At 71.1% G+C, this 55,586-nt stretch carries 50 protein-coding genes and 3 pseudogenes (2 of these 53 only partly in view); 20 read left to right on the top strand and 33 right to left on the bottom strand.

The window, feature by feature from the left end:
• The 7 genes from ACGFYQ_RS30630 to ACGFYQ_RS30600 all read right to left on the bottom strand — a co-directional run.
• On the bottom strand, positions 1 to 198 hold the 5' end (the start) of the coding sequence (locus tag ACGFYQ_RS30630; RefSeq protein WP_393749413.1) for a substrate-binding domain-containing protein. Its footprint begins 942 nt before the window's first position; only the first 198 of its 1,140 coding nucleotides appear in the window; the start codon lies at positions 196 to 198; its stop codon lies beyond the left edge, outside the window.
• Between the two features lie 43 nt (positions 199 to 241).
• On the bottom strand, positions 242 to 1,303 hold the full coding sequence (locus ACGFYQ_RS30625; RefSeq protein WP_393749412.1) for an ABC transporter permease: 1,062 nt from the start codon (positions 1,301 to 1,303) through the stop codon (positions 242 to 244).
• Positions 1,300 to 2,850, bottom strand: a complete 1,551-nt coding sequence (locus ACGFYQ_RS30620) for a sugar ABC transporter ATP-binding protein (RefSeq protein ID WP_393749411.1) — start codon at positions 2,848 to 2,850, stop codon at positions 1,300 to 1,302. The genes ACGFYQ_RS30625 and ACGFYQ_RS30620 overlap by 4 nt, the downstream gene beginning before the upstream one ends.
• Positions 2,851 to 2,974: 124 nt before the next feature.
• Entirely contained in the window at positions 2,975 to 5,779 is a 2,805-nt protein-coding gene (locus tag ACGFYQ_RS30615; RefSeq protein WP_393749410.1) for a SpoIIE family protein phosphatase, read from the bottom strand.
• A gap of 102 nt (positions 5,780 to 5,881) precedes the next feature.
• Positions 5,882 to 6,850: a cyclase family protein gene (locus tag ACGFYQ_RS30610; RefSeq protein ID WP_393749409.1), complete on the bottom strand. Its 969-nt coding sequence runs from the start codon at positions 6,848 to 6,850 to the stop codon at positions 5,882 to 5,884.
• Between the two features lie 111 nt (positions 6,851 to 6,961).
• Positions 6,962 to 7,492, bottom strand: a complete 531-nt coding sequence (locus tag ACGFYQ_RS30605) for a GNAT family N-acetyltransferase (protein ID WP_393749408.1) — start codon at positions 7,490 to 7,492, stop codon at positions 6,962 to 6,964.
• Positions 7,493 to 7,527: 35 nt separating this feature from the next.
• On the bottom strand, positions 7,528 to 8,283 hold the full coding sequence (locus ACGFYQ_RS30600; protein WP_393749407.1) for a DUF899 domain-containing protein: 756 nt from the start codon (positions 8,281 to 8,283) through the stop codon (positions 7,528 to 7,530).
• A 276-nt stretch (positions 8,284 to 8,559) separates the two neighbouring features.
• Here ACGFYQ_RS30600 and ACGFYQ_RS30595 point away from each other — a divergent pair, with 276 nt between their 5' ends.
• Positions 8,560 to 9,036: a hypothetical protein gene (locus ACGFYQ_RS30595; protein ID WP_393749406.1), complete on the top strand. Its 477-nt coding sequence runs from the start codon at positions 8,560 to 8,562 to the stop codon at positions 9,034 to 9,036.
• A gap of 31 nt (positions 9,037 to 9,067) precedes the next feature.
• Here ACGFYQ_RS30595 and ACGFYQ_RS30590 read toward each other — a convergent pair whose 3' ends face one another.
• Positions 9,068 to 9,619, bottom strand: coding sequence for a YciI family protein (locus ACGFYQ_RS30590; RefSeq protein ID WP_393749429.1), 552 nt, complete (start codon positions 9,617 to 9,619; stop codon positions 9,068 to 9,070).
• 202 nt (positions 9,620 to 9,821) lie between these two features.
• Here ACGFYQ_RS30590 and ACGFYQ_RS30585 point away from each other — a divergent pair, with 202 nt between their 5' ends.
• Positions 9,822 to 10,946, top strand: a complete 1,125-nt coding sequence (locus ACGFYQ_RS30585) for a DUF5954 family protein (protein WP_393749405.1) — start codon at positions 9,822 to 9,824, stop codon at positions 10,944 to 10,946.
• A 47-nt stretch (positions 10,947 to 10,993) separates the two neighbouring features.
• On the opposite strand, the gene dacB is transcribed toward ACGFYQ_RS30585, so the two are convergent.
• Positions 10,994 to 12,625 carry a D-alanyl-D-alanine carboxypeptidase/D-alanyl-D-alanine-endopeptidase gene (gene dacB / locus ACGFYQ_RS30580; protein ID WP_393749404.1) on the bottom strand — a complete coding sequence of 544 codons (1,632 nt, stop codon included), beginning with the start codon at positions 12,623 to 12,625 and terminating at the stop codon, positions 10,994 to 10,996.
• A 271-nt stretch (positions 12,626 to 12,896) separates the two neighbouring features.
• Here dacB and ACGFYQ_RS30575 point away from each other — a divergent pair, with 271 nt between their 5' ends.
• On the top strand, positions 12,897 to 14,036 hold the full coding sequence (locus ACGFYQ_RS30575) for a hypothetical protein (RefSeq protein ID WP_393749403.1): 1,140 nt from the start codon (positions 12,897 to 12,899) through the stop codon (positions 14,034 to 14,036).
• A gap of 102 nt (positions 14,037 to 14,138) precedes the next feature.
• A complete protein-coding gene (locus tag ACGFYQ_RS30570; RefSeq protein ID WP_393749402.1) occupies positions 14,139 to 14,858 on the top strand; it encodes a S41 family peptidase in 720 nt (239 codons plus the stop codon).
• A gap of 53 nt (positions 14,859 to 14,911) precedes the next feature.
• Here the strand turns inward: ACGFYQ_RS30570 and ACGFYQ_RS30565 are convergent, their stop codons facing one another.
• From ACGFYQ_RS30565 to ACGFYQ_RS30550, 4 genes are all read right to left on the bottom strand, one after another.
• The gene (locus tag ACGFYQ_RS30565) at positions 14,912 to 16,186 is read right to left on the bottom strand and encodes a globin domain-containing protein (RefSeq protein ID WP_393749401.1); all 1,275 of its coding nucleotides are present in this window, start codon (positions 16,184 to 16,186) and stop codon (positions 14,912 to 14,914) included.
• 325 nt (positions 16,187 to 16,511) lie between these two features.
• The gene (locus ACGFYQ_RS30560; protein WP_393749400.1) at positions 16,512 to 17,387 is read right to left on the bottom strand and encodes an alpha/beta fold hydrolase; all 876 of its coding nucleotides are present in this window, start codon (positions 17,385 to 17,387) and stop codon (positions 16,512 to 16,514) included.
• Entirely contained in the window at positions 17,384 to 18,148 is a 765-nt protein-coding gene (locus ACGFYQ_RS30555; protein WP_393749399.1) for a TetR/AcrR family transcriptional regulator, read from the bottom strand. The genes ACGFYQ_RS30560 and ACGFYQ_RS30555 overlap by 4 nt, the downstream gene beginning before the upstream one ends.
• Before the next feature lie 470 nt (positions 18,149 to 18,618).
• Positions 18,619 to 19,038 carry a CU044_2847 family protein gene (locus tag ACGFYQ_RS30550; RefSeq protein WP_393749398.1) on the bottom strand — a complete coding sequence of 140 codons (420 nt, stop codon included), beginning with the start codon at positions 19,036 to 19,038 and terminating at the stop codon, positions 18,619 to 18,621.
• Positions 19,039 to 19,198: 160 nt separating this feature from the next.
• Here ACGFYQ_RS30550 and ACGFYQ_RS30545 point away from each other — a divergent pair, with 160 nt between their 5' ends.
• Positions 19,199 to 19,654 carry a YbhB/YbcL family Raf kinase inhibitor-like protein gene (locus tag ACGFYQ_RS30545; protein WP_393749397.1) on the top strand — a complete coding sequence of 152 codons (456 nt, stop codon included), beginning with the start codon at positions 19,199 to 19,201 and terminating at the stop codon, positions 19,652 to 19,654.
• A 131-nt stretch (positions 19,655 to 19,785) separates the two neighbouring features.
• Here ACGFYQ_RS30545 and ACGFYQ_RS30540 read toward each other — a convergent pair whose 3' ends face one another.
• Positions 19,786 to 20,445, bottom strand: a complete 660-nt coding sequence (locus ACGFYQ_RS30540; protein WP_393749396.1) for a hypothetical protein — start codon at positions 20,443 to 20,445, stop codon at positions 19,786 to 19,788.
• 195 nt (positions 20,446 to 20,640) lie between these two features.
• Positions 20,641 to 23,502, bottom strand: a complete 2,862-nt coding sequence (locus tag ACGFYQ_RS30535) for a peroxidase family protein (protein ID WP_393749395.1) — start codon at positions 23,500 to 23,502, stop codon at positions 20,641 to 20,643.
• Positions 23,503 to 24,055: 553 nt separating this feature from the next.
• Between ACGFYQ_RS30535 and ACGFYQ_RS30530 the strand changes: the two genes are divergently transcribed.
• Entirely contained in the window at positions 24,056 to 25,762 is a 1,707-nt protein-coding gene (locus ACGFYQ_RS30530; protein ID WP_393749394.1) for a thiamine pyrophosphate-binding protein, read from the top strand.
• 123 nt (positions 25,763 to 25,885) lie between these two features.
• Positions 25,886 to 27,277 carry a hypothetical protein gene (locus ACGFYQ_RS30525; RefSeq protein ID WP_393749393.1) on the top strand — a complete coding sequence of 464 codons (1,392 nt, stop codon included), beginning with the start codon at positions 25,886 to 25,888 and terminating at the stop codon, positions 27,275 to 27,277.
• Between the two features lie 48 nt (positions 27,278 to 27,325).
• Here ACGFYQ_RS30525 and ACGFYQ_RS30520 read toward each other — a convergent pair whose 3' ends face one another.
• The 3 genes from ACGFYQ_RS30520 to ACGFYQ_RS30510 all read right to left on the bottom strand — a co-directional run bounded on the left by ACGFYQ_RS30520 (position 27,326) and on the right by ACGFYQ_RS30510 (position 30,066).
• Positions 27,326 to 28,180, bottom strand: a complete 855-nt coding sequence (locus ACGFYQ_RS30520; protein WP_393749392.1) for a DUF5995 family protein — start codon at positions 28,178 to 28,180, stop codon at positions 27,326 to 27,328.
• A complete protein-coding gene (locus ACGFYQ_RS30515; protein ID WP_393749391.1) occupies positions 28,177 to 28,752 on the bottom strand; it encodes a hypothetical protein in 576 nt (191 codons plus the stop codon). The genes ACGFYQ_RS30520 and ACGFYQ_RS30515 overlap by 4 nt, the downstream gene beginning before the upstream one ends.
• Before the next feature lie 111 nt (positions 28,753 to 28,863).
• Positions 28,864 to 30,066, bottom strand: coding sequence for an erythromycin esterase family protein (locus ACGFYQ_RS30510; RefSeq protein ID WP_393749390.1), 1,203 nt, complete (start codon positions 30,064 to 30,066; stop codon positions 28,864 to 28,866).
• 58 nt (positions 30,067 to 30,124) lie between these two features.
• Between ACGFYQ_RS30510 and ACGFYQ_RS30505 the strand changes: the two genes are divergently transcribed.
• The 5 genes from ACGFYQ_RS30505 to ACGFYQ_RS30485 all read left to right on the top strand — a co-directional run bounded on the left by ACGFYQ_RS30505 (position 30,125) and on the right by ACGFYQ_RS30485 (position 35,077).
• A complete protein-coding gene (locus ACGFYQ_RS30505; protein ID WP_393749389.1) occupies positions 30,125 to 30,859 on the top strand; it encodes a TioE family transcriptional regulator in 735 nt (244 codons plus the stop codon).
• A gap of 83 nt (positions 30,860 to 30,942) precedes the next feature.
• Positions 30,943 to 31,104, top strand: coding sequence for a hydrophobic protein (locus ACGFYQ_RS30500; protein ID WP_283454630.1), 162 nt, complete (start codon positions 30,943 to 30,945; stop codon positions 31,102 to 31,104).
• A gap of 114 nt (positions 31,105 to 31,218) precedes the next feature.
• On the top strand, positions 31,219 to 31,587 hold the full coding sequence (locus tag ACGFYQ_RS30495; protein ID WP_393749388.1) for a PRC-barrel domain-containing protein: 369 nt from the start codon (positions 31,219 to 31,221) through the stop codon (positions 31,585 to 31,587).
• Positions 31,588 to 31,705: 118 nt separating this feature from the next.
• Positions 31,706 to 33,286: an FMN-binding glutamate synthase family protein gene (locus ACGFYQ_RS30490; protein ID WP_393749428.1), complete on the top strand. Its 1,581-nt coding sequence runs from the start codon at positions 31,706 to 31,708 to the stop codon at positions 33,284 to 33,286.
• A gap of 63 nt (positions 33,287 to 33,349) precedes the next feature.
• Complete coding sequence (locus ACGFYQ_RS30485) at positions 33,350 to 35,077, top strand: thiamine pyrophosphate-dependent enzyme (protein ID WP_393749387.1); 1,728 nt, start codon at positions 33,350 to 33,352, stop codon at positions 35,075 to 35,077.
• 72 nt (positions 35,078 to 35,149) lie between these two features.
• Here the strand turns inward: ACGFYQ_RS30485 and ACGFYQ_RS30480 are convergent, their stop codons facing one another.
• Positions 35,150 to 35,731, bottom strand: a complete 582-nt coding sequence (locus tag ACGFYQ_RS30480) for a DUF2231 domain-containing protein (RefSeq protein WP_393749386.1) — start codon at positions 35,729 to 35,731, stop codon at positions 35,150 to 35,152.
• Positions 35,732 to 35,982: 251 nt separating this feature from the next.
• Between ACGFYQ_RS30480 and ACGFYQ_RS30475 the strand changes: the two genes are divergently transcribed.
• Entirely contained in the window at positions 35,983 to 36,417 is a 435-nt protein-coding gene (locus ACGFYQ_RS30475; RefSeq protein ID WP_393749385.1) for an ATP-binding protein, read from the top strand.
• Positions 36,418 to 36,420: 3 nt separating this feature from the next.
• Here the strand turns inward: ACGFYQ_RS30475 and ACGFYQ_RS30470 are convergent, their stop codons facing one another.
• Together ACGFYQ_RS30470 and ACGFYQ_RS30465 are read right to left on the bottom strand one after the other, a co-directional pair.
• Entirely contained in the window at positions 36,421 to 37,341 is a 921-nt protein-coding gene (locus tag ACGFYQ_RS30470; RefSeq protein ID WP_393749384.1) for a YihY/virulence factor BrkB family protein, read from the bottom strand.
• A 34-nt stretch (positions 37,342 to 37,375) separates the two neighbouring features.
• Positions 37,376 to 37,825: an SRPBCC family protein gene (locus ACGFYQ_RS30465; protein ID WP_393749383.1), complete on the bottom strand. Its 450-nt coding sequence runs from the start codon at positions 37,823 to 37,825 to the stop codon at positions 37,376 to 37,378.
• Between the two features lie 220 nt (positions 37,826 to 38,045).
• On the opposite strand from ACGFYQ_RS30465, the gene ACGFYQ_RS30460 reads away from it, so the two are divergent.
• The gene (locus tag ACGFYQ_RS30460) at positions 38,046 to 39,113 is read left to right on the top strand and encodes a mechanosensitive ion channel family protein (protein ID WP_393749382.1); all 1,068 of its coding nucleotides are present in this window, start codon (positions 38,046 to 38,048) and stop codon (positions 39,111 to 39,113) included.
• A 17-nt stretch (positions 39,114 to 39,130) separates the two neighbouring features.
• Here the strand turns inward: ACGFYQ_RS30460 and ACGFYQ_RS30455 are convergent, their stop codons facing one another.
• Together ACGFYQ_RS30455 and ACGFYQ_RS30450 are read right to left on the bottom strand one after the other, a co-directional pair.
• A complete protein-coding gene (locus ACGFYQ_RS30455; protein ID WP_393749381.1) occupies positions 39,131 to 39,793 on the bottom strand; it encodes a DUF4230 domain-containing protein in 663 nt (220 codons plus the stop codon).
• A gap of 73 nt (positions 39,794 to 39,866) precedes the next feature.
• Complete coding sequence (locus ACGFYQ_RS30450) at positions 39,867 to 39,989, bottom strand: hypothetical protein (protein ID WP_393749380.1); 123 nt, start codon at positions 39,987 to 39,989, stop codon at positions 39,867 to 39,869.
• 132 nt (positions 39,990 to 40,121) lie between these two features.
• Here ACGFYQ_RS30450 and ACGFYQ_RS30445 point away from each other — a divergent pair, with 132 nt between their 5' ends.
• Positions 40,122 to 40,379: a DUF5133 domain-containing protein gene (locus tag ACGFYQ_RS30445; RefSeq protein WP_393749379.1), complete on the top strand. Its 258-nt coding sequence runs from the start codon at positions 40,122 to 40,124 to the stop codon at positions 40,377 to 40,379.
• Positions 40,380 to 40,407: 28 nt separating this feature from the next.
• Here the strand turns inward: ACGFYQ_RS30445 and ACGFYQ_RS30440 are convergent, their stop codons facing one another.
• The 4 genes from ACGFYQ_RS30440 to ACGFYQ_RS30425 all read right to left on the bottom strand — a co-directional run bounded on the left by ACGFYQ_RS30440 (position 40,408) and on the right by ACGFYQ_RS30425 (position 43,299).
• A complete protein-coding gene (locus ACGFYQ_RS30440; protein WP_393749378.1) occupies positions 40,408 to 40,872 on the bottom strand; it encodes an ATP-binding protein in 465 nt (154 codons plus the stop codon).
• 85 nt (positions 40,873 to 40,957) lie between these two features.
• Complete coding sequence (locus ACGFYQ_RS30435) at positions 40,958 to 41,914, bottom strand: anti-sigma factor RsbA family regulatory protein (protein ID WP_393749377.1); 957 nt, start codon at positions 41,912 to 41,914, stop codon at positions 40,958 to 40,960.
• Entirely contained in the window at positions 41,911 to 42,363 is a 453-nt protein-coding gene (locus ACGFYQ_RS30430; protein WP_393749376.1) for an STAS domain-containing protein, read from the bottom strand. The genes ACGFYQ_RS30435 and ACGFYQ_RS30430 overlap by 4 nt, the downstream gene beginning before the upstream one ends.
• A 9-nt stretch (positions 42,364 to 42,372) precedes the next feature.
• Positions 42,373 to 43,299, bottom strand: a complete 927-nt coding sequence (locus ACGFYQ_RS30425; RefSeq protein ID WP_393749375.1) for a SigB/SigF/SigG family RNA polymerase sigma factor — start codon at positions 43,297 to 43,299, stop codon at positions 42,373 to 42,375.
• A gap of 200 nt (positions 43,300 to 43,499) precedes the next feature.
• Here ACGFYQ_RS30425 and ACGFYQ_RS30420 point away from each other — a divergent pair, with 200 nt between their 5' ends.
• Complete coding sequence (locus ACGFYQ_RS30420; protein ID WP_393749374.1) at positions 43,500 to 43,844, top strand: STAS domain-containing protein; 345 nt, start codon at positions 43,500 to 43,502, stop codon at positions 43,842 to 43,844.
• 15 nt (positions 43,845 to 43,859) lie between these two features.
• Here the strand turns inward: ACGFYQ_RS30420 and ACGFYQ_RS30415 are convergent, their stop codons facing one another.
• Positions 43,860 to 44,297, bottom strand: coding sequence for an ATP-binding protein (locus tag ACGFYQ_RS30415; protein ID WP_393749373.1), 438 nt, complete (start codon positions 44,295 to 44,297; stop codon positions 43,860 to 43,862).
• Between the two features lie 287 nt (positions 44,298 to 44,584).
• Here ACGFYQ_RS30415 and ACGFYQ_RS30410 point away from each other — a divergent pair.
• Positions 44,585 to 44,968, top strand: a pseudogene (locus tag ACGFYQ_RS30410) (histidine kinase); the annotation flags it as partial.
• Positions 44,969 to 45,043: 75 nt separating this feature from the next.
• Here ACGFYQ_RS30410 and ACGFYQ_RS30405 read toward each other — a convergent pair.
• Positions 45,044 to 45,349: pseudogene (locus tag ACGFYQ_RS30405) on the bottom strand (hydrolase); the annotation flags it as partial.
• Here ACGFYQ_RS30405 and ACGFYQ_RS30400 point away from each other — a divergent pair.
• The 3 genes and pseudogenes from ACGFYQ_RS30400 to ACGFYQ_RS30390 form a co-directional block, all read left to right on the top strand.
• Positions 45,341 to 46,372, top strand: a pseudogene (locus ACGFYQ_RS30400) (glycosyltransferase); the annotation flags it as partial. The pseudogenes ACGFYQ_RS30405 and ACGFYQ_RS30400 sit on opposite strands and share 9 nt — an antisense overlap.
• Entirely contained in the window at positions 46,369 to 47,523 is a 1,155-nt protein-coding gene (locus tag ACGFYQ_RS30395; protein WP_393749372.1) for an acyltransferase, read from the top strand. The pseudogene ACGFYQ_RS30400 and the gene ACGFYQ_RS30395, both read left to right, overlap by 4 nt.
• Before the next feature lie 77 nt (positions 47,524 to 47,600).
• A complete protein-coding gene (locus tag ACGFYQ_RS30390) occupies positions 47,601 to 49,691 on the top strand; it encodes a SpoIIE family protein phosphatase (RefSeq protein ID WP_393749371.1) in 2,091 nt (696 codons plus the stop codon).
• Positions 49,692 to 49,791: 100 nt separating this feature from the next.
• Here the strand turns inward: ACGFYQ_RS30390 and ACGFYQ_RS30385 are convergent, their stop codons facing one another.
• The 4 genes in view from ACGFYQ_RS30385 to ACGFYQ_RS30370 are tightly spaced (at most 5 nt apart) and all read right to left on the bottom strand, a layout consistent with a single transcriptional unit that may run on beyond the window.
• Positions 49,792 to 52,308 (bottom strand): acyl-CoA reductase, encoded by a 2,517-nt coding sequence (locus ACGFYQ_RS30385; RefSeq protein WP_393749370.1) that lies wholly within the window; start codon positions 52,306 to 52,308, stop codon positions 49,792 to 49,794.
• Positions 52,305 to 53,453 (bottom strand): acyl-protein synthase, encoded by a 1,149-nt coding sequence (locus ACGFYQ_RS30380; protein ID WP_393749427.1) that lies wholly within the window; start codon positions 53,451 to 53,453, stop codon positions 52,305 to 52,307. The genes ACGFYQ_RS30385 and ACGFYQ_RS30380 overlap by 4 nt, the downstream gene beginning before the upstream one ends.
• 5 nt (positions 53,454 to 53,458) lie before the next feature.
• The gene (locus ACGFYQ_RS30375; protein ID WP_393749369.1) at positions 53,459 to 54,604 is read right to left on the bottom strand and encodes a GNAT family N-acetyltransferase; all 1,146 of its coding nucleotides are present in this window, start codon (positions 54,602 to 54,604) and stop codon (positions 53,459 to 53,461) included.
• A protein-coding gene (locus ACGFYQ_RS30370) for an MFS transporter (protein WP_393749368.1) crosses the window boundary here: on the bottom strand, positions 54,601 to 55,586 show its 3' portion. The gene runs 388 nt beyond the window's last position; the window shows 986 of its 1,374 coding nt (coding positions 389-1,374); its start codon lies beyond the right edge, outside the window — the gene reads right to left on this strand; it ends in the stop codon at positions 54,601 to 54,603. Before ACGFYQ_RS30370 ends, ACGFYQ_RS30375 begins: the two co-directional genes overlap by 4 nt.

Here is a 55,586-nt window from a genome sequence, read left to right as displayed (position 1 = left end):
GGTGGGGCCGGTCCACGACGCATCGGTGTTCTCGGCCCGCTGGACGGCCGTCCCGGCCTTCGCGAGGGTGCCGGGGCAACCGCCGGCGTCGGACGGCCCCGTGCCGGCCGACGGGCCGCGCTCGCAGCCGGCGACCAGGGCGGCGGCTGCCGCGAGCAGGGCTGCGGCGGTGACGGCGGTCTTGCGGTTCGAGTACACAGTGCTCCTGACGCAGGTGCGCGTACGACGTACGAGAACGGTTCTAGGGGTGGCTGTCGTTCGCCGGTGCGGCCGACGGTTCCGCGAGCGACCGGCGGGTCGTGGTGGCGCCGCCGCGCAGGCGGCGGCGGGCCGAGTAGCCCGCCAGGCCGACGGCGATGAGCAGGGTCCCGCCGTTGAACAGCGGCGTGGCCCAGAACTGGGCGCCGAGCTGGCCGATTCCGGCGAGGCCGATCGCGAGGACGGCGACGGCCACGACGGTGCCGAGGGCATTGGCGCGGCCCGGTTTGATCGTGGTGGACCCGAGCAGAGCACCGACGAAGGCGGGCAGCAGGTAGTCCAGCCCGACACTTGGGTTGCCGGTCTGCTGCTGGGCGGCGAGCAGGACACCGGCGAAGCCGACGACCAGGCCCGACCCGGCGAAGGCGTAGACGGAGTAGGTGCGGGTGGGGATGCCGATGATGCCGGCGGTGCGCGGGTTCGAGCCGATGACGTACAGGTACCGGCCGAGCGGCAGACGCTCCAGCACCAGCCAGAGGACGGCCGCGACGGTCAGGACGTAGTAGGCGGGTACCGGCAGCCCGAGGAACCGGGAGTCGTAGAGGTCGGTGAAGGAGACGGGCAGGCCGTTCGGGCCGGGGACGATCCGGGCGCCGTCGGTGATCCAGCCGGTGAAGGCGTACATGATGCTGCCGGTGCCGAGCGTGGCGATGAAGGAGTCGATCTGCCCGAATTCGACGATCACACCGTTCAGAGCCCCGACCACGGCCCCTCCGCACACCACGACGAGGCAGGCGAGGGGCCAGGGCCAGCTTTCGTCGACGATGAGCTGCATCACCATGACGTGCGCGAGGCCGAGGCCGTAGCCGATGGACAGGTCGAACTTGCCGGTGGCGATGGGGATCGTCGCGCCGAGCGCCAGGATGGCGGGGATCGACTGGTTGGAGAGGATCGAGGAGATGTTGTCCTGGGTGGGAAAGGTGTTCGGCAGGGTGAGGGAGAAGACCAGGAAGAGCAGGGCGGCGAGCGCCAGGAGGCCGTAGGTGCCGAGAAGGTGCCCGTGAAGACGATCCAGCAGGGATCGGAGCGAGGGAGGGATGGTCATCGGCTCGTCGCAGCTCCGGTGATGGGGGGCATGGCCGAGGCGGTTCGGGTGAGTTCGGTGACCGTGAGGGCTGCGCCGGTCAGCTCGGCGCGCACGGTCCCGCGGACGAACACCAGAGCGCGGTGGCACACGGTGGCGACCTCTTCGAAGTCGGTGGAGATGAGCAGTACCGCCAGGCCGGAGGCGAGCGCGTCGTCGAGCAGCCGGTAGATCGTGGCCTTGGCTCCCACGTCCACGCTGGCGGTCGGCTCTTCGAGGATGAGCAGGCGCAGGCTCCCCCGGAGCCACCGGCCGACCATGACCTTCTGCTGGTTGCCGCCGGACAGGGTGGCGATCGGCACCTCGCTGTCGCGGGGATGCACCGAGAAGCGGTCGATCAGGGCGGTGGCCTCGGCGCGTTCCCGCCGGGGGCTGATCCAGTGCAACGCCGGCACACCGGCTGCCCGGGGGTTCGCCAGGAAGTTCTCCCGTACGGTCAGTTCGGCGGCGCAGCCTTCCTCCTGACGGTTGGCGGCCACGAAGCCGACGCCGGAGTCGAGCGCGGCGGAGACCGTACGGGGGTGGTACGGCCGGCCGTCGAGCAGCGCCCGCCCGGCGAGGATGGGCCGGGCGCCGGCGAGGGCGCGGCCCACATCCATGTGGCCGGCGCCGGTCAGGCCCACCATGCCGAGGATTTCGCCCCTCCGCAGGTCCAGGCTGACCTGGCCGGTGTCCGCGGTCCGCACACCGTCGAGGCTGAGGAGGGGCGGGCCGGCGGCGGATGTGCTGGCGGGCGCGTAGCCGGCCGCTTCGCGGCCCACGATGGCGCGCACCAGACGGGCGGGGCTGTATCCGGTGAGCGGACCCGCCTCGACCAGGTGGCCGTCACGCAGGATGGCGACCGTGTCGGCGACCTTGTACACCTCGTCGAGCCGGTGGCTGACGTAGAGGATGCCGTGTCCACGGTCGCGCAGGGTGTGCAGTACGTGGAACAGCCGGGCGCAGTCGGCGGCGGGGAGGGTGGCGGTCGGCTCGTCGAGGACGATGAGCTCGGCCCGCGTCGCCAGGGCGCGGGCGATGGCGACCAGCGAGCGCTCGGCAGGGGCGAGGTCTGCGATCCGGGCGTCGGCGTCCAGGTGCCCGGCGACGATCCGCAGGGCCTCTTCGCAGCGCTCCCGGATCTGCCGCCAGGAGATCAGCCCGTGGCGACGCGGGTAACCGGTGCCCAGGGCGATGTTCTCGGCCACCGACATCCACTCGACGAGACCGAGGTCCTGGTGGATGAAGGACATGTTCCGGGCGGCGCCGTGGGAGCGGAGCGGGTGCCCGGCCACCGTCACCTCGCCCTCGTCGGCGTGGTGGACCCCGGCGAGGACCTTGATGAGGGTGGACTTCCCGGCACCGTTGGGGCCGAGCAGGGCGAGGACGCTGCCTCTGTGGATGTCGAGGTCGACCGCGGCCAACGCGAGAGTGCCGCCGAACCGCTTTTCGAGACCGCGCATGCGGACGAGAGGTTCTCCGCCGGAGCGTGAGGGTGGGCTCATCGAGGTGTCGGGAGCGTCATGCACAGACTTCTCCGGGGGTCGGCCTCCGAGTTCTTCCCGACTGCATGAGGATTCTATGCGGACCCGGCCGGATATATCGGGCATTTACCCCGCCCGAATGCGCCGGTCGCCGGTCACCGGTCGCAGGTCACGCGGCCTCCAGGGCGCACTCGGCCCAGATGACCTTGCCGTCGGTGGTGTAGCGGGTACCCCAGGCCTGGGCGAGCTGCGCGACGAGGAACAGGCCACGGCCGCCCTCGTCGGTGATGGCCGCATGACGCATGCGGGGGGCGGTGCTGCTGGCGTCGTACACCTCGCAGATCAGGGTGCGGTCGTGGATGAGGCGTACCCGGATGGGTCCGGTGCCGTAGCGGACGGCGTTCGTGACCAGCTCGCTGAGCAGCAGTTCCGTGGCGAAGGCGGACTCGTCCAGCCCCCACCGGCTCAGCTGGCCCATGGCACCGGCGCGGACGTCGGAGACGAGGGCCGGGTCGGCGGGCAGGTCCCAGGTGGCGATCCGGTCGGGGGGCAGGGCGTTGGTACGGGCGACGAGCAGGGCGATGTCGTCGCCGGGGTGTTCGGGTGCCACGGCATCGAGGACCGCCTGGCAGGTTTCCTCGGGGGCGCGGTCCGGGTGGGCGAGCACGCGGCTCAGAGCGTCGAGGGCCACGTCGATGTCGCGATGGCGGTCTTCGATGAGTCCGTCGGTGTACAGGACCAGCTGGCTGTGCTCGGGGAGCTGGATCTCGACCGATTCGAACGGCAGACCGCCGAGGCCGAGAGGGGGCCCGGCGGGCAGGTCGAGCAGCGTCACCGTGCCGTCGGGACGGACCAGCGCGGGCGGAGGGTGGCCGGCGCGGGCCATCGTGCACAGCTGTGTGGTGGGGTCGTAGATGGCGTACAGGAAGGTGGCGCCGACGATGCCGGTGCTGCCGACGGCGGGATTGTCGCCGCCCTCCTCCCGGTCGAGGCGCACCATCAGATTGTCCAGGTGGGTGAGGAGTTCGTCGGGGGCGAGTTCCAGCTCGGCGAAGTTGCGTGCGGCGGTGCGCAGTCGGCCCATGGTGGCGGCGGCGTGCAGTCCATGGCCGACGACATCGCCCACGAGGAGGGCGACGCGGGTGCCGGAGAGCGGGATGACGTCGAACCAGTCGCCGCCGACTCCGCACTCGGCGGGCAGATAGCGGTGGGCGACCTCGACGGCGCCCTGCTCGGGAAGGCCGCGCGGGAGCAGGCTGCGTTGCAGGGCCAGGGCCAGGGTGTGTTCGCGGGTGTAGCGGCGTGCGTTGTCGATGCAGAGGGCGGCGCGGGCGGCGAGTTCCTGGGCCAGCGAGCGGTCGTCGTCCCCATAGGGGGCAGGGTCCTGCGAACGGTAGAAGCTGGCGATGCCCAGGAGGACGCCGCGGGCGAGGAGGGGGACGGTGATCAGGGAGTGGACGTTGTGGCTGAGGAGCAACTCGGCGTGCTCGGGGTCTTGCGCGATCCAGCCGAAGGCGGCCTTCAGGTCGGGTTCCAGCACCGGCTGCCCCGTGGCCAGGCAGCGCATGTGGGGCGTGGTCGGGCGAAGGGTGATGTGGCTTCCCACCGGGTAGAAGGGGCAGTCCTCGCGGATGCCGTGGACCACCGTGCGGTGCATTTCGGTGGTGGGGTTGGGGGCCTCCTCCCCGCGTAGTACGGCCTCGGGCAGGTCGATGGTGACGAAGTCGGCCAGGCGCGGCACCGCTGTCTCGGCGAGCTCCCGGGCGGTGCGGCTCACGTCCAGGGTGGTGCCGATGCGGTTGCTGGCCTCGGCCAGCAACTCCAGGCGCCGTCGTGCCGCGACGGCGTACTTCCCCACCTCCGGCTCGCCCACGAGCACCAGCCCTCTGACCATGCCGCTGGCGGATTCGTCGGAGCCAGGTGCGTCGGTTGCGCCGGTTGCGCCGGGTGTACGGACCGTCGTCGTTGTCGGACCGGGTGTGACGCGGGGGTGGAGCCCGGACGGCGGTACGGCGGGGGTGTGGGTCGGGGTGGGGGCGGGGGCATGCCGTTCCGAGTCCTCGGGGAGGAGCGCCTCGATGACGACGCCCTCCACCCCGGAGAGGCTCGTCACGGGACGGCTCACGAGGGTGACCTGCCGGTCGTGGGACAGGGACACCTCGGCGGCCGCCCGCTGGGCAGAGGACATCAGCTCCGTGGCCTTCTGCTTGAGGAGCATCTGATCGCTCTGGTCCAGGTCGCTCTGGAACAGCTCTTCCATCCCGACGGGGTACCCGTTCCGTGCGCCCTCGCTGGTCCGGGCACGGCTCCCGGCGTCGAGGTACGCCTGCAGCAGGCCGCGCTCCCGCGCCGAACTCTGGTCCATCAGCCGTCGTTCGATGGCTTCGGCTGCCCTGCGTACCAGGGGGATCAGTGCCGGGTCCGCATCGGTGTAGGGATAGCCGAGGCACAGGACGCCCTCGATGTGCCCGCTGAGCTGGTCGCGAACGGGGATCGCGGTACAGGCACTTGACTGGGACCGCTCGGCGAAGTGCTCGGCACCGTAGACCTGGCAGAGCCGCCTCTCCGCGAGCGTGAGACCGATGCCGTTCGTCCCCGCGACCTGCTCGGCGAATACGAAACCGGGGACGCTCTGGATCGCGGCGAGACGGCTGACCATGGACTTCTCTCCGAAACGGCGTTCCAGCACCGTGCCGCGACCATCGGCGAGACAGATGTTCATCTGGCTGCCCGCGAAAATGGACTGCAGCCGGTCGAGCACGGGCCCGGCGGCGCGGACGAGTGGACCCTCCGGGTCGAAGTCCTGCGTGAAGGGAAGCTCGGACTGGTCCGGTGACAGCCCCAGAAGCCTGCTGCGCTCCCACGAGCTCAGGATCGGACTTCTCACGCTCCCCTCGACCGATTCGACCGACTCGCCGTGCAGAAATCGGTCACGGGAACGCACGGGGCCTATGCGGTCTCCCACGACCCCCATCTGCACCACTTCCCTCACCGGAACGGTACCGATCGCCAGATTTGAGTATATTCCTCGCATTTTCCGGACGAGTATGGCAGCGGGTGATCGGCGGGGCCGGCGTCAGAGGATCGCGACCGGATTGACGGGCGAGCCCGTCCCACCAGGGACGTTCAGCGGCGTCACGACGAGCATGAACTCGTAGCGGCCCGCCTCCGCGCAGGCGGCGGAGAGCGCTTCGAGGTCGAGGTTGTCCAGCAGCGGTACCCCCATCGCGGTGACGGCGAGCGCGTGGACGGGGGAGTGCAGGCCCTCGACCGGCGACGGGCGTACGTCGCTGTCCCCGTCGCCGCCGAGCAGGGCGATGGCGCGCTCGGCCAGCAGCGGCATGGCGTCGACGTGCCAGCCCGCGCTGGCCGCGTCAGGGTCCCACGGGCCGGTTTCCCGGCGGCGGCGGAAGTGACCGGAGCGCAGCAGCACCGCGTCGCCCTCGCCGATCGTCACACCGAGGGCCTCCTCCGCGGCGAGGATGTCCCGCGCGTGCACCGCATGCCCGGGTTCCAGCCATGCGACTCCGAGGACGGCGGGCAGGTCGAGGAGTACGCCCTTGGTGGCCAGCGGGCCGAGCGCCGACACGGCGCCGAAGCGGGCACCCCCGGCATCGATCACCTCGCGTGCCACGCGGCCGTCGTAGAGTTGCCCTCGGTAGGCGATGTGTGACAGCGCGTCGAGATGGCTCACGCCCTTGCCGTGGTAGTCCACGGCAAGGAAGTCCTTGTAGGTGGACGGTTCCGGGGCCTCCACGTCGCCGAGGTCGGACATGAAGTGCAACGCGGGCTTCGCGTTGTCCGGTCCGGGCCGGGTGTCCCAGGGCCGCCCCATCGGGACGACCGTGCCGGACCGGACCAGGGCGGCGGCCCTCTGTACGTGGTCCGCCGTCACCGTGTTCCAGGCGCCCCGATCGGCTTCGGCCCACCGGCCCCATGCGCGGACCGCCTCGAAGAGCGCGTCGAATTCCTGACGGGAGACGGCGGCCCCACGTCCGGGACCGGTCGGCGGGGGAGCGGGGGCATCGGCGGGGTTGCTGCTCATGTGTACTCAGCGCTCCAAGGTTCGTACGGCCGCTCGCCCAGGCGCCCAGGCGCCCAGGCGCCCAGGCGCGCGGGCCTCCGCCGATGTCTCCCGCTGTGGGGAACCGCGCCGTCAGCCGACCCGCAGGGCCAGCACCTGTCCCGGCCAGGCCCCGGACAGGAAACGGTCGGTGGGGGCAAATCCGTTGCGCTCGTAGAACGCCACCAGTTCGCCCCCGCCGCCCGCCCAGCAGTCGACCCGCAGCAGTTCCACTCCGGCCCGCCGGGTTTCGTCGGCGGCATGGGCCAGCAGCGCCGCCCCGATGCCCAGACCGGCGTGCCGTCGGTCGGACACCAGCAGCCGGACGTACCGCTCGGGTTCCCCGGCCGGCGCGATCGGCATCTGCGGACTGGGCCCGGAGTCCAACACCAGGGCTCCGACAGGTGTTCCGTCCAACTCCGCGATGTACGGGGCGTTCTCGGTCGTGTACCGCTCGACTCGCGCCACTCCACCGGGCTTCTGCGAATACGGTGTCGTGCCCCACTGCTCGGTGTTGCCGCGCTGGTTCATCCAGACCACCGCGGAGTCGAGCATGTCCAGAATGGCCGGTGCGTCGGCCAGGCCGCCTGGTCTGATACGTATGCCATGTGTGGTGTCGTTCACGGGGGAAGCTTAGGCCGGGCATCCCTTCTGCCTCGTCAGAGGCTGATCGGGGGTTCAAGGGTCTTGCCGTATTCGTCGTGGCGGCGCAGCCAGAACATCTCCTCGCCATCCTCCTGGCGGCCCATCGGCGTGCGGTCGAGGAGACCGTAGTAGGCCATGGCAAGCTCAAGGCCGCGCGCGGTGGTGACGTACGTCCGATAGACGGTGCCGTCCGACAGCGCGTAGGAACTCAGCCCGGGCCCCTCGGTGACGTACCCGAGCACGTCGGTGCCGGACGCCCGTGCCATCTGCCGCACGGTCGGCGGAATCTCGCCCTCGAGGAACGGCCTCAGCTCCTCCTCCGTATGCAGGAAGCCGAGGTCGCGGTGGAAGTCGCTGCCGATGGTGGAGACCCAGTCGAAGCTCCAGCCCATGCGCTCCCTGTAGGCGAGGAGCTTGTCGAGCGGTGCCCGCGAGGAGCAGATCAGCGTCACGTCACGGGCCTTGAGGTGGACCACGTTGGGGGCGAGGGTGTCCGCGATCGAGGAGCAGACCGTGCATCCGGCCTCGTACGGCGGGCCGAACATGAAGTGGTAGACGAGCAACTGCGAGCGCCCGTCGAAGAGGTCCGCGAGCGACTTGGTCCCGTTCTCGGTCTCGAAGCGGTAGTCCTTCTCGACCGGCACCCAGGGAAGCTCCCGCCGCCTGCGCGCGAGCTCGTCGCTGCGTCGGGTGAGTTTCTTCTCCTCCGCGAGCAGGTCCTCTCGGGCCGCCTCGAATTCCTCCTGTGTGCCGACCCTGTGCTCGGGCATTGCCTTCCCTCCTCTGTGGGAGCAGGACACCGCGTCACGGCGGGCGGTCGCCCGCAGCGGCTGTCAGCAGTGCCTGCACAGGCGTACCCGTCCGGCCATACGTCCACCGTACGCGCGCGGCGGCGGTCCTTCGACGGCACGAGCGCGAAGCGCGGTGACAGGGCCATGAAGCGCTTGGCGAGCAACCGAGGTCTGACGTCGCGAAAGTGGTCGAGGACGTACCGTCCGTCACAGGTTCGGATCGCCTTGTCAGACGTGGTCCGTAGGGTTCACCGCGTGAGTGACATCCATGAGCTGATGATTGCCGTCGACCTGCGGGACGAGCTCTCCGACCAGGAGCTCGCCGAGCTGAGCTGGCATCTGGGGATCGGGCCGCAACCGGAGCGCCTGTCCATCGTGACCGCGTTCCCGTTCGTGGTGGTGGACGACTCGGGGAACCCGGTGATCGAGGACGAGCCCTATCCCCTGCTGGCCGGGAGCGGCACGGCATCGCGGGTGGGCGGTGCGCTCTGCTCGGCGCTGGCCAGCCGCGCGGACCTGCCCCGGAAGGGCTGGTCGCTGACGTCCCGGCAGGAGATCCACCCGGACGAGTTCGAGCAGGTCGGCGAGCTGCTCCGCTGGCTGGCCACACGGGCTCACGAAACCCACCTGCTCGGGGACGACGTGGTCGGGATCGGATACCTCAGGTTCCACGAAGCCCGGATTCCGGATCCACTGCGGGTCGACAACGGGCAGGTCAGCTGGCCGGCCTAGGGTCGCGGTGGAAGGTCGGCGACGCCTCGTCTCATGACGGCCGCCCGCCGAACTGCCAGCGGTGAACCTCGATGTCGGCGTACCGGGCCGGGTTCAGGACGGCGCGTGCGGTGGCCGGGTCGGGCGCCCGTATCAGCACCGCCGTACCCAGCCAGGTGGCCCCGTCGTCGGACAGCAGCGGGCCGTACGCGATCAACTCGTCCTGGTCGGGCGGCACGTCGAGGTCGGCGGCCTGCCCCGTGCCGAGGCCGAGCACCAGGTACCGGTTGCCATCGGTCCGGCCACCGGGGAAGTCCCACATGGTGCGCCCCAGCATGTTGCGCCACCGGCGCAGCATCACGTCGCGGTACACGCCTGCCTGGTAGCCGGGCTCGCCGCAGGCGAACGCGCGGGCGGCGGCGGGATCCGGCAGGTCGACGATGTGCACGCTGCCGGTGGGCGCGTCGCCGTCATCGGTGAGGGTCGGGCCGCGGGCGATCATCTCCGCCGCGTACCGGTCCATGTAGGACCAGTGTGCTTCCAGCAGCTCTTCACGCAGCGCCAGGGAGCCGGGACGGTCGCGGTGGTAGCAGAAGAATTCCATGCCCACAGTCTTCAGCACCATGCGCGAACCTCTTCCCCCGGGGCCAGGACCTCGGAGCAAGCGGCCAACCTCGGGGGCATTGCCCGGTGAGGCGTTCGAGCCCTGTCCGGATGTCCGGACCGGGCTGCGCGGCGGGACGGGTGAGGGCTGCGGAATCAGCGAATCCGGGGCGGTGGCATGCCGTGGTCGGCAGGATGGGGGAATGGACCGTGGGGATGTGGGGCCGGCCGGGTCGCGGCCGATGGTGGTGCGGGTGCCGGTGGAGCCGGTGGAAGCCGCAATGGAAGCCGACGCGGTCGACGCCGTGACGCGCGCGGGCGATGTGGTGGTGCGCGGCCCGTTGTTCGGGGTGGCGGCGCAGTGCGCCGGGGACGGGCCGCGGTGGCGGGTGGTGCTCGCGGTGACGGACGGCTGCCCGCAGCAGGCGCGCGACGGGCTGAACTCGCGGTTGTGGTTCCGCGCGAAGGACGAGGCGCACGACCGGGCGGAGCGCCGCGCACTGCTGGCGGCGGTCGCCCGGCTGGAGAGCGAGCGGGTCGACGAACTCGCCGTGGCCGGAACCCGGTACCGGGTCGTGCGCGCAGAGGAGTACGCGGGCGCCGGCCCGGGCGGCATGGAACAGCCGCGCCCGACCGATCCGGAGCCCCTCGTCCCCGACTGGGACCGTGCCGCCAAGGGACCGGGCATCGACGACGGGCTGGTCCTGGACCCGGACGCGCCGGTCACCCCCTCCCAGGCCGTTGAGCAACTGGCGCTGCGCGGCCTGTGCTACACCGGTGAAAGGTTTCCCGAAGACGTGCGCGCCGACGCGCGGCGGGCACTGGAGACCCACCCGGACGTCCTGCTGCTGCCCCCGACGTTCACGGTGGTGGAGCAGACCGCGAGCAGCTGGAAGCCGGTCAGCGGCCCGCATGCGACCGCCCACGACGCCCGCAAGTCGCTGGACTTCGCCCTGACCTGGATGTGGCCGCGCATGCGTGGCCACATCCCCGACGACGCCGACCCGCACACCGACGCCCGCACCCGGGCGGCGGGCGGCGGTGCGAGCGGGGCAACGGGCGGCGGGGCAAAGGGCGGCGCGGCGGCGGCCGACCTGCGGGCCGCGGAGCTCGCCGCGTACGCCGAAGCCGCCGACACGCTCCGGGCCGGGCGCGTCAACCGGCTGGAATTCCGAGGCACCGTATACCAGATCGTCCGCACCCGCCGCCTGCTGCGCTGGGGCCCCGACGGGCCCGAGGGCCCGCGCCCGTCCGACATCAACAGCCAGGACCCCGCACGAATCCACCCCGCGCTCGACGAGAACGGCCGCGTCCTCCCCGAAAACTGACCCGGAACAAGGCGACGCCCGTCGTCGAACGCGATCGGCCGGGCCGGTCAGGGCGACTCCTGGAGGTAAGCGGCGATCAGGGCGAGGTCGTTGGCGATGGCCAGGACACCGGCCGTGTCGGCGGTCGGCGTGGACGCGCCGTTGACGCCCGCGTAGAAGATGTCGAAGCTGCCGCCGCCCTTGTCGAGGTACCCGGCGATGGTGATGGCGCCGACGGCGAGCCGGTCGTTGAGGGAGTCCCCTCCGACGGCCGCGCCCGTCTTCGCGAATACCTTCCCGCGCGCCGGGCAGCTCCGGCAGTTCTCGGCCAGCAGTCCGTCGACGCCGAGGATGGGCAGGGCCTCCCGGAAGCGCCGTGCGTCCGGAGTGCGCTGCCAGTACGCCAGCATCTGCACCAGAGCCCGGGGCGTGGCCCGGTCGGCGGGGTTGCCGCCCCGGCCGTCCATGAGTTCCACCTGTTCGCGGTCGACGCCCGCCCGGTCCAGGAAGCCGGCGAGCACCGGGAAGCCGTCGGCGCACTGGTGGCTGCCGGTCGTGACGGCCATCAGGCAGACGCTCAGGTTGGCGCCCAGGTTGTGGCTGACCTTGAGGATCAGCTTGGCGTACTGGTCGTACGGCGGTGAGGTGTACGCGGCCACCCGCGGACGGCCGTCGTAGTCGCGCGGCAGCCGGGCGACCCGGTTGGGACCCGTCGCGGCGGCGGTGACCTCCACCCCGGCCCGGGCGAGCGCCTCGATCAGCGCGGTCCGGCCGAACGCGGCCGGGTCCGTGACGGGAGAGGTGCGCAGCAGCGGCTCGGCGTCCGCAGCGATCGTGCCGGACAGCCGGATCCTGGTGCCGCCGTCGGTGGCCGTCACCGTGACGGCCGTCGGCTTCCCGGCCGCGACGGTCTTCACCGTGGACGTGACCTCGTACGGCGCGACCTTCGGTCGCCAGGCCAGCCGCGCGTCCGCGCCCGGCCGGTCCCCGGGTGTGGTCAGCAGGTCGATGAGGTTGTCGTTGATGATCAGGGGTGTCGGGGTGGGGTCGAGGACCGGGTCGGGGGCGAAGAGCCGGCTGTCGACGATCACGTCGCCGTCGACGCGGGTGATGCCGGAACCGCGGACCTGCCGGGCGAGCTGGTCGATCCCGGCGAGCGGGTTCTCCGGGGTGAGGGTCGCCCCGGGGAAGTCGTTGGCGTAGGTGTGGTCGAGGTCGGTGTACGCGACCGTGCCGTCGGGGCGCGTCCGGCCGCCGAGGGTGAGGTCACCCTGGGCGACGAGATCGAGGTCGCCGACCAGCGTGGCCCCGTTCCGCTCGCCGACCGCGTAGACGGGAGTCACGAAACGGTGGTCCGCGCCGAGGGTCTGCCACGTGCCGGAGACGGGGAACAGTTTCGCGGTGGAACCGGGGATGAAGAACTGCCCGGGGAACTGGCTGTGCAGCACCCGCTTGCCGTCCGGTCCGGTCTGCAGCAGCCCCCACTGGGCATTGCGGTACTCCGGCTTCCGCATGATCTCCGTGATGCGCGGATCGAGCCGGCCCGGATCTCCGGCGCCGGACGGCAACGGCGACGGGGAGGGCGAGGGCGACGGGGCCGCTCGGGCGCCCGTACCCGACGCGAGCGCCACCAACAGCAGGGCGGCGCAGCCGGCGGCCACTCGGCGCCGCATCGTCGCGAAGCGGGTCGGATCTTCCACAGCGCGCTCCGTTCGTCGCGGCTGCCTTCTCCCGAGGCCTCGATCCATGCCTGTGAACAGGGTGGCACGGCACGATACGGCCCGCACGTCGCCCGGGGCGGCGGACAGAGCCGCCCGTCACCGACCGGGGAAACGTCACCTACGCACGGAGACTCGTCCCGTCACCGCGTCCATTCGGGCGAATGGTGGGGTGTGCAACTTATTCGAGGACGGACGCGGCCCGATAACTCAGGCCGAGAGGCTCCAACTCGTCCCCTCCTCGGGAGGCACCATGGCCCACCCAGCCGACAGCCCCACCGCAGATTTCGTCCTCCAGGCCGCCGAACCGGTCCGGGACCACCTGGCCGGCGCCTCCGCACTGGCCGACTTCCTCGTCGGTGCGGGCACCCTGACACTCGACGACCGCCGAGTCATCGTCGAGCAGGCGCAGATCCTGCTGGAGCAGAACTACGTCCACCTGCCCCTCAAGATGGCGATGCACGCCGTGAACCCGGGGCAGCGCCTGCGGGTCCTGCGCCGCCGACTGGACCGGCAGACGGAGGCGACCATGCCCCCGGAGTGGACGTTCCACGCCGAGATGTCGGAGATCTTCCACTCGGTCAGGGACCTCCACACCAACTACCTGCTCCCCGATCCCTTCGCCCGCAGGGTCGCCTTCCTGCCCTTCCTCGTCGAGCGGTACACCGATCAGCGGGGCGAGCACTTCATGGTCACCCACGTGGCCGAGGGCTTCTCCGCCCCGGGCTTCAAGCCCGGCGTCGAGATCACGCACTGGAGCGGCATCCCCATCGCCGTGGCCGTCGACCTCAACGCCGCCCGCTTCGCCGGAAGCAACAACGCGGCGCGTCGCAGCCGAGGCGTGCAGTCGCTGACCGTTCGGCCGCTGGTCATGCACCTGCCTCCGTTCGAGGAGTGGGTGACCGTCAGCTACCTCGACGACGGTGGCACCCAGCGCGAGCTGCGGGAGAGCTGGCGGGTCGTGGAGAACCTTCCCGTCTTCGTCACGGCCGAGGCACCCAGGGGCATGGGCACGGCTCTGGAGGCACCCAGCGGCATCGCTCTGGCCCAGGGCCTGGATCTCGACGTGGACGAGGCCAACCGCGCCAGGTCCCTGCTGTTCGCACCGCGCGTCGTCGCCCAGGAGAAGGCTCTCCGAGCCGGCCGGCCCGGGCCGGAACCACTGGCGGGCGAGATCGCCACCAGGATGCCGTCGGTCTTCCGGGCGCAGGAGGTGCGTACGGCCTCCGGCACCTTCGGCCACCTGCGGATCTTCACCTTCATGGTTCGCGATGTGCCGGGATTCATCGAGGAGTTCGTCCGCCTGATCGGCCTGCTGCCGGACAGCGGTCTCATCCTGGACGTGCGGGGCAACGGCGGCGGCGTCATCTACAACGCCGAGTTCGCCCTGTAGGCCCTCACGCCCCGCCGGATCACCCCCGAACCGGCGCAGTTCATCAACACCCCGCTCAACCTGCGGATCTGTCGTGCGGAGCAGGACAGCCTGGGGGCCTGGGTGCCGTCCCTGGACCAAGCCGTCGAGATCGGCTCCGCCTTCTCCGGGGCGTTCCCGTTGACCCCCGAGAAGGGCGCCAACGCGATCGGCCAGCGGTACTTCGGCCCGGTCGTCCTCATCACCAACGCCCGCTGCTACTCGGCGACCGACATCTTCGCCGCCGGCTTCCAGGACCACCGGATCGGCCCGGTCCTCGGCACCGACGAGAACACCGGTGCCGGCGGCGCGAACGTCTGGACGCACGAGGACCTGGTCGGACTCCTCGAGGGTGATCCGCACTCGCCGTACGTGCCCCTCCCCAAGGGGGCCGGTATGCGGGTGTCGATCCGCCGCACCCTGCGGGTCGGAGCCAACTCCGGCACACCCGTGGAGGATCTCGGGATCACGCCCGACGAGCTCCACCGGATGACCCGCCGAGACCTGCTGGAGGGCAACGCCGACCTCCTCGAGCGAGCGGGCGAGATCCTCAAGGGCCTGACCCCGCACGCCGTCTCCATCACCGACGCCACTCCCGCCGGAGGCGCCCTGCGGCTCAAGGTCAAGGCCGTCAACATCGACCGTCTGGACGTGTACCTCGATCAGCGTCCCCGCGCGTCTGTCGACCTCTCAGACGGCCAGGCCGATGTGACCGTCCAGGACGCCGCCACCGCGCAGTCGGCCCGCGTGGAGGGATTCGCCGAGGGCCAGCTCGTCGCCAGCAGGACCGAGCAACTCCAGTAGTCGCCCCGTACCCGCGCTCGGCGAGAACGGCCGAGCGCGGGTACCGGTGGTGTTCACGGCCGTCCGGCGAACGCCGTTCCGGGCCCGGTGAACGTGTCGAAGGGGTCGTGATGGATGTGCTCGGGCAAGGTGCCGTTGAGCGTGAGCGTCTCGCTGGCGGAGACGACCATCGGGACCGGGCCGCTGAGATAGACGTCGTGCTGGTACCACGGTCCGTACTCCGTCAGGACCTCCGGCAGGGACCCCCGGATCCCGGGGACGTACTCATGGGAGACCGCGCCCCTGATGGCCAGCCAGTGGTGCCGCTGGGCCATCCGGAGCATGTCGTCGACCCCGTACAGCTCGGCACCCGTACGGGCGCCGAGGAACAGGTCCACCTGGTGGCGCCCGCCGCGACGGGCTATCTCCTCGACGAGCGCGCGGATCGGGGCGAGGCCGGTGCCGCCGGCCACGAAGAGCAGGTCGCTGTGGACGGCGGCGTCCAGCACCATGTCACCCATCGGGGCGCCCAGGTGGACCACGTCGCCCACCGCCGCTCGGTGCACCAGCGCGTTGCTGACCGCGCCACCGGCCACTGCGCGCACGTGGAAGGTGAGGGTGCCGTCCTCACGTGGTGCGTTGGCGGGGGAGTAGTAGCGCCATTGCTTCGGCCACCAGGGGGTCTCGACGCTCACGTACTGTCCGGCGGCGTACGGGTAGGGCAAGTGGGGCCGCACGGTGATCTCGGCGATGCCGTGTCCGCGGGGGACGCGGTGCACCACCGTGGCGGGCCACACGGCGGGCCGTACCGCCTCGTCCTGCTCGGCCGCGCTGATCATGACATCGGCGACCGCGCCGTAGGCCTTGGTCCAGGCGGCTGCGATGTCCGGGGTCCACGCGGGACCGGCGTAGCGGGCGAGGGAGTCGAGGAGGCACTCGCCCACGGCCGGGAAGTGCGCGGCGAGAGTGCCGAACTTGCGGTGATCGCGCCCGAGGTGTCCGCAGAAGCGCACCAGGTTCTCCGGGTCGTCGACCAGGTCCACGATGCGCAGCAGCGCGCGCAGCAGGCGGCCGCGCTGGGCGTCCATCCCGGGCGGGAACATCGGACGGACCTCGGGGTAGCGGGCGAAGAGGATCGCGTAGAAGTAGACCGTGATGTCCGCGGCAAGTGGCTCGACCACGGCGACGGAGGCGCGTACGAGGGCCGTCTCGTGGGCCGACAGAGGTGCCTCTACGACCCCTGGCTCGACGACCTCCGGCTCGACGGTGTGTACGGCCGGGGCGGGTGCCGGGTCCTCCGGGGACGGGTGCGCGGGCGTGTTGCTCGAACGATTGATCCGGAATCTCAAGAGGCCGGCGCTCCTCCATCCGGTATGCGAGATGGCTTCCCTCCGGCGGAGCGCGGGGTGGCATCGCCCGTGGGGCCATGCCCCAGGAGAGCGGTGATCGGGGCGTCGAAGGTGGCGGGCATGAGTCCTCATCGGGGGGCGGGAACGCTGAAGCGGATCAAGCGGTTCCGGACGCTACCTGACCGTGGAGGTGACTCAGAAGTAGCTAAAGGGTGAGACCTGCATGTATCCGTTCGGATCAGGTCGGTATTTCCGTTAAGCGGTGCTTCGTGGGCCGAAAGCAGCGCCGGACGAGCCGTTCCCGGCGGTGGGTCGCGGGCCCGTCTCAGGGCGCCAGGAACGCGGTGAGCGCTGCCGCGACGGCTGCGGGATCCTCCAGCTGCGGGTAGTGCCCGACCGCCTGCGGCCCGGTGAGCTCCACGACCTGGGCCCGCGGCATGCGGGCCCGGATCCGACGGAGTACGTGGGCCCCGCTGATCGGGTCGGCAGGTCCCCACACGAACAGCGCGGGCCCGGGGAAGCCCTCCAGGGCCGAGGTCCAGCGCGCGGCGTGACGGCGGCGCTCGTCGATGTAGCGCAGCAGTCGCGGGGCGAGACGGTGCCCGTCGGCGCGGGACGCGGCCGCCCACAGGTCGCGTACGTCCTCGTCGTGGACCGGCCGTCCCAGCACGGCGCGCAGGGTCGTGGCGAACCGCCGCTCCGTGGTGAGGGGAGCCAGCAGCGGGCCCAGCGGGCCGTGCAGCAGCCGCTGGATCGGTACGGGGCGGTGCAGATCGGGGTAGAGGCCGCCGTTGAGCCAGGCCGTGCGCGTGATCCGGGCCGGGTCGCGGGCCAGCAGCTCCTGGCCGACGCTCACCCCGTAGTCGTGCGCGACCAGGGCGGTGCCGTCGATCCCGCACCGGCGCCAGACCTCCTCGACCAGCGAGGCCTGGTCGAGGACCGAGTAGCGGTGGCGCCGGGGTTTGTCGCTCTCCCCGAAGCCGAGCAGGTCCAGCGTGGTGACCCGGAGTCCGGCCGCGACGAGCGCCGGGACGACGGCGGCCCAGTCGTGGGAGGAGGTCGGGAAGCCGTGGACGAGGGTGACGGGCGCGCCGTGCGCGGGCCCGTCCTGGCGTACGAAGACCGAGTGACCGCCGATCCGCAGGGTGCTGCCGCCCTCGGTCCAGCGGCGCAGCGGCGGCAGGACGCGGGCGCCGGTCATGCCGTGTCCCCCTCGGCGTGCAGGTGGCCCAGCCCGTGCAGCAGGGCCCGCAGGCCGAACTCGAATTCGGTATCGGAGTCGAGCGAGTTGAGCAGTTCGGCGTGGCGGTGCACCACCGGGTGGGTACGGGGGGAGAGGGCGGCGAACAGTTCGGCCATCGCGGCACGCTGCCCCGCGGTGCGGGCCGCGCCGCCGGAGTCGAGGACGACGGCACCGATCACGAAGTGGGTGACCGTGAGGTAGACGTGGACGGCGGACCGCGGGGCCCACCCGTGGGCGAGGAGCTGTCCGAGGGCGTGATCGCGGGCCCGCAGGGCGTTGGGACCCAGCAGCTGACCGGTGGTCAGCAGGGGGACGACCGCCGGGTGCGCCGCGAGGACCCGGCGGAACTCCCGGGCCCCGCGCTCCAGAGCGGCCCGCCAGTCCCCGTCGAGCGAGGGCAGCCGGATCTCGCCCAGCATGTGGTCGACGGTCTCGATCAGCAGCTCCTCCCGGCTCGCCACGTGCCGGTAGAGGGAGGTGTGGCGGACCTGGAGGTGGTCGCCGAGCCGGCGCATCGTGAGCGCCTCCAGGCCCTCGCGGTCGGTCAGTTCGAGCGCGCCCGCGGTGATCCGATCGAGCGTCAGCCCGCCCTGGCGGGGCCTGCGGCGGTCGCGTTCGGCGTACCGGGCCCGCCACCAGGCGGGGGATCCGGGCTCCGTCGCCGGGCCCGTCCCCGTGTCCGTCCCGTGCTGCCCTTGAGCGCTCGTCGCCTGGTGCACGCCCCGCCGCCTCCCCTGTGCGTCCGTTGGACGCACATAATGAGTCCGTCGGACGTCTGAAGCAAGACCCCCGGCCGGAGCTCATCTGTGCCGGTCACCCCGCCGGGCACACCGGGTCGGCCGACCGGCCCCGCAGATACGTCGATACCGTTCCTCCGGGGTGAGATCACGGTCGGCGGCGCGGCAGATCCTCTTGACCGCCTCGGCGGGTCGGGGGAGGACGGCGTTCCACAGCCGCGCGCTCTTGTCGAGGCCGGCGGTGGCGACGGTGTGTGCACCGGGAGGGCCGCGGCGGTCTCCAGGCTTTCGACCGAGTCGCGAGTGGCGCTGGTGCGATATGCCTGGACGGCGAGCAGTGAGGCGAGTTCGGTGGTTCGAGGGCCGCCAGGACGCGGTGCGCCAGTGGCGGCAGCCCTGGTGTACGGTCGCCGCCCGGTCCCTGGAGCGGGGTGTCGGCGCCGTTCACGCGGTCACTCCAGCCGCTCGGAGGCGGTGCGAGGATGGCCGGGATCACTTCGCTTCCACGCCATGGTCACCGTGAAATGGCAGCCCGCGCCGGTCTTGGTGATCACGGCCCCGGCGGCGATCGAGAGGTCGATGCCGAACTGGACCGTGATGTCGTCGGGGCTGGCTTTGCGTAGTTGGTCGAGGGTCACGCGCGCCGCCTCCGTGACCGGACCGAGCGCCTCTTGCAGGGTTTCCGGCAGGCCATGGATGGCATCGCCGATGCGGCCGGCCTTCACCGGCCCCTCCGTCGTGGGCTGAGCCTCGAACAGGACGTAGCCCCCGCCCTCCAACGGAATCCGAGCGACAGGTGCCACGACTCCTCCTCCGCCTGTCGTACACGGCGACGGCCGCGGACGGGCCAGCACCCGGGTCTCGGCCAGCATCACAGGATCGGGAGCCTGCCGCATGACGGAGTGGGCCGTATGCATGAGGACGCGTTCCCCGCCGGTCGGCCCGGCACAGGGAAGACGGGGGCTCGGCCGGTCGGGTTGGTCGGGGGATCGAGCCGGTACGGGGACGGCAGGGGCGGGTAGGGCCGCCGCCATGACCCGACTTCAGCTGTCCAGCTCCGCCTTCGCCGACCACGCGGAGATCCCCCGCCGGTACAGCGGCGAGGGCGAGAACATCTCGCCGCCCCTGACGTGGACGGCCGCGCCCGAGGGCACTGCGGAGCTGCTGCTCCTGTGCGAGGACCCGGACGCGCCGGGAGCCACCTTCCTGCACTGGCTGGTGACGGGCATCGATCCGTGGACCGGCGGGGTGGAGGAGGGACAGGAGCCGCACGGCGGGCGGTCCTGGCCCAACGGGTTCGGGCAGATGGGCTGGGGCGGGCCGATGCCACCGCCCGGACACGGGCCGCACCGCTACTTCTTCCGTCTGTACGCGCTGTCGCTGCCCGTCCGGCTGAGCGAGCGGCCCAGCGTGGAAGCGGTGCACAGCGCCGTGCAGGGCAGGGAACTCGCGAGCGGCACTCTGGTGGGCACCTACCAGCGGCTCTAGCAGCTGCCCGCACGGCACCGGGGGCGCCGTGCAGCGGCCACCTGTGACGCGGTGGAGCCGGGCCCAGAGCCGATCCCGGCTCCACTGGGCGAAACGCCCTGCCCCTGCCCCCGCCCCGCGGACGCGACGACTCAGGCGACGAACTCTTCGTCCCCGTAGCGGACTTGGGCGGTGTTCCAGTCGACGCCGAGGGTGGCGGTGAACTTCCGGGCCAGCGCCAGGTCGTCGAGCGGGGCGACCAGGATGAGCTGCCCGTCGAGGGCGACCGAGCCGCCACCGAGCCGGTCGCGGGCCTCGGGGTCGGCGAGCAATGCGTCGTGGAGGCGGGTCGAGCTGACGCCGTCGGCCCGGATCTCGACCGCGTCGGTGTCCGGGGCGGTGCGCGGCAGGCACCGGAAGGTGAGGACCGACTCCTGGTCGTACTGCTTGGCGATGACGCCGGCGATGTGGTGCAGGCCCTCGCGGCCGACCTTGTCGACGGCGAACTCGCGCGAGCGCTCGTACGTGGTCTGCTTCAGGTCACCGGACCAGAAGACGCCGTCGAGCAGGGTCGAGGCCCCGGGCCTCGCGCCGTTGGCGTAGATGATCGCCTGCACCTCGTGGTCGAAGCGCGTCAGGCGGGTCTTGAGCCGGGGGTCGGCGGGATCCGTGATGATCGCCGTGTTGTCGGTGGCGAAGATCTGCGCTGTCGGGCAGCCGGGGGACGCCGGACCGGCCTGTGCGGTGCCTCCCGCACCGATCGATCCCAGCGCGAGGACTCCGACCGCGACCAGGATGCGCAGCTGCTTCATCCGTCAACTCCCTCTCCATTTGTATGGCATCGCATCGCCGCGCCGCCGATGGCCGCAGCCGGATCATCGTAGGGCGGCGGGACAGCCGGGGGCGTGCGGGAGTCACACGGATGGCGGATGGCGCGGGGTTGCGGATGTGTCGAGGCCGGTGTCGGCAAACGGCCATGTCGGCGGAATCCTGCCCCCCGGGCCCTCTCAACCGCGACCGCCTTCGGCTCCCTTCGTCGTAGCCAGGCGCCAGGGCGCGAACGCGCTGGCCGTGCGGGGCAGGAGGCTCGCCAACTCCGGGCAGTGCCGCACCACGACACTGGTCATGCCATTGCGTTCGATCCAGTCGATGCCCAGCGGGGTGTACACCTCGGGCCTGAAGTCGACCGTGAGGAAGCGATCGCTCTGCAGGCGGCGGGTCGCCATCAGGATGAAGATGCGGAAGGCGGTGTCGCTGAACCCGAAGCCCTGGGGCGGGTTCTCGGCGAAGAGACCGACCATGGTGTCGATCTGATCGACATCGCGGTAGACCTCCTTCAGGCGCGCGACCGTCTCCGCATCGGAAGACACGTCCTCGAACCGCCGCACGCGCGGCTTGTGCAGACCGGCCCGGAAGTCGTTGTAGCGCGGTACGCCGCGGCGCCGGGTGCGCACCAGGTCGACCACGGACAGGTCGATGATCTCGCCGTCCCGCTCGAACGCCTGCAGGGTGCGTGGGTAGTTGTGCAGGGTGATCGCGCCGGGATGAGCGGTGCCGAGTGAGTACAGCGAATTGGCCAGACCGACCGTGCGCATGAGCGGTTCCGCCGCGGCGCCCTGGACGTCGTTGAAGCCGAGGGTGTCCAGACGCCGGCCGAGCCGGTGGTCCACGATCTCGAAGTCGTCGGGGAGCAGCGGGTGCATGCGGTAGACGGTGACGAAGTCCTCGGTGAGCGAGTACGGAGCGGCATGGTGATCCGGCAGGGTCTTGGGGATGCCGGTCAGCGAATGCGCCTCGAAGAGCCACAGTCCCAGTTGTTCGAGCCACTTCTTCGGCGGCCCCTGCCAGTTGGTCTTCAGCCCGATGTCGATCGCTTCGGTGGCGAGGATCGCGGGAGTCCACTCCACGGTGTGGATCTTCGCGATGAGAGCCGAGACGACCAGTCGCGCCGTGTGGTAGACACGGTCCTCGCCCAGTCTCGGGTACTCCTGCCGCAGCGCTTCGCACACGGCGTTGTGCTCGCGGGCAAAGAGGGTCTGCATGGCGCTCAGGCCGTACCACCAGCTCTCCGCGAAGCCCGTGAGCGGCAGGCCGTCCGGCCCGATCGGCAGGTGGCCGTCCTCCAGGCGCAGGGCGGCACCGCCGTCCGGCTCGCGCAGCGAGATGCCGGTGTCCTTGTCGCCGCCGTAGACTTCCGAGCCGTCCCACCAGTGGGACGCGGCGTTGGCGAAGAGCGTCGGCGGGCCCTTGCCGTCAGCCGGCTGCAGCCCCTCGTTCTCGGCGAAGCGCATGACCTTTTCGGGGCGTCCGCCCGGCGTGTTCGTCCACGTGACACCGGGAGGGAGCGGTACCTCGACGGACTTCGTACCGGTGGGGAAGCGCTTGTGGTTGACCCAGTCGTGCACCTGGAACTGGATCCAGGCGGCGGCCAGGATGTTGAGGGAGCGTGCCGGGAGGAAGACGTCGCGGTGCAGCAGCTCCCTGCTGACGGTGACCGGGTTGGGTACATCGAACAGATCCGGCCGGTACACGGGCGCGAGGTTGCGCCCGAAGGCGGACCCGACCGCCCCCATCCGCGGTGCGGACAGATCGTTGTAGGTGCCGTCGTAGCTTCGCGCGAGCCGCATGTCTTCGTCGACGGGCTCGGGTACGGGTTGGGCTCTGGGCGGAGCCTCGCGGACCTCGGTGTCGATCAGGTTGTTCTGCCGCAACTTCTGCCGGAAGGCCACGAGGTTCAGCAGACCGAGGCGTGTGGGCAGCCGGTGCCATGGGACGAACCGGTTGAGGCCGCGGAAGGCGGCGCGCAACGGCACGCCCAGTACGGCGTTGCGTCGGGGCTCGACGGTGGCGAACCGGTGGCCCAGGCGGTGGGCGCTGCTGGCCTCATAGGCGACCTTGCGTGCGCGGTTGAGGTTTCCGAGGGGCCGGAACTCCTCCGTCGTGTTCCACGGGTTGAAGGCGATCTGATCGACCCGTGCCGCTGCGGCGCGAGCCTCGGCGGAGGCGATGTCCTGGCGCGGGATGGTCAGCGTCGCCACCCGCACGAGAGGCGTGTCCTCCTCCTTCCACTCGGCCGCGCCGTCCTCGATGGGTGTTCGGCGGGCATCCAGGTAGCGCTGGACGTACAGGTGGAAGACGACATCGGCATCGTTCAGCCGTTGTGCGAGCTCGTGGTTCAGGTAATCGGGGTCGGTGCCGGAGGGGGCGGGGGCCGGCGCAGTGCCGTCGGCGGGGCCCAGCTGATAACGCACCGGCCCGGCGTCACCCCACAGGATGGCGCCGCGGCTCCAGTACGTCTCCAGTGCCAGGCTGCGCACCGTGCGGCTCGTCCCCGCACGCACGTTGCGCCGCATGCGCGCGGCCGTGGACCATCCGACCGCGAGGGGCAGGGTGACGAACAGTGCGAGAGCCTTCCGCGGCGTGGAGTCGGCGCCCGCCATGGCCTTCGCGAATTCGACGAACTCGCGCGCGTTGCGCGCATGCGAGACCGGATAGCTCGTCATGAGCAGGTCGTGCGCCTCGTCGGCCCCTGCCGCGATGCGCAAGGCCACTCCGCGCAGATCGGGGGAGTGGTCGGGCTGGTGGGTGCCGTTCGCGTTGGAGAGCCGCACGGTGACCGGGTACTCGGCGCCGGGTTCGGCGAAGCCGGTCCGCAGGTCGGACGGCAGGTCGTCGACGAAGGTCAGTCGCGCGTTCTCCGTGCCGAGAACAGCCTTGGCGTGGAACGTCCGCGCGATGTCGGCGGCGCCGCTGCGCTTCCTGGACTTGAGCTGGACCCGCATGAGATCGCAGGCGAGCCGCTCGAAGATGAGCCGTTCCACCTCCGGGTTGCCGCCCACGTAGTGCTCGTACTGCCTGATCTCGACCATGTGTGCCTCTTCGCCAAGGCGCACCCCGCTGTCCGGACGCGATGCTGCCGGACGACGAAGCGACGCTGTACGCCTGCCCGGGACTGAGTCCGCGGGCACCTCGGTTACACACGGCAACCCTGACTCAGTGATACGGCCGCGTCGCGCGGGACAAAGCAGACGGGTGGTATCCGGCCCCCGCCCCGGTAGGGATCCCCCGCAGGGGCTCCGCGGGCGCCGGGGCAGCGACTCCGGCCCTGCCGTTGTCCCGGGCCACCCGTACGGCCCACTTCGTGTGCGGGGGCGGGATGGGTCGAGTACTGGCAAACTGGTCTTCGGAAGACTGCACAGCAGAGCTGTCCGGCGCGTGCGAGCACTTCTTCCCGCTGACGCGGCGCAGTCACCAGGCAGGCGCCACCGCACCACAACTTCTCTCCCCGGGCGTCATTCCCCCATCTGGGGACGTTTGAGGAGACTCCGTCATGCGTGAATGCGCCGAGACGGTCTCACCGTGTGCCGCGTCGACAGCGCGATGGCCGACAACCTATGCGGGGGAGTGGACGAGGGAACGGCGATGAGGGTTTACGAAGCCATAGTCAAGGGGCTGGAAGGCATCGGAGTGCGGGCCGCGTTCGGCGGTGCCGGCGAAAACGCCGCAGGGCTGATGCTGGCGCTGAAGCATTCCCAGCAGATCCGGCCGGTCATGACGCGGCATGAGCAGGCCGCGTCCTTCATGGCTTGCGGCTATGCGATGTACACGAACCAATTGGGTTTCTGTTTCGCGACGGCAGGGCCCGGTGCGTTCAACCTCTTCTCCGGCCTGGCCGTGGCGATGTCCGACTCCTACCCCGTCCTGGCGGTTTCGGGATACGCCTCAAGGGAATGGCAGGGATGGGGTTCCCTCAACGAAACCTCGGGCTTGAACCGGACGCCCGACTCCCGGGCCATGTTCGCCGCCACGACGAAGAAGTCCTTCCTGCTCACAGACGCCGCCGACACGTGCGATGTGCTCGAGGAAGCCGTCAACATCGCCTTCGAAGGAAGGCCCGGGCCGGTGCACATCCACGTTCCCGAGGACCTCACCCACCGCGGTGTCGAGGTGACGGACTTCCGGCCCCTCCGGCTCGACGTCGTACCGGTCGTCCCGGATCCGACACGCGTGGAGGAGATCGCGTCGATGCTGGCCGACGCCCTCACACGGCGAAAGCGCGTCGTGGCGCTCGTCGGGTTCGGGGCGATCCGCAGCGGAGCGGGAGCGGAGGTCCGGCAATTCATCGAACGCTTCCAGATTCCCTTGCTGACCACGTTGGACGGCAAGGGCATCGTGTCCGAGGGTCACCCGCTCTCGGTGGGCGTCTTCGCGGACAGCGGACACTCCAGCGCGTGGAAGGCGTTCCGTGAAGCCGACGTCGTGCTGTGCATCGGCAACTCCCTGAACCAGCACGCCACGTTCAACTACCGCCAGGACCTCTTCGAGAACAAGGTGCTCGTCCATGTGAACATCTCCGAGGCCGAGTTCCACAAGGCGTACCGGCCGGACTACGCGCTGCACTCCGACGCGCGTCTGGGGGTGGCGGCTCTCCACGAGGCGCTGGACGAGAAGGTCGGCGACGTCCCGGCGGCCGACGTGGACGGCCGGGACTACGAAGCCCGTCACATCACGCACCTGACGGGGAAGATCCACCCGGGGGAGCTGGCCCAGGCGATCGGCCGGATGCTGCCCCCACAAGCGGTTCTGCTCGCCGACGCGGGAGCACACCTTGCCTGGCTCAGTTACTACGTCGAGCTGGAGGAGGGACAGAATTTCCGCAAGGCCGGTTCGTTCGGACCGATGGCCGGCCACGTCAACGGCGCCATCGGCCTGAAGGTCGCGCACCCGGAACGGACCGTCGTCGTCGGCTGCGGTGACGGGTGCTACTCGCTGTCCGGTTTCGAGCTGATGACCGCCGTCGAGAACGACATCCCCGTTGTCTGGATCATCTTCGACGACCAGGAATTCAAGTTGATCAAACTCTTCCAGCTCGTCACCTATGGCGAGACGGGGCTTGTCGAGTTCCAGAACCCCGACTTCGCCGCGTACGCGCAGGCGTGCGGCGCCGACGGCTACCGCGTCGAGACACTGGAGGAGTTCGAAAAGGCGTTCCGTGAAGCGCTCGCCTCCGGCCGGCCCTCCGTCATCGACGCCAGCATCACGCGATGGGCCGTCCCCCACTACAGCCCCTCGCCCGACGGCGTGATCGCCGGCCTCGTCGAGACCATCGAGGCACGCTTGCGCGACTGACAGCGCCGTGTCCGCCACTTTCCCGCGCGAGCCCGGTGAGCCCCGAGCCCACGGTGACCGGCATGGGTGCGGACACCGCGGCCGGGGCGGACCGGCCCGCTCGCGCCGTGAAGGGACAGCAGCATGAACGACCCGCTGAACACCCACAGCCGTGCCGGGTTCGAGGCCCTTGTGAACCGCCCGCTGCTCACGTCGATCTGGCACCGGCGCACCCACCGGGTCAGCCGCGGCAGCTCGGTCGAGGCCGGCTCCATGAGCTGGGCCTCCACGGCACCACGAGCCCCGCTGACCGAGCTCGAAGAGGCCGTCCTCATCGCCATAACGGGCTGCACCGGCCTCACCATGCCGGACCGCCCTTTCGCCGACCCGCGCGACGGCAAGCCCATCATGGCCAAACCGAACCTCAACATGGCCGGCCGGACCGCGGGCAGTCCCGACAACGCCCAGGGCACGCACTTCTTCCTGATCAACGACACCGGCACCTACTTCCTGCGCAAACTGCCCCCGCCATCCGACGGCGAGGCGACGGCGTTCGACGCGGAGACGCTCTGCTCGCGCGCCGCCGAGGCGAAGGTGCAGCTGCTCGACCACCGCATCGACGTACCGGAGGGGAAGAGGGACTTCCCCGCCTACCTCGACTCGAACCGGTTCCTGTCGAACCTCCCGGGCACCACCATCCTGTTCCCTGTGGTGGACCTGTCACGGCAGTACATCAACGGGCTGATGTACCTGCTGACTCAGCCCGAGGGGGCACGGCCGGCGATCGTCGACGACCGGAACCTCTACCGCTCGGCGGGCGTACGCACATGGGTCAAGTCAGGGTTCCTGAACAAAGACATCAAGCTGCCCCTGGGCTTCATCTGGGCCATGCGCACGCAGATCGAGGCCGACCTGCTGCTCCAGAACCTCATGCTCACCGCCGACGCCATGGGTCTCGGAGCCTGGATCCACGCCTCGATCGCCCCGTCGATCATGCTGGGCGACCCGAAGTTCCGTCCCGCCTACGGCCCCATGCTCGATTTCGACTGGACCACCCCGCGGTGGCGACCGGCGGACATGCTGCGCTGGCATGTGCCGCTCCCGCGCTACTCGACCCTGCGGGCGACCACCGTCGGCCTGCGGCACAACGGTGAACACCTCATCAAGGCGATGTGTCCGCCCAACTACGGCAGCATGGGCGAAGCGGTCGACGCCGTCGTGGCGGGCAAGTTCGGGCCGACGGGCATCTACGCCGACGAGGGGTTGTTCGCGCGGATCTACCGGGGGGACTTCGGCAGCCAGTACCTGAACCAGGCCAGCGACTACTCCGCCGACGTCATCGCGTGTACGCGGGACATCTGCACCTACATCTACGAGACGCACGGGCGGTTTCCCGCACACTGCGACACGATCCACGTACCGGGCGTGTGGCTGCAGGCCCATCACATCGAGAACGCCTACTACGAGCGGTACTTCCGCGACGGGTTGACCGAGGCCCACCGGACGCACGACCAGTACTGGCACGGGGAAGGGTGACAGCGGGCCTGCCCCGAGCGCTGTCATGGCAGACGCGGAGCGTCCGGCTCAGCCGGGCGAGCTGCCCACCGCGACGGGCGCGGCCGGTGCCGGCCACTGCCGACGGGAAGGGACCAGTGCCCGCAGGACCTGGAAGGCCCGGCGGCGCCGCCAGTCGTCCGGGGAGCGGAACTCGGCGATGAACGCGGCCGTGGACCTGCTGATGGAGCCCAACGCCTCGGCACTCGCATCGGGATCCAGGAGCCTGTCGCAGTTGAACCAGGCCAGGCCGCGAGCGACCCGGATCCCGTAGCTGGTGAAGAGTTCGTCGTCGCGGACGAACAAGCGGTCCAGTGAACGGAGCCGACGGCAGTAGCGGGTGGCGATCTCGGCCTGGACCACGTCTACGGAGGAGGCCAGCAGGCTGTTCATGCGGTGGAAGTCGGCGATGCGGTGGTGGACGTCCCCCCGCGCGGCCAGGGCCCGCAGCGCCAGCGGCAGGTCGTAGGACATGTGCGCCATCATGGAGAAGAGCACCTCCTCCAGCACGTAGGAGTGCCGCACGGTCGAGGCGGCGTAGACGTCCCGCCAGGGTTCCGGGACGGTCTCCGGTAGGTCGGCGGAGAGGACTTCGCCGCCGGGCCGGGCATCGGGGACGGGGCCCAGCCAGGTGTCGATGGCGTCCATCGCCGCGAAGTAGGCCGCCGCGAGGGAGACGGACAGGTCGGCGACCCACTCGGGCGCCCTGAACGGCGGGTTGTTCGTACGCAGGCCCGCGGCGAGGTCGGAAGTGAGCCGGAAGTAGGTGTAGGCGAACACCGCGCGGTGGTCCCGCAGGGCGTCGTACGCCGTGACGCGGGCGGCGAGCTCCCCGGCGACCCCGGCGACCCTCTCGGCGGCAACGGCAGCGGCATCCCCCGTCATGAGACCCGGCGGGCGTTCTCCGTGGCCTTCGCCCAGTCGCACACGAGCTCCCCGGCCAGGCTCTGCCGGTCGGCCCCCACCTGGTACGTCGCCTTCCACGGGCTGCCCAGCAGCGGCATGTGGTAGGTGGAGCCCATGCCGGAGGGCTGGATCTCCGCGGGGTAGGTGAACTTCCGCGACAGGATGCCCGGCACGGGGCCGAACTGCTCGTTCGCCTCCACGGTGACGCCCCTGCCGTCAGGGGCGAGCAGATAGCGCTCCTTCAACAGGTACAGGGTCACGCCGAACTTGGAGAGCCTGACCACGTTGTCGGCCACGCCGAAGGCGCCCGCGGACGGGGTGGCCACGATCGTCGACTCCAGCCGGGACGCGCCGGTCAGCCGCTGGGTGAGGGCCATCGCGACGACGAGCGCCCGGTTCCGCAGGCCGACGCCGGCGGTGTTCCGCAGGCGTCGCCACGAAGTGACCCGGAAGGTGAACTCCCCCTGCCAGTTCCCTGCCCCCACGTCGAAGTAGTAGATGTGACTGGGGGCGTCCGAGTGGGGCGGCGCACTGCCGACGTTGTTCGTCACCCTGTGTAGTCTACCGTCGGCCGTGTGTACGGAACGTAAGCCGGGGGGCGTGTCTCCCAGGGTCCGGGTCGACCACGGGAGCTAGTGCGGTGAACCTTGCCGGTCACAGCACTAGCTCCGCGGGACGTCCTTGACGAACACGATGCCGTCGCTGTCCGCCAGGTGGGCCGGGTCGAGCGGGGAATAGCCGAACCACGGGGATACACGGGGGGCGGGCCGCGTGTCGCCGAGGGCGGCGGCCAGCCGGGAGGCGTCGATGACGTAGCGGTCCTCCGGAAGCGCGTACAGGAGTCCTTCGACGGTGTCCGGCGGCGGCGTGTCCACTCCCTGGTGCCGGATCGTGCCGAGGGCCGTGGCCACGAAGGCGTACCCCTCACCGAGCCGGGCGCTCACCAGCGCACCGGCGCTCCACCACTCCAGCCGCATCCCGCCCATCCGCATCGTGCTCTTCTCCCGTTGGAGATGGGAGTTGTGAGCGTGGATCAGTGCCGGGCCCCGAGCGGCGACGGCGAGGAGGTTGTGGGCCATCATCTGGTCCCGCACGCCCACCAGCCGCGTCATGCGGGCCGGTGAGGTGTCGGCCATCCAGTAGTGGTAGCGCAGCAGGCCGGTCGCGGTGCGCCCGTACAGGCGCGCCCGGTCCCACTCGTCCCGCGAGGTGGCCGTGATCAGGTGCGGCGCGTGCTCGTCGAGCAGTGCCACCAGATCGTCGGCGAGCAGCCGCAGCTCCCGGGCCTCGGCCGACTGCCCCGTGGACCGGGACGCGTCCATCATCGCGGCGGGTTCGGTCCACGGGCCGTCGGCCCCGAGGAGGCGGTCGAGCGTGTCCGCGGTGCAGGGGAGCAGGTCCGCGTCCACCCGGGCCGCGAGGTAGTTGTGGAGTGCGGTGAGGGCCTGCCGGGGGCTCGCGGCGCCGGTGATCTCCAGTGGGCCGTCGAAGCCGGCGAAGCGGAGCCGCTCGGACGCGGGCCGGCCGTCGTTGTAGGCGCGCATCCAGCGCACGAGTTCGCGGTTGGCCGCGGAGGTGCCCCAGCCGTGGCTGAATCCGTGCTCCATGACCTCGTCGAGCGTGCCCGTACCCGAGGTGACGTATTCGTCCACGACGAGTCCCCTCAGGCAGTCACTCTCGATCGCGATCGTCCCGTAGCCCTCCTGCTCGACGAGCTGCCGGAAGAGCTCGTTGCGCAGGTCGAGCAGAGTGTCCTCGCCGTGGGTGGGCTCGCCCAGGGCGAGCAGCCGCGGCCGGGCCGGAAGCAGCTTCATGACGGCGGCGGCCTCGACGGCATGGGCGGTGTCCGTGATGTCAGTAGCCATGCCTTCAACGGTATCGTTGAACCTTCGGTTGAAACTTTCCCGCGATATCGTCAGGCCTGTGGGACGAAACCTTCAAAGGGGCGGGCAGCTCAGGCCGATCGACCTGGCGCGCGGACACGGTCTGTCCACGCAGGCCATCAGGAACTACGAGGAGGCCGGCATCCTTCCGGCCGCCGGTCGCACAGCCCACGGTTACCGCACCTATACCCTCCTGCACGCGCGGGCCCTGGGCGCCTTCCTCGCACTGGTGCCCGGCCACAGCCACCGGACGGCGACGTCGATCATGCGGGCCGTGAACCAGGACGCGGTCGATGAGGCGTTCCGCCTCATCGACGAGAGCCACGCCCAGCTGCTCGATGACCGGCGGACACTCCGGGCCGTGGAGAGCGCCCTCCGGGACCTGGAGCCCATCGGGGCGTCCGTACCCGACGCGGCGGTGTCCGGGCCCGGCGGCACGTTCATCGGGCCGCTGGCAGCGGGGCTCGGAATCCGGCCCGCGACGCTGCGCGCATGGGAGCGCGCCGGGCTGGTGCGCCCCCGCCGCGACCCGCTGACCGGGTACCGCGTCTACGGCGAGGCCGACGTACGGGACGCCCGACTGGCCCACCAGCTCAGGCGGGGCGGCTACCTGCTGGAGCAGATCGCCCCGCTGATCACCCAAGTGCGGGCGGCCGGCGGGCTGGAGCCGCTGGAGGCCGCACTGGGCGACTGGCGCGGCCGGCTGTCCGCCCGCGGGCGGGCGATGCTGACGGGGGCCGCAGAACTGGAGGCGTACCTCCGCGAGCGCGGATGAGACCTCTCCGGCTATCCGGATGCCGAATGTGTACGTGTGCGTGGGCGGGGTCGGGGCATAAGCGTTTTCGGAGGTTGATAATCATGGTTCCCCTGCTCCTCGTTCTTCTGCTGGTGCTGATTCTCTTCGGCGCGGGTTTCGCGCTGAAGATTCTGTGGTGGGTCGCAATTGCCGTACTGGTGCTGTGGTTGATCGGTTTCGTCGCCCGCCCCAAGAGCGGTAGCGGCCGCTGGTACCGCTGGTAGCGGTCGCCGGGTAACGAAATCCGCCGCGCACGGCGTACGGAAAGACGTACGGAAAAAGGACGGACGGCAGGGAATTCCTTGCCGTCCCCTGTTTACCGGAGGAGTTGTTTTCGCGTGACTGAGCATGTGTGGAGTTACAAGTCGACCTCGGGCCACCTGGCCGGTACCGATCTGACCGGCTACAAGGTCGAGGCGACCGACGGCGGCATCGGCAAGGTCGACAAGCACTCCGACGAGGTCGGTGACGCCTACCTGGTCGTGGACACCGGGGTCTGGATCTTCGGCAAGGAGGTCCTGCTGCCGGCGAGCACCGTCGTCAGCATCGACCCGGAGGAGCGGAAGGTCTACGTCGACCGCACCAGGGGCCAGATCAAGGACGCCCCCGAGTTCCACCGGGACAAGCACCTCGGTGACTCCGGGTACCGCGAGCAGCTGGGCACCTACTACGGCACCGGCGGGCCCTTCGGTACCCCCCTCGCCTGACCAGCTGGAAGCAGTGGGCCCGGACTCCTCGAGTTCGGGCCCACTGCCTTGCCCGGTGGCAACGCGCGGGAACGGACGGCCGATTGGCTGCCGGGCTTCGGGACACAAGAGCGGTGTGCTGAAACTACTTGCAGTAGCCCTCCTCGGTTCGCTGGCGCTGGGCGCCTGGGTCGCCTCCGTCGTGGTCTCGCCCTGGTGGTCGGCCGCGGCCGTCCCCCTGCTCCTGCTCGTGCTGGTGGCCGTCCACGACCTCGTGCAACGGCGGCATTCCGTGCTGCGGAACTACCCGCTGCTCGGACACCTCCGCTTCGCGCTGGAGGCGCTGCGGCCGGAGGTCCAGCAGTACTTCATCGAGCGGAACTTCGACGGCCGCCCCTTCGATCGCGACACCCGCAGCATCGTCTACGAGCGAGCCAAGGGCACCGACGCGGAGGAGCCGTTCGGCACCGAACTCGACCTCTACCGGGCCGGCAGCGAATACCTCGTCCCGTCCATGGCCCCCCGACCGGTGCGCTCCGCTCCGCCCCGGGTCCGGATCGGCGGACCCGACTGCACCCAGCCCTACGACATGGCCCTGCTCAACGTCTCGGCGATGAGCTTCGGCTCGCTGTCGGCCCGGGCCGTACTCGCCCTCAACACCGGCGCGGAGCTGGGCGGCTTCGCCCACGACACCGGCGAGGGCGGCTTGTCGGAGTACCACCTGCGCCCGGGCGGGGACCTCGTCTGGGAGATCGGCACCGGATACTTCGGCTGCAGGACGGACGACGGTGACTTCGATGAAAGGGAGTTCGCCGAGAAGGCGGCCCACGAGCAGGTCAAGTGCGTGTCGCTGAAGATCAGCCAGGGGGCCAAGCCCGGCATCGGAGGCGTTCTGCCGGGCGCCAAGGTGAACGCGGAGATCGCGAGGGTCCGCGGGGTTCCGCAGGGGGAGACGGTCATCTCGCCGCCCTTCCACCGCGTGTACTCCACACCGCGCGAACTGGTGCGATTCCTGGCCCGGATGCGCGAGCTCGCCGACGGCAAACCCGTCGGGTTCAAGCTGTGCGTAGGCTCGCGCCGTGAGTTCCTCGCCGTGTGCAAGGCCATGCTGGAGGAGGGCAGCACGCCGGACTTCATCGTCGTCGACGGCGCGGAGGGCGGTACGGGCGCGGCGCCGCTGGAGTTCGCGGACCACGTCGGCCTGCCGCTCGGCGAAGGGCTGATGACCGTGCACAACGCCCTCGTGGGCGTCGGGCTGCGCGACCGGATCCGGATCGGGGCGGGCGGCAAGGTCGCCACCGGCGGCGACCTCGTCAAACGGCTGCTGCAAGGGGCCGACTACACCAACGCCGCCCGCGCCATGATGTTCGCGATCGGCTGCATCCAGGCCCAGCGCTGCCACACCAACACCTGTCCCGTCGGGGTCGCCACCCAGAACCGGCGGCGCGCCCGCGCCGTCGACATCGCCGACAAGTCGCAGCGCGTACGGCGCTACCAGCAGGCCACGGTCAAGAGCGCCCTCCAGATCATGGCCTCGATGGGAGTCGACGACCCGCAGGGGCTGCGACCCCACATGCTCCTCCAACGGGTGGACCCGCACACCGTCCGCTCCTACGCCGAACTCCACGCGTGGCTCACCCCCGGACAACTGCTCGCATCGGCGCCCGCCGACTGGGCATCCGACTGGCAGGCGGCCGACCCGGACCGCTTCACCCACTGAACCCGGCACCCACTGAACCCGGCACCCACGCCGAGGGGCCGCACCGGACGGAAGGGCACTCCTGTGGCACGCACCGTCGCGCACGTCATCGTCGACGCACTCGAAGAACTGGGCGTCCAGCACGTCTTCGGAGTCGTCGGAGACGCCTTGAACCCACTGACCGACGCGATCCGCACCACGGACGGCCTGGACTGGGTCGGCTGCCGGCACGAGGAGGCGGCGGCCTTCGCCGCCGGAGCGCAGTCCCAGCTCTCGGGCACCCTCGGGGTGTGCATGGGCACGGTGGGGCCGGGCTCCGTACACCTCCTCAACGGCCTCTACGACGCGGCCAAGAGCCGCACCCCGGTGCTCGCGATCTGCGGCCAGGTGCCCCTTGCCGAGATGGGCAGCGACTACTTCCAGGAAGTGGACAACGACCTGCTCTTCCGTGACGTGGCCGTCTACCGTGCCACCGTCACCTCCCCGGAGCAGCTGCCGCGGATGCTGGAGTCCGCCGTACGCGCTGCGGTCAGCGAAGGCGGAGTGGCCGTCCTGACCGTGCCCGGTGACCTGGGCGATCAGGAGCTGAGCGACGACCGTCCCACGCGGTTCGCCCTCGACCGCCCCGTCACGCGCCCGGACGACCCGGCCCTCGCCGAGGCCGCCGAACTCCTGAACTCCGCCTCCCGCGTCACCCTGCTCGTCGGTCGCGGAGCCCGCGACGCCCGCACCGAAGTGCTCCGCACCGCAGAGCTGCTCGCGGCTCCGATGGTGCTCACCCTCAAGGCGAAGGAGGGCTTCGAGGGCGACAACGCCTTCCAGGTGGGCCAGACCGGCCTGATCGGCAACCCAGCGGCCTCCCACGCGCTCGACCACGGCGACGCACTTCTCATGCTGGGCACCGACTTCCCGTACCGCGACTGGTACCCGGAGGACTGCGAGGTCGTCCAGATCGACACCCGCGAGGAGCACCTGGGCCGCCGGGTGCCCGTGGACGTGGGCCTGTCCGGGGACGTGGGGGCGACGCTGCGGGCCCTGCTGCCGCTCCTGAAGGAGGTGCGGGACCGGACCCACCTGGAGGACGCGCGGGCCCGGTTCGCGCACTGGCAGGAAGGACAGCAGCGCCTGGCCGACCCGACTCACGAGCGGCGCCGGACCGGCAGGCTGCGGGCTGCCCTGGACAACAGGGACCACGAGATCCGCCCCGAAGCACTGGCTGCCGCGGTGGACTCGTACGCCGCCGAGGACGCCGTCTTCACCTCCGACACCGGCATGGCAACCGTCTGGCTCTCCCGCTTCGTCACCATGCACGGCAGCCGTCGCCTGATCGGCTCGTACAACCTGGGCTCGATGGCCAACGCCATGCCCCAGGCCCTCGGAGCACAGCTCTGGGCGCCCGACCGCCAGATCGTCGCCTTCTGCGGCGACGGCGGCCTGAGCATGCTGCTCGGCGACCTCATGACGATCAAGACCTACCGGCTGCCGGTGAAGCTCGTCGTCTTCGACAACCGCCGCCTGGGCATGGTCAAACTCGAACAGGAACAGGCCGGCCTGCCCGAGTTCGGCACGGAACTCGACAACCCCGACTTCGCCGCGGTCGCTGCCGCACTCGGCCTCACCGGCATCCGCGTCACCGACCCGTCCGATCTCCACGACAGCGTGCGCAGGGCGTTCGAGACTCCGGGCCCGGTCCTGCTGGACGTCCTGACCAACCCCGAGGAGGTGGCCGTACCCGGGAAGCCGGCCCTGAGCCAGGGGTGGGGCTTCGCCGTCGCCAAGGTCAGGGAGATCCTTCCGAGCGGAAAAGGCTGACCGGGCACGTCGGCGTCGCAACGGATGGCGCTGATGGCGGGGGCGCGGAAAGAGAGGATTGTGGGGCGCTGTCTAGGTTGCGGGATGCGCTCCGACGGCCCGCCGATAGGCCACGTGCCCGCCGAGCGCACCGCTCACGGCGACCGCCGCCAGTCCGCCGAACGACCACATCCTGCCCTTCGTCGAGCGACTGCGGAGCCGCGCCGTCAGGGACGCGGCGTAGCAGGCCACCGCGGCCACGTTCGTGACCGCGTGGGCCAGTCCGACCCGGGCCTGCTCGGGCGGCAGGTCCGCCCAGTCAACCCAGCCGGCGACCGCTGCCGGGGCGACCCCGGCCAGTCCGACGGCCGTGAGGGTGGCAGCCGCGCGCCGCCCTCCCGGTACGACGTCCAGTACAGCGGCCGACAGCCAGCAGCCGATCGGTACCTGGACGAGAACGGGATGTACGGGATGGCCCAGCGGCCTGCCACGCAGCAGATCGCGTACCTCGCCCAGCGGGAGCGCGCGGATTCCCCGCTGGAGGACCCGGATCGCCGGATCCGCCACCGTCGTCCGTTCGATACGGTCAAGGGCGGTCAGCCACCATGCCGAAGCGGTCTCCAGGGCCGAGGCCTGCTCGGTATTCGGGAAGGTGTCGAGGGCGTGTGTGTTCATGCACCACGCCTACCCGGCATTACGCCGTCGTCCCACCAGAGCCTGGACTGCACCCGAACGGTCTGCCCGCCGACGGGGAGACCGACGCCGATGGCGGTGTCCATATGTCTATATGTCCATATCTCCACGTGTCCGGACCGTCAGGGCGGGCATACGCGAGACCGGGGACGACGGTCGAAGGACGGGGTGAGGCGACAGTGAACACGGCGGGAGCAGTCATCGGGGATCATTCGCGGGCGGGAGTGCCGGTCATGGGCCAGTGCCGCCGACTCGCCCTGCGCGGTGTGCGGGGCGCCGTCGGCAAGGGCCGTGACTTCACCCGCCAGACCCTGCGGGACTGGGGGTGGGACCGCCACGAGAGCGCCGAGGACGCCCTGCTCGTCGTGTCGGAGCTGGTGACCAACGCGGCCTTGCACGCGAGTGGCTGCCACGAGCTCGTACTGACCGCCGGTGAGGCCCTGCGCATCGATGTGCTCGACGGTTCGACGGCGCTGCCAGGCCCCTGGACCGTACGTCGGCCGTGCGTTCCCGGCGGCCGCGGCCTGCACATCGTGCAGCGGCTCTCCGACCGGTGGGGCTCCTACACCCACGGCACCGGCAAGGCCGTCTGGGCGGAGATCGAGGCCTCCCGGCTGACCACCGGGCGCCGGGGCCCGAGAGCCCCCGCCCCGGTCCCCGGCCGCTGAGGCTCAGGCCCGCGGCCGGGCGGCCGCCTCCCGTGCCCGCTCGGCGTTGAACTGGGCCCCGGTGAGCAGGGCCAGGTTGGCGAACCAGAGCCAGACGAGGAAGACCACGATGCCGGCCAGCGAGCCGTAGAGCCGACCGTACGTGTCCAGCTCTGTGTACAGCGTGAAGAGTCCCGAGGCGGCCAGCCAGAGCAGGGCCGCCAGTACGCCACCGGGCAGGCCCCGGCGGGTGCCCCGGCTCTGGGCCGGGCCGGTACGGAACAGGATCAGCACCAGGAGGGTGACGACCCCCAGCAGTACGGGCCAGCGCAGGAGCGCGATGCCGTCCGGGCTGCCCCCACCGGCGGACTGCGCGACCCATCGGGCCAGCGGCCCGGACACGACCAGTCCCACGGCGCCGACGACGAGCAGGATCAGCAGCAGCACGGCGTTGATGACCAGCGTGTGGGCCGCACGAAGCGGAGGCCGCGTGTCGGGCACCCGGTGCATCGTGTGCAGGGCACGGCGGAACACCGCCAGGTAACTGCACGCCGACCACAGCGCGCTCAGCACACCGCTGATCAGCAGGGCCCATATCGACGATTGTTCCGCCGAGAGGCCACCGAGCGCGTCGCGCAGTACCTCCGCCGATTGAGGCGGTGCGTACGAGGTCAGGTCGGTGATCAGCCGGTCCCTCGTCGCCCTGCCCAGCAGCCCCACGAGGGAGACCGCGATGACGAGCGCGGGCAGGAGCGCCAGTACGGCGTAATAGGTGAGGGCGGCCGCGTGGTCGGCGAGGTTGTCGGACCAGACGCGGACAGCCGTACGCCGCAACTCGGCGCGGGTGCGTGCCGCGAGGGCGGCGGCGGGCGGACTGTCTCGACGTGATGCGGTGCGGGGGATGTCGGTCACGCAGCGCGCGTGCCCGACAGAGCCCGTGCGCATGCGCCCCTGCTCGCGGCCCCGATCCCCGTCGCGGTCAGACCTCGCCGCGCCAGGCTCCCGTCTCGACCCCGTGCGACTCGATGAACAGCTTGAACCGCTTCAGGTCACCCGCGACCTGACGCTTGACGAAGCCGAGCTTGTCGGCGGCCGTTTCGGCCAGACCGTCGGGCACCCAGTTCATGTGCAGGACGACCTTGGTGGTGGTCGCGTCGATCGGCTGGAAGGTGACGAGCCCGGCCTGGCGGGCCTCCCCGTCGACCGTCATCCACGCGACGCGCCGGTCCGGGAGCTGCTCGGTGATCTGCGCGTCGAACTCGCGCTGCACACCGTTCACATTCGTCACCCAGTGGGTGAGCGTTTCCGTGCGCTGGTCGACGCGTTCGACCCCCTCCATGAAGACGGGGAACTCCTCGAACTGCGTCCACTGGTTGTAGGCCGTGCGTACGGGGACGTTGACCTCGACATACTCCTCGACGTGCGACATGAGCATCCCTTCCGTGTCATCGTCGGCCCCGCACCCTGAGGTACGGGTCGTCCGTCAGGACGTCTGGAGGCGCGGCTACCCGCCCCTGAGGACCCCATGCACGGGCTCGAGCAGCACGGCGTCATCGGGGCGGCCCCGTGGTGCTCGCGCCCCTTGTGTCAGCTCCCTCCCCCGGGGCAGGCGCGCGAAGGTCCATGCCGCCTACATCCGTTGAGGGCATATGAACAGCGCTCTTCTCCTGCCGACCGTCCTGGTCGGCTCGATCCTGCTCACCGTCGCGGCCGGATGGGCCGCCGACCTGCTGTTGCGCCGAGCCGACGCACGACACCCCGAAACGCCCCTGTGGAACCTGCTGCGCCGCTGCCGGCGCGCCCTGCAGATCGTGCTGCTCGCCGCCCTGCTCAAGGGCGCCTACCGGCACACCGCATGGCCGCCGTTGCAGGACAACGCGGCCACCGTGGGCCGGATCCTCTCGCTCGCCCTGATCGGTGCGGAGGCCTGGCTGATCGTGGCGGTGGCCTCCGCCGTCGTCGAGTCGGGGTACGCCCGCTACGCCACCGGTACCCGCGACCCCGCCCGGGTGCGCCGGGTCCGCACCCAGGTGACGCTGATCATGCGGGTCGTGACGGTCGTCGTGGCCGTCGTCGCGGCCGCCGCGATGCTCCTCACCTTCCCGAGCTTCCGCGCGCTCGGCACCTCCTTGCTCGCCTCTGCCGGGATCGTCGGAATCGTGGCGGGCGTCGCAGCCCAGTCCACTCTCGGAAACCTCTTCGCCGGCTTCCAGATCGCCTTCGGCGACATGGTGCGCATCGGCGACACGGTCGTGGTCGCGGGCGAGTGGGGGGTGGTCGAGGACATCACCCTCACCTTCCTCGCCGTACGCACCTGGGACGAACGCCGGATCACCATGCCCGTCTCCTACTTCACCACCCGCCCCTTCGAGAACTGGTCCCGCGGCGGCGTCCAGATGACCGGCACCGTCTTTCTCCACTGCGACCACAGCGCGCCCGTCGACCTCATGCGCGACAAGGTCCAGGAGATCCTGCACGACTGCCGGGAGTGGGACGGCCGCGGCTGGGACCTCGCCGTCACGGAGACGACGCCCTCCACCATCGTGGTGCGGGCCATCGTCACGGCCAAGGACGCCGACGACCTGTGGACGGTGCGCTGCGCCGTACGGGAGCAGCTGATCGCCTGGCTGGCGGAGAAGCACCCGGATGCCCTGCCGCGCATCCTCTTGGGCCCGGCACCGGGAGCGGAGAACGCCGCAGCCGAGCGCAGCCGATGACGGACGGCCCGCACGATTCAGCCGTAAGCGACCGTCACTTCGCGGAAGCCCAGGGAACGCAACAGCCCGTCCAGCATCGAGGTGGTGTTCTTCTCGGCGCGCTCGGCGAGGCCGCTGTCGCGGGCCGCTTCGTCGATGTGCTGCGCGGCGAGCTTCTGCACGGCCTGCTCACCGGCCGGGTTGTCGGAGAACAGATCACCGATCCGGTCCAGCAGGCCCCGCTGCTTCGACACCGCGTACGAACGGTCCGGATCGAGGGCTGCCGTGCCGAGCACCGCGTGGGGCAGCCGGATCGAGGCCTTGGTGCGGTCGCCGTTCACGGTGACGTTCCGCTCGCCCAGTCCGCCCAGGTCGACGTAGCCGCCGACCGTGCCGGCGCCCACGTACAAGGTGCGGGTTCCACGGATCGCGTCCGGCAGGAACGCCGCATCCTTCTCCAGGTCCACGACCACCTGGAAGTTGCCGACGGCTGCCTCGTAACGATGCATGTCCTGGAGCGACTTGAGCAGCACGGGACCCGAGCGGTCCCGGGTGTCCTCGCCGAAGAGGCCGCCGATTCCCGGAACCAGGCTGAAGCGCTCCACGAGCACGATCAGCACCACGACCACCACCAGGCCGGCGGCGATCCGTCCCCACCACGGGCGCCGCGAGCCGCCCGGCCGATCCGAAGAGGTTTCCATGCTCCGCGGATACCCCGTGGACGCGGCTCCAGCGCGAGATCCCCGCACCCGGCGCCCCCACGAGGACGGATTCCTACCGGTGCCGGGCGAGGGTGTGCACGAGGACGATCAGCGCGAAGGCCATGACGAGCAGGTGCACCCAGGCGGGGCCGGGCGCTGGGGCCAGGGACAGAGAGGTGAACTGATGCGTAGTCACGATGCGCTCCTGCCCCCGACGGCCCGATCGACGCGTCCCGCGCGGGGACGACAGGACCGGCGGGACGTGTACGCGCGCGGATCAGGGGCAGCCGTTCGTCAAGTCCGACCGGCCATGCGAAAGGAACCGCTCATGCTGATGGCCCACCCGGCCGTGCTCTCCGGCCTCGTCGAACGCTACTGGGCCCTGTCGGTCCTGAACGCCGAGAGCGGAACCCCTGAGGCCCGCGGCCGTCTGGAGGACGTCGCCACCACGCTGTGTGTCGTGACGGGTACCTCGGACGTGCACGCCGCCCTGACCGCAGCACGCTACCGCCTTCCCGGCGCGCGGACCTTCGACGACTCGGTCCTCGGCCCCCGACCGGCCGCGCGGCGCCGCACGTATTCCTGACGCGGGCCCGGGCCGCGCGCCGGACCGGTCACCGCCCCGTGGGCCTGCCGGACACCAGCCGCGTGGCCTCGATCTCGGCCCAGACGGCCTTCCCGTGTTCATGGGTGCGCGCGCCCCAGCGATCGGACAGACGCTCCACGATGTACAGACCGTGGCCGCCCGGGATGCCGTGTCGCGGGGCCGGGTGACGGCGGGGCGGCGTCGTCGTGCCGTCGCACACCTCGATGCGCAGGGCCTCCCCGGAGGTGAGCACGAGTTCGTGACAACCGCCCGCGTGCAGTGACGCGTTGGTCAGCAGCTCGGACACGAGGAGCAGGGCGTCCTCGGCGGTCTCGGTCCCGTCCCAGCCCCAGTCCCGCAGGGCCCGGCGCGTGAAGTCGCGGCCTTTGGCCACAGGGCCGCGGACGCCCGTCAGGGCGAGCCGACGGCGCTGCCCTCCGACGGGAAGGCCGGCCCTCACCGGATGGCCCGTTTCCGGTCCGATGGTCTCCACCGTGGTGTCTCACCCCCACATCGACACGGGTCTCTGCGTCTCTGCTCCCGGGACATGCCCGTGTCAGTGTAGGCGACCGCCGGTCTCAGGGAGTTGCCATGTGAAGCCGGAGCGTGAAGCCGCTGTCCGTGGCGCGGACCTCGACCAGATCGCAGAGCTGGTGGATCATCCACAGACCACGGCCGCCCTCGGCCGATGCCAGGGACGGCCGGCGTCGCCCCGCCAGGGGGTCGGCCAGGCGGCCGCCGTCGTGGATCTCGGCGACCACTCCCGCCCCGGCGCCCGCGGTGGTCCACAGGCGGAGGGTTCCCTTCCCGCCTCCGTGGGAGAGGGAGTTGGCCGCCCCCTCGCTGATGGCCAGGACGAGATCGCCACGCCGCGCCGGGCTCAGGGACGTTCCGCGCGCCCAGTCCTCGGCGTACTCGCGCACCTCGGCCAGCCCTCCGTGAGAGTACTCGAGCCGGGGCACGTCGCCGTCGTGTTCGGGCAGGGGGCGATCGCAGGCCGCGGAGACCGTCAAGGCGTCGGTGTAAGCCGGGCTCAGCAGGTCCCGGCCCTTGTCGATCAGTGTGGGGTGCGTGCGCCGGGCGTCGGTCACCACCGCGGGGGCCAGCCCCCGTACGTCGTACGGGCACAGGATGGTGGCCGGCCGGCCGGCGAAGGCCGTGTTGATGAGGGCCTCGTGGCGGGTGGCCTCCAGCACCTCGGCGGGGGAGCGGCCGGGCCAGATCGGCTCGCCCACGATCCGGGCGGCCCGGCCCGCGTGCCGGTCGGCGAAATCCTGCAAGGCGGCCAGAATGCGGCCGGGATTGCGGCCCAGCTCCGTCATGTCCGTCCAGGCGATCTCCGGCGCGCTCTCGCCGAGGCTCTCGCGCAGGGCGTCCAGATGCGGTCCCGGCACGGCGACGAGGACCGGTTCGTCGGCCGACAGGGCGGCACGTACGAAATCGCCCACCCCGGTCAGGTACTCGGCGAGGTCCCGGTAGAGGAGGGCGGGGTGGACGAAGGCCCCGGGCCCGGCGGGCGCAGGAACAGTGTTCATGCTGCGACCTCCAGCGCGGCGCATTCGTCCGGGAACATCTCCACTACCTTGCGGAGCGAGTATGGCGGGTCGTGGAGCAACAGGCGCCGCCCCTGCCCCTTGAGGACGGCCGACGCCTGTACCAGGGCGGCGACCGCGGCCGTGTCGAGAAAGGCCACGGCGGAGAGATCGAGATGGACGACGGGGCCGGGAATCCCGATCACGGCGCCGAGCGCGGCGGACAGGGCCTGCCGGGTGTCGAGGTCGCAGCTGCCGCTCAGACGTGCGCCGGGGCGGTCCTGCAACGGCAGGGCGGCCAGCGGCGTCGTCGCGCCCGTTCCCGGTCCTGTTCCCGCTCCCGTCCGCGTCGGTGCGCACCGCACGACCGCGTCCGCCTCCACCACGTCGTCCTGGGGCGCTTGCGCGCCGACGGGGGAGGCGGACCGGTCGTGCCGGTGAAGGGACGTCATGGTCCGTTCCTACACCGCGAGCATGCCGGTGCGCAGCCGGGCCAGGGTCCGGGACAGGAGGCGGGAGACCTGCATCTGGGAGATGCCCAGTTCGGCGCCGATCTCGGCCTGGGTCTTCTCCTGGCCGAACCGCATCCGCAGAATGCGCCGGTCGCGTTCGTCCAGTTGCTCCAGCAGGGGCGCGAGGGTGTGGAACTCCTCGAAGAGTTCCATGGCGGGGTCGACCTCACCGAGGCGCTCCGCCAGCGGCCGGGGCGCCCGGCTCGTCGTGGACGGCGCGTCGCCGTCCGCGCCGGCGGTGTCGAGGGAACCGCTCGTGTAGCCGTTCGCGGCCACCAGCCCGTCGATGACCTCGTCCTCGGACAGTTCCAGGTGCTGGGCGACCTCCTTGACCGTGGGTGCCCGGCCCAGGACGTCGGTCAGGGCCTCCTGGGCCTTGGCGAGCTCCGTACGCAGCTCCTGCAGGCGGCGGGGGACGTGCACGGCCCAGGTGGTGTCGCGGAAGTAGCGCTTGATCTCACCGGTGATGTAGGGGAGGGCGAGGGTGGAGAACTCGACCTCGCGCTCGAGGTCGTAGCGGTCGATGGCCTTGATGAGACCGATGGTTCCCACCTGGATGATGTCGTCCATGTCGACACCGCCGCCGAGTCCGCGGGCGCGGAAACGCCGCGCGGCGAACTGCACGAGGGAGAGGTTCATCTCGATCAGGGTGTTGCGCGTGTACTGGTACTCGCGCGTCCCCTCCTCCAGGGTGCGCAGCCTCGCGAAGAAGAGCCGCGACAGCTCGCGTGCGTCGGCGGGCGCCATCTCACGGGCGTTGTCCACCCTGAACAGGTCCACGTCCTGCGCCGGCGCTCCCGCGGTGCCCCGGTCACAAGCAGGGGCCTGCACGTCTGTTGCACGAATGGGGCCTACAACGGTGGCCGAGCGCGACATGGTGGCCGCTCCCTCCCGATCGACTGACGGCTGCCCGGGCGCTTCTGCCCCGGCTCCGGGGTTCTACGCACCTTCGTGCTCCTCGGGTCGCGCCGCGCGACCGGAGGGGCGGCGCCGCGCAAGGGGGCGGCCGCGTCGGCGGAACGAGCAGGCATACTCCCTTGAGGAGGACTTACAGGTGGCGATCCGGGGAGGCGGACATGACCGGAGCAAGGGACGCGTACCAGCCAGGTGTGGTCGGGGACAGCTACCCGGCGGGAGCCGGGTGGGTGGTGGCGGCCCACGGGGAGCTCGACCAGGACACTCTGGCCCCTCTGGAGGAGGCTCTCGTCTCCGCCGCCGGCCGGCACCCGCTGGTGGTTCTGGACGCCGGCTCCATCACCTTCGGAGACTCCTCCTTCCTGAACCTGCTTCTGCGGCTGCACCACCTCACCGACCTGCGTATCGCCGCCCCCGGCGACCAGTTGCGACGGCTCTTCGCCGTGACCGGTGCCGATACCGTCCTCTCCCTGCACGCGAGCGTCGAAGACGCCCTCGGGGCGTGAACCCGCGCCGGGCGATCAGCCGGTGTGCGGGTGGGCCGCGTGCGGGTCCGGTCCACCGGCGGGCCGGAAGCACGCGGTGATCGCCTTGCCGCCGTGGCAGGCGTGAACGTCCAGGGAATCGGCCAGTGCGGTCACGATCCCCAGCCCGCGACCGGACGTGGCACCCTCGTCGGCGTCGGGCTCCCGGGGGCTCGGCAGCCACGGATCGGCATCGGCGACGCTCACATGAAGGCAGTAGCCGTCCCAGGTCAGCACCAGATGCGCGGTGCCGACCGCGTGCAGGTGCGCGTTGGTGACGAGTTCGGAGACGCACAGCAGCACGGAGTACACGGTGTCGGCCGCCGACCGGCTCCACGGCAATGACGCCAGGTGCCCCGCGGTCCACTGCCGCGCTGCCCGGACGCCCTCCGAAATCGGAAACGAACGTGCCCACCCCACCGCCTTGACCGCCATGGTCCTCACCTCGTTCCTGCCGTTGTGCCGTGTGCGTCACCTTTCGTCTACCCGGAGACCGTGCGAGCACCCGAGGCACTCCACAGCACGGCGCGGGAACGTGGGTTCGGGCCGTAGGCGATCGGCCTCCCGGCCATCTCCCTTCCCCGGGAGCCCGGATGCGCTGCCCCCGGGTGATCGACTGTGCCCTATCGTCCCTTAGCCTTCACCGGACCGGTGCTGCGGCGAAGACGGATCCCGTCTGTCCCGCGCATCGGAGCGGTTGGTGTCGAGAGCGAGGATGGCGGATGGCCGAGCGGGCTGGCACGGATTCACTGAACGGGGTGCCGCCGTTGCCGGGTGAGGGCGGGGTCGGCGAGTCGGAGCTGCGCCAGTTGCTGGCCGGTCTGACCGCCGTACGCGACGGGGATTTCCGCACCCGGCTGCCCGATGCGCCGGACGGGCTGCTCGGGGAGATCGCCACCGTCTTCAACGGGATGGTCAACCAGCTCTCGTTGTTCACCTCCGAAGTGACGCGGGTGGCCCGCGAGGTGGGCACCGAGGGGACGCTGGGCGGCCAGGCCGACGTACCGGGAGTCGGGGGCGCCTGGCTGGACCTCACGGATTCGGTCGACTTCATGGCCGGAAACCTCACGGCCCAGGTGCGCTCCATCGCCCAGGTCCCACCGGCCCACCGGCCCACCGGCGCCGGGTGATGCGGGGAGCCACCTCCACCTCTGCCCTCACCCGGCCCCGGGGGCAGGGCCTCAGCCGGAGAAGGCCTCCGCGAACGCCCCCGCGCTCTGCGACACCCCACTGCAGTTCGTCGCCGCGTCGTCCGACGAGGTGTCACCGTCCTCGCACTGCCGGTCACGGAAGGTCGACCACATCGACACCCAGGCGATGCCCTTGTCCTCGGCGAAGGACCGGACCTGGGCCGCGTCGGACAGCGTGAACGTCTCGTCGGCGATGTCGTTGTCGCCGATCATCGAGGTGACGGCGAGACCGAGCCAGGCGCCGTCGGAGGAGAGGCCGAAGACGTCCTGCAGCTGATCGTGCGCGGCCTGGGCCGAACCCTCAAGTCGCTGGCGCAGAGCACCCATCCGATCGAGATCATCGTCGTCGACGACGGTTCGACGGACAACACGTCCGAGATCGCCGAGTCGCTCGGCATGCCTAACGTCCGCGTCATCCGGCAGGAGAACGCGGGCAAGCCTGCCGCGCTCAACAACGGCGTACGCAGAGCCCGTTACGACATCATCGTGATGATGGACGGTGACACCGTCTTCGAGCCGGACACCGTACGGCAGTTGGTGCAGCCCTTCGCCGATCCGCGGGTCGGCGCGGTTGCGGGCAATGCCAAGGTCGGCAACCGCGACACGGTCATCGGCGCGTGGCAGCACATCGAGTACGTCATGGGCTTCAACCTCGACCGCCGTATGTACGACCTGCTGCGCTGCATGCCCACGATTCCGGGCGCGGTCGGCGCGTTCCGCCGCGAGGCTGTGCTGGAGGCCGGCGGCATGAGCGAGGACACCCTCGCCGAGGACACGGACATCACCATCGCCATGCACCGCGCGGGATGGCGGGTCGTCTACCAGGAGCATGCCAAGGCCTGGACGGAGGCGCCCGGTTCGCTGAAGCAGCTGTGGAGCCAGCGCTACCGCTGGAGCTACGGGACCATGCAGGCACTGTGGAAGCACCGCAAGTCCCTCACGGACAAGGGTCCTTCGGGCCGCTTCGGCCGGGTCGGCATGCCGCTGGTGGTGATCTTCCAGATCATCACGCCCGTGTTCGCCCCGCTCATCGACGTGTTCACCGCCTACTCGATGATCTTCGTCGACTTCAAGGCGGCGCTGATCGCCTGGCTGGCCGTCCTTGCCGTTCAACTCGTATGTGCTGCCTACGCGTTCCGCCTCGACCGCGAGCGGTACCGGTACCTCCTGATGATGCCGCTGCAGCAGCTCGCGTACCGCCAGATGATGTACCTCGTCCTCATCCACTCCTGCGTCACCGCGCTCACCGGAGGCCGCCTGCGCTGGCAGAAGCTCAAGCGCACGGGCGAAGTCGGCACCCCGGCGGGGGCCGGCCGATGAGCCGGCGCGCCCCGGCGGGGCCCGGAAGCGACGTGCACACCCTCCGGCTGACCCCCGTTCCGGCGGCGCCGCCCGTGGCACGACCCGAACCGCCGCAGGCGCACAGCACGCAGTCGGCCGGAGGGCGTGATCGCTACTTCGACGTGCTGCGCGCCGTGGCCCTCATCCGCGTGGTGACGTACCACGTCTTCGGCTGGGCCTGGGCGGGGATCGTCTTCCCGTCCATGGGGGTGATGTTCGCACTCGCCGGCACACTGATGGCGAAGTCCCTTGAGCGTCCGGCGCTCAAGGTGATCAAGGGCCGGATGCGCAGGCTCCTTCTGCCGTTCTGGTTCTGGGGCATCTTCGTCGTGGCCGCGATGGTGATCCACGGCTGGGTGCCGGGCCCGGACGTTCTCTACTGGGTGCTGCCCCTCGGCGACCCCCGGGGCGACGAGTGGGGTGTCCAGGCGTGGGAGGTCCTCTGGTACCTGCGTGCGTACCTCTGGTTCGTTCTGCTCTCTCCGGTCCTGCTCCGGGTGTTCCGCAGGGCGCCGATCCCGGTGCTGCTGCTCTCCCTGGCTCCGATCCTGGTCTTCCAGTTCCTGTGGGAGCCACCCGACAGCCGCTTCGGTGGCGGCCTCGTCGACCTTGCCACCTTCCTGTTCTGCTGGCTCGTCGGTTTCGCGCACCACGACGACGTCCTGCGGAGGATGAAGCCGGGCCCCCTGGTCACCGGTTCGCTCGCGGCGCTGGCGTTCGGCGCCTGGTACGCGCTCACGCACCGGGCGGAGTCGGGAAGTTACGACCTCGACGACATCCCCCTCGCGCAGACCTTCTATTCCGCGGGCTTCGTGATGCTGCTGATGTACGTCAAGGCGCACTACAAAGTCGACTTCGCGGGCCTCGCGCGCTGCAGGCGACTCGACCGGATCGTGACGATCTTCAATCGGCGTGCCGTGACGATCTACCTCTGGCACGAGATCGCGCTGATCCTCGCGGTCCTCCTGATCGACCGTCTCTGGGACGTTCCCGCCTTCCTGACCTACCTGCCGCTGGAGAGCCAGTGGCTCCTGTTCGGCATCGGGTGGCTCCTGCTCGCGGTGGCCGTCCTGCTGTGCGGCTGGGTCGAGGACGTGTCGGCGAAAAAGAGTCCGCGGCTGTTGCCGTAGCGGGAGCGAGAGGTGGCGCCCGGTCGCCGGGTGGCCTCCTGGGCGCGATACTGAAGGTCTCGCTGCGTGGAGGCGACATGGGCGAACCGGAGCACCGCGGCCCGAGCCCGGCGTCGGCGTCCGTCAGTGACACGGCAGCCGTCGTGCTGGACGACGAGGGCGTGGTCATCGCCTGCTCAGGGATGGCCGCGACGCTGCTGAAGTGCTCGCCCGGGCAGGTGTGCGCTCCCTTGCTGGCGGTGCTTCCGCGCAAGGGAGCGGAAGCGGGCCAGGGCGGGCGCCTCGTGACGGCCCTCGGAGGGGATCGGTCAGGCGGGGCGGGCGGGCCGGCGTTCACAGTGGTCCGGCTCGGGACGCGGGCTGCCGGCGCTTCCGCGTCCGGTGCGATGTGGCTGGTACTGGTCACGTCGGTCGAAACCACGGCGGCCGAAACCACGGCGGACGCGGCCGAGCGTGACTCGGAGCGACGCCGGACGGAGCTCTCCCACGCCGCCGCCGCAACGATCGGCGCCTCCCTGGACGTGGCGGAGATGGCCGAGGTCATCGTGGATCTGCTCGTCCCCGACTTCGCAGACCTGGCGACCGTGGATCTCGCGGAGTCGGTGCTGGTGGGCGACGAGCCGCCGCACTTCGAGGCCAGCGGCGACGTCCGCCTGCGCCGGACCGCTGCCGCGCAGAGCCCGGAGATATCGGCGGAGGCCCTCCTGGCGGTGGGAGAGGCGATTCCGCCCGTATCGGACAGTGCGTTGATGCGTCCCCTCATGGAGGGACGGCCCGTGCTGGTTCCCGACGTAGGCGTTCTCCGTGCGAGGCTCGGCGTGGATCCCGAGAGCCTGCCGTTGCTCGTCCCGAGCGGGGCGCACTCCTCCGTGGCGGTGCCGCTGTACGCCCGAGGACTGATCCTCGGCTGCGTCACGGTCTGGCGCAGCCAGTTGCCCTCCGCGTTCGGCGAGGAGGATGCTGCCCTGCTGCAAGATGTCGTTTCCAGGGCGGCACTCGGCGTGGACAACGCGCGCCGCTTCACCAAGGAACACCGGTCGGCGGAGGCACTGCAGCGAAGCCTGTTGCCGCGCTCGACCCTGGACTTCGCGGCCGCCGAGACGGTGGGGGTCTACCGGCCGGCGGGCGGCGGTGCGGGAGTCGGCGGGGACTGGTTCGACGTGATCCCCCTGCCGTCGTCGCGCGTGGCGTTCGTCGTCGGCGATGTCGTCGGCCACGGCCTCGACGCCACCGCGGCCATGGCGCGGCTGCGGACCGCGGTGCAGACCCTGGCAGACCTCGATCTGGATCCGGGTGAGCTCCTTACGCACGTGGACGACCTGGTGCTCGGTCTCTCCAACGAACAGATGACCGGCGAATCCCGCTCCGAGAGGGCCGTCCTCGGAGCGACGTGCCTGTACGCCGTCTACGACCCGGTGACGAGAGTGTGCGCCGCTGCCACCGCGGGACATCCGCCGCCGGCCCTTCTGTCGCCCGGTGAGGAACCGGCCTTCGTCGGCATGATGCCGGGACCGCTGCTGGGAGTCGGCGGAATGCCCTTCGAGGTCACGGAGTTCGGCGTACGACCCGGCAGCATGCTGGCGTTCTTCACGGACGGACTCGTCGACAGCCGCGGCGGCGACATCGAGCAGGGGATGGAGAGACTGAGGAGCTCGCTCGCCGGCGCGGACGTGAGCCGGACCCTCGGCGAGATCTGCCAGAGCGTTCTCGACAGCGTGCTGCCTCAAGAGCCCGCCGACGACGTCGCTCTGCTGCTCGCCCGTACCCGCACCCTCTCGTCCGATCAGGTCGCGGAGTGGGAACTCGAAGCCGACCTGTCCCTCGTGGCGCACGCCCGTGAGCTGGTGACGGGCCAGCTGTCCGATTGGCAGTTGGACGACATGGGCTTCGTGACCGAGCTCGTCGCCAGTGAACTCGTCACGAACGCCGTCCGCTACGCCGGCGGCCCGGTCGGGCTCCGGCTCATTCGGGACCGGAAGCTGATCTGTGAGGTGTCCGACCCCAGCAGTACCCAGCCACGCCTGCGTCGCGCCCGGGAGACGGACGAAGGCGGGCGGGGCCTCTTCCTCGTCGCCCAGCTCACCGACCGCTGGGGCTGCCGGTTCACCAGCGCCGGGAAGACCATCTGGACGGAGCAGGCCATCGGCGATGTGAAACAGCCGTGGTGATGGTGCCGAAGTGGTCGTACCGGTCCGGACCCGCGCTGCCCGCGGGCCCTGGTCGACGGACCAGGGCCGGCGGGCACCCGTGACGAGAGACGCGGCTTTCCTAGTGGCGTGCGTCCACCACCGCGAGGAGCTTGCCGCTGGTCGGGCTGCGGTCCAGCGACGCGCCGTCGACCGCCTCGACCACCAGGTCCAGCAGCCGCTCCGTCACCGCCGAGCGGAGCTCCGGGTAGCCGGCCAGGAAGACCTCCCGCAGCCGCTCCGGGGCCGTCGCCCCGGCCCGCTCCACCCGTACGGTCAGCCGCTCGCGCGCGTCCGTACCGTCGAGCCGGATCTGGAGCTCGCCGCGGTGGCCGCCCCGTTCCTCGGCCAGGTCCAGGAAGCGGCGGTGGTTGAGGAAGTACGTGGCCACCCGCATCACGTCACCCGTGCGCCCCCTCAGCTCGAAGCGGGGCGCGTGCCGGCCGCAGGGGCAGCGGCCCGGGACCTCCCGGCCGAGGTCGCCTATCACGTACCGGCCCAGGTGCTGGCCGCGCCGGGCGTGCGTGGTGAAGACCAGCCGCCCCGTCTCGCCCGGGGCCACCGGCCGGTCCTCGGCCAGGTCCAGGACCTCCATCGTGTGGAGGTCGGCGTGCAGGTGGTGGACGCCGCCGGAGCTCTCGGTGCACTGGTAGCCCAACGGGCCGAGGTCGGTGCTGCCGTAGGTGATCGAGCGGACGACCTCGATGCCGAACGTGTCCTTCAGGGTGCGCTGCTGCTCCTGCGTGAAGTGCTCCCCGCCGTAGAAGACCTTGCGCAGGCCTCCGTACGCACGCAGCGCGTCCGCCTCCGCGTGCAGCAGCTGCCACAGGTAGGAGGGCATGCCGAACAGGGTGTCGGCCCCGTGGTCGATGATCGCCTGGGCCGTCGCCCGGTGGTCCGGCCCCGCGGACAGCGGCAGTTGCACCCCGCCCAGCCGTTCCAGTACGGAGAAGAAGCTGATGAAACTGCCGTACATCCCGCCGCAGTAGAAGAGGTTGGCGGTGCGGTCACCGACCGGGTCGTAGCCGGCGGCGAGCAGGCCGCGGGCCGCGGCGTGCATCTGGGTGTCGTAGTCGTCGTAACTGAAGATCGACAGCGCCGGCGCGCCGGTGCTGCCGCCGCTGCGGAAGTACAGCTCGGCATCGGCCCGCGCGACCTGCCGGCCCAGCTCCTGCACGTCCTCCTTGCCCACCAACGGGCCTGCGGGCCGCGGCAGGACGACGGGCCGGGCCAGGTCGTCCAGGCAGGCGGTGGTGGCGAAGCGGGCCGGGTCCGCCTGGACCGCGACGCGGCGGCTGTAGCGCTGCAGGGCGTAGACACCGTCGTGCGGCTCGCCCGCGTAGCTGTCCAGCATGGCGCCGACCGGCGTGACGCGGGTGACACCCGCGGCGAGGGCGGTGCGGGACAGCTCGGCGATGTCGGTCCGGCTGCCCGCGAGGCCCGCCGTCTGCAGATAGCGGCGCATCGGACGCAGGGTGGTGATCAGCCGCTCGCGGGGCAGCGGCTTGACCCACACGCTGCGGTGCAACGGCGAGGCGGTCAGCGGGGACCGGGTGTCGGCCATGACCCGCCACGAGCCGTCGGGCGCGGCGAACACACGGGTCAGGCCGAGGTGTTCCTCCAGCCGGGCCACCAGCTCCGTGGTGGTCAGCTCGGCCTCCTCGGCGGGATCCGGCTCGCCCGCCGAAGCGGCGGTCACGGCGGGCAGCCGGGCCGCGAGGACCGCGGCGAAACGCTCGGCGAAGGCGAACACCTCGCTCTCGTCCTCGGTGTCGAGGTAGACCACCTGAGGGCTGGAACACGCCTGCTGCTCGTGCAGGCACACGTCGTCCGCGAGGGCGTCGAGCGTCCCGGCGTCCGACCAGGCGTCGCTCGTCAGGTACGCGAAGGAGATCCGGTGCCCCCACTCCACCAGCCGGCAGCCCGCCGGCACATGGGAGGCCACCCCTTCGACGGCGCCTTCCCCGCCCCACACGGCGACGGCGTCCGCGGGCGCGCACATCAGGCGCAGCCACTCCTGCCGGGAGGACGGGAAGCGCAGGACGACGACCCGCGCGGCCAGCGCACCGCTGGGGTCCAGGGCCGCGAGCTCGGCCATCAGGTGCTGGGTCAGGAGGGTGTCGGCGCTGCTGGCCTTGAGGATGTTGACGTTTCCGGCCAGCAGGCCCTCGACGATGCTCAGCGGCGCCACCGTCGCGGCGTTGCCCGGGGCGATGTGGGCGACCAGGCCGACGGGTGCCCACGCCTCGTAGACCGACTCGCGCGGATCGGCCCGGTTCAGCCGACCGGGAGCCGCGCTGCCCAGTTCCCGGCGCAGCTTGCGGGTCAGCTCCCGCCGGCCGAGCAGGCCGCCGAGCTCGACCAGGACGGCCGGATCCTCCCCCTCGGGCAGGTACGCGGCGAGCCGGCTGTGTACCGGGTGGGCCGGGTTGCGCAGGGCGGTGGCGAGGGCGTCGCAGGCGGCCAGGACGGTCTCGGTCTCCAGCACCGTGGCCAGCGCGGCCTCGACGGCAGCCGGCAGGCCGGCGAGACGGCGCCCGGCCTCCTCGTCGCCGATGAAGGCTCCCTGCCAGTAGTGGTGCGTCTCGGTCTCGGTCACGCCATTCCCTTCATCAGTTCCGCTGCGGCCACCGCGCAGCTGCGGTTGCGGCTCACCCCGGCACGGCCGTGGACGGTGAACCAGGGGGTCTCCAGCTCGCACCCGCAGGCGTCGCCCGGCTGGAGGGAGGCGAGGTCGCCCATGACCACGCTCTGCGCGGGCACCGAGGTGATGTACGGCGACACGAGGTGCAGGTAGCCCCGCTCCCCGTGGGGCAGGGGTTCGAGCGTGCGGGTGGAGCGGATCGTCACACGGGACCAGACGGGGGCGTGGAGCCGGTGGTGGTCGCACTCGATGTACGGGATGCAGTGCTCCACCGACCCGAAGGTGTCCCGGATCCGCTCACCCGGGATGCCGAGCTGCTCGGTGACACGGGCGTACAGCTCCTCCTTGCCGATGCGCCGGTCGGCGTGCCCCTTCCAGCCGCCGCCGAGGACGACGAGGGAGCCTTCGGGCAGGCGCAGCGGGGGCAGTCCCATGGCCCGCATCCGCTCCAGGGTGAAGAAGAGGAAGGCCGGGAAGCCGAGGATGCGGACCGGGGCGTCCTCCCGCTCGAAGCGGCGCAGCGCGGCGATGCAGCCGAAGGGGTCGAACTCGTGGTCGCCGCCGGTGTTGCGCAGCGCGTACTCGACGCTGCGCGCCGGGGCGAAATCGCACAGGTAGTTGTCGGTGAAGGCGGTCCCGAGGTTCAGGGAGGGGGCCGGCTCGTAGCTGTACAGGAGGTAGTTGACCTCCTGGTCGGGGGTGATCCAGCCGTTGCGCTCGAAGATCCGGGCGACCATGCGCTGGGCGGAGCGGATGGTCCAGTGGTCGAAGAACATCTGCGACTTCTGGCCGGTGGTGCCGGAGGAGGTCAGGTGCAGCTCGACGTCCTCGCGCGGGATGGAGAGCACCTCGTGCCGCTTGAAGAAGTTCGCGTGGACGAGCGGCGCGCGGTACGGCTCCGCCGGGGGAGTGGCCTCGTACAGGGAGCGGAAGAACGGGGAGCGCTCGGTGTGCCAGGCGTTGGTCTCCGCCATGGCGGCGGCGAACAGTTCGTCTTCCGCGGGCCCGCAGGCGTACGGGTCGGTCAGGTCGCACAGCTGTTGTACGTGTGGCAGGAGGGCCGGGTCGGGTACGGCGACCGGCGCGAGATGGGGGTTCATGGGGCTCATGAGGCAACCTCGGATGATGTGGGCAGGTGCGTCGACGCCCAGGCCGACAGGTAGCAGTCCAGATAGGGCTGGAGGGGCGGTTCGACGGCGACGCCGCGGAAGTCGATCCGTTCGCTGGAGCGGGACAGGACGGCGTAGTCGTGGAAGCCGTCGCCGTCCGCGCGCATCGCCGGGTAGAGGGCCCCGGCGACGAACCCCTGGGCCAGAAAGGCCGAGAGGGCCTCCTGGTGCGCGAGCGGCACCAGGGCCTCGACGTAGCCGGCGCCCGCGCGGGCCAGGGCCCGGGTGACGGGTTCGAGGTACGCGGCCGCGGCGGCGGGGTCGGGGTGGGCGGTCAGCAGGGAGGCGTACCCGCCGGCGCGGTTGAGGTAGGCATAGACCTCGAACCGGCCGTCTTCGGGGGTGAGCAGCACGTTCGGGGTGTGCAGCGGATAGAACCAGCCCTCGGCGCCGGGGAACTGCTCGCGGAAGCGGCGGCGTACGAAGGCCGGCGCCTCGATCATCTCCAGCCGTTCGACGGCCCCTTGCGGCGCGGGCGCCGGGAGCTGGCCGGCGGCGGTTCGGACCCCGGGGAAGCCGATGCCGAGCGTGGCCTCGGCGGTGCGCAGCAACGGCAGCAGCGGGGCGGGCACTTCGGTGACGGGGATCCGGCGATCGAGCACACCGGTGGCATGACGCGCGTAGAGTGCGAGGCTTTCGCGGCTGCGGAGATCCACCGCGTTGGGCAGGATGCCCAGCGGGCGGAAGCCGTTGCGCGCGACGACGCGCTGCGGACCGGAGCTGACGGTGCGTACGGTCGCGTACACCGAGTCCAGCCGCCCCGTGTCCAGCATCCCGGCGCACAGTGCCTCGGTCAGGGCGGCGGCCAGGCCCGACGAACGGTGCCCGGGGTGTACGGCGATGCCCTCCAGGCGGCCGATGCGGCTGCCCGCCTCGCCGTGGATGGCGGCCGACGCGGTCAGCGCGCCGGTGTCGGCGCAGCGGCCGACGAGCCACAGGGAGTACGGGTCCTCGATGAGCCGGGCCATCTCGGCCGGGTCGGTGCCGAGCGCCACCGGGTAGTGCGGCCCGTAGACGGCGTAGTACAGCTGACGCAGTTCGGCGATGTCCGCGCAGACGGCCGGGGTGATGACGGGGTTCACAGCTTGCCTCCGACGGGTTCCGTGCCGCGGCCAGCGTCCGTATCCGTATCCGTATCCGCAGCCTTCTCCGTGCCCGGATCCGCTGCGGGCGGCGCGGGTGTACGGGACCCGAGCAGGGCCAGCGCGCAGGCGGCGGGGACCAGGCCGATGCCCTGCACCAGGCACAGTGTCCGGGGCGAGAGGAAATCGCCGGCGGAGCCGAACACCAGGGACGCCACCGGCAGGGAGGCGCCCAGTACGGCCTGCATCACGGCGAAGAAGCCGGGCTTGTCCGCCGTCGGTACCAGCCGCTGGAAGAGTGCCACGAAGCGGACGCCGACCGCTCCGGCGCACCAGCCGGCCACGGCCAGGCAGCCCGCGACGACCGGGCGGTGCGGGACCAGTCCGGGCCCGGCCAGGGCGAGGGCCATCAGGCCCAGGCAGTAGGCGCCGGCGACCGTGGGCCGCCCCGGCACGCGGGTGCCGGTGAACGCGCCGAGGAGCGCGCCGGCCCCCAGGGAGGCCTCCAGCAGTGCCACGGTGCCGCCACCGCCCGAGAGGACCGAGCGGGTGTAGAGGGGGATGACGACGAACACGGCGGTGGTGAAGAGGTTCGCCGCGGTGAAGCAGAACAGGATCCTTCGCACGTAGGGCAGTTCGCCGAGGATGCGACGGAGCGTGCGCCGCTCGGGCACGGCTGGCGCTGGGTCGGAAGGGGAGGTCGCGTCGCTGGTCGCGGCGGTGCGGAAGCGGGCGCTCGCGACGAGGAGGGCGGCGCCGACGTAGGCGGCCGCGCAGCCAACGGCCAGCCCGGCCACGCCGGCCCGGTCGACGGTCAGGGCGCCGAGCAGCGCTCCTCCGAGTCCGGCCAGGGACTGGGTGGACAGCTCGAAGCCGGTGGCCGTCTCGATGTCGGCGTCGTCGACGAGTTCGGGCACGGAGGTGGTCAGGCAGGGGTCGAAGAACGCCTGGCAGGTGGCCAGGGCGAGGGCGGCGGCGTACA

Origin of the sequence: Streptomyces sp. NPDC048258 (assembly GCF_043201995.1) — a bacterium.
Taxonomy (GTDB): Bacteria; Actinomycetota; Actinomycetes; order Streptomycetales; family Streptomycetaceae; genus Streptomyces.
Note: the sequence above shows the minus strand (reverse complement) of the source record. Positions and strands in the feature narration are given on the sequence as shown.

Excerpts from the sequence above, each read along its gene's own strand:
- ACGFYQ_RS30625 (WP_393749412.1), bottom strand. The coding sequence starts at position 1,303 with ATGACCATCCCTCCCTCGCTCCGATCCCTGCTGGATCGTCTTCACGGG.
- ACGFYQ_RS30615 (WP_393749410.1), bottom strand. The coding sequence starts at position 5,779 with ATGGGGGTCGTGGGAGACCGCATAGGCCCCGTGCGTTCCCGTGACCGA.
- ACGFYQ_RS30610 (WP_393749409.1), bottom strand. The coding sequence starts at position 6,850 with ATGAGCAGCAACCCCGCCGATGCCCCCGCTCCCCCGCCGACCGGTCCC.
- ACGFYQ_RS30600 (WP_393749407.1), bottom strand. The coding sequence starts at position 8,283 with ATGCCCGAGCACAGGGTCGGCACACAGGAGGAATTCGAGGCGGCCCGA.
- ACGFYQ_RS30590 (WP_393749429.1), bottom strand. The coding sequence starts at position 9,619 with ATGGAATTCTTCTGCTACCACCGCGACCGTCCCGGCTCCCTGGCGCTG.
- ACGFYQ_RS30585 (WP_393749405.1), top strand. The coding sequence starts at position 9,822 with ATGGACCGTGGGGATGTGGGGCCGGCCGGGTCGCGGCCGATGGTGGTG.
- ACGFYQ_RS30575 (WP_393749403.1), top strand. The coding sequence starts at position 12,897 with ATGGCCCACCCAGCCGACAGCCCCACCGCAGATTTCGTCCTCCAGGCC.
- ACGFYQ_RS30560 (WP_393749400.1), bottom strand. The coding sequence starts at position 17,387 with ATGACCGGCGCCCGCGTCCTGCCGCCGCTGCGCCGCTGGACCGAGGGC.
- ACGFYQ_RS30550 (WP_393749398.1), bottom strand. The coding sequence starts at position 19,038 with ATGCTGGCCGAGACCCGGGTGCTGGCCCGTCCGCGGCCGTCGCCGTGT.
- ACGFYQ_RS30545 (WP_393749397.1), top strand. The coding sequence starts at position 19,199 with ATGACCCGACTTCAGCTGTCCAGCTCCGCCTTCGCCGACCACGCGGAG.
- ACGFYQ_RS30540 (WP_393749396.1), bottom strand. The coding sequence starts at position 20,445 with ATGAAGCAGCTGCGCATCCTGGTCGCGGTCGGAGTCCTCGCGCTGGGA.
- ACGFYQ_RS30535 (WP_393749395.1), bottom strand. The coding sequence starts at position 23,502 with ATGGTCGAGATCAGGCAGTACGAGCACTACGTGGGCGGCAACCCGGAG.
- ACGFYQ_RS30530 (WP_393749394.1), top strand. The coding sequence starts at position 24,056 with ATGAGGGTTTACGAAGCCATAGTCAAGGGGCTGGAAGGCATCGGAGTG.
- ACGFYQ_RS30525 (WP_393749393.1), top strand. The coding sequence starts at position 25,886 with ATGAACGACCCGCTGAACACCCACAGCCGTGCCGGGTTCGAGGCCCTT.
- ACGFYQ_RS30520 (WP_393749392.1), bottom strand. The coding sequence starts at position 28,180 with ATGACGGGGGATGCCGCTGCCGTTGCCGCCGAGAGGGTCGCCGGGGTC.
- ACGFYQ_RS30510 (WP_393749390.1), bottom strand. The coding sequence starts at position 30,066 with ATGGCTACTGACATCACGGACACCGCCCATGCCGTCGAGGCCGCCGCC.
- ACGFYQ_RS30500 (WP_283454630.1), top strand. The coding sequence starts at position 30,943 with ATGGTTCCCCTGCTCCTCGTTCTTCTGCTGGTGCTGATTCTCTTCGGC.
- ACGFYQ_RS30480 (WP_393749386.1), bottom strand. The coding sequence starts at position 35,731 with ATGAACACACACGCCCTCGACACCTTCCCGAATACCGAGCAGGCCTCG.
- ACGFYQ_RS30475 (WP_393749385.1), top strand. The coding sequence starts at position 35,983 with ATGGGCCAGTGCCGCCGACTCGCCCTGCGCGGTGTGCGGGGCGCCGTC.
- ACGFYQ_RS30470 (WP_393749384.1), bottom strand. The coding sequence starts at position 37,341 with ATGCGCACGGGCTCTGTCGGGCACGCGCGCTGCGTGACCGACATCCCC.
- ACGFYQ_RS30465 (WP_393749383.1), bottom strand. The coding sequence starts at position 37,825 with ATGTCGCACGTCGAGGAGTATGTCGAGGTCAACGTCCCCGTACGCACG.
- ACGFYQ_RS30460 (WP_393749382.1), top strand. The coding sequence starts at position 38,046 with ATGAACAGCGCTCTTCTCCTGCCGACCGTCCTGGTCGGCTCGATCCTG.
- ACGFYQ_RS30455 (WP_393749381.1), bottom strand. The coding sequence starts at position 39,793 with ATGGAAACCTCTTCGGATCGGCCGGGCGGCTCGCGGCGCCCGTGGTGG.
- ACGFYQ_RS30445 (WP_393749379.1), top strand. The coding sequence starts at position 40,122 with ATGCTGATGGCCCACCCGGCCGTGCTCTCCGGCCTCGTCGAACGCTAC.
- ACGFYQ_RS30435 (WP_393749377.1), bottom strand. The coding sequence starts at position 41,914 with ATGAACACTGTTCCTGCGCCCGCCGGGCCCGGGGCCTTCGTCCACCCC.
- ACGFYQ_RS30430 (WP_393749376.1), bottom strand. The coding sequence starts at position 42,363 with ATGACGTCCCTTCACCGGCACGACCGGTCCGCCTCCCCCGTCGGCGCG.
- ACGFYQ_RS30425 (WP_393749375.1), bottom strand. The coding sequence starts at position 43,299 with ATGTCGCGCTCGGCCACCGTTGTAGGCCCCATTCGTGCAACAGACGTG.
- ACGFYQ_RS30420 (WP_393749374.1), top strand. The coding sequence starts at position 43,500 with ATGACCGGAGCAAGGGACGCGTACCAGCCAGGTGTGGTCGGGGACAGC.
- ACGFYQ_RS30415 (WP_393749373.1), bottom strand. The coding sequence starts at position 44,297 with ATGGCGGTCAAGGCGGTGGGGTGGGCACGTTCGTTTCCGATTTCGGAG.
- ACGFYQ_RS30395 (WP_393749372.1), top strand. The coding sequence starts at position 46,369 with ATGAGCCGGCGCGCCCCGGCGGGGCCCGGAAGCGACGTGCACACCCTC.
- ACGFYQ_RS30390 (WP_393749371.1), top strand. The coding sequence starts at position 47,601 with ATGGGCGAACCGGAGCACCGCGGCCCGAGCCCGGCGTCGGCGTCCGTC.
- ACGFYQ_RS30380 (WP_393749427.1), bottom strand. The coding sequence starts at position 53,453 with ATGAACCCCCATCTCGCGCCGGTCGCCGTACCCGACCCGGCCCTCCTG.